Source organism: Winogradskyella sp. PE311, assembly GCF_046545555.1.
Lineage (GTDB): Bacteria > Bacteroidota > Bacteroidia > Flavobacteriales > Flavobacteriaceae > Winogradskyella.
On sequence record NZ_JBHZTH010000001.1, the window covers coordinates 1,783,038 to 1,840,708 of the forward strand.

57 protein-coding genes (2 of these 57 cut by a window edge) are annotated in these 57,671 nt (G+C 32.7%); 14 read left to right on the forward strand and 43 right to left on the reverse strand.

The window, feature by feature from the left end; all coding sequences use genetic code 11:
* Together ACFWU4_RS07610 and ACFWU4_RS07615 are read left to right on the forward strand one after the other, a co-directional pair.
* Positions 1 to 400, forward strand: partial view of a glycosyltransferase family 4 protein gene (locus ACFWU4_RS07610; protein WP_411126442.1) — the end only. 608 nt of this gene lie to the left of the window's left edge; only the last 400 of its 1,008 coding nucleotides appear in the window; the start codon falls outside the window, past its left edge; it ends in the stop codon at positions 398 to 400.
* 57 nt (positions 401 to 457) lie between these two features.
* A complete protein-coding gene (locus ACFWU4_RS07615; RefSeq protein ID WP_411126444.1) occupies positions 458 to 1,852 on the forward strand; it encodes an exopolysaccharide biosynthesis polyprenyl glycosylphosphotransferase in 1,395 nt (464 codons plus the stop codon).
* Between the two features lie 4 nt (positions 1,853 to 1,856).
* On the opposite strand, the gene ACFWU4_RS07620 is transcribed toward ACFWU4_RS07615, so the two are convergent.
* On the reverse strand, positions 1,857 to 3,026 hold the full coding sequence (locus tag ACFWU4_RS07620; protein ID WP_411126446.1) for a DUF4105 domain-containing protein: 1,170 nt from the start codon (positions 3,024 to 3,026) through the stop codon (positions 1,857 to 1,859).
* Between the two features lie 5 nt (positions 3,027 to 3,031).
* Entirely contained in the window at positions 3,032 to 4,102 is a 1,071-nt protein-coding gene (locus ACFWU4_RS07625; protein ID WP_411126448.1) for a PorV/PorQ family protein, read from the reverse strand.
* A 144-nt stretch (positions 4,103 to 4,246) separates the two neighbouring features.
* On the opposite strand from ACFWU4_RS07625, the gene ACFWU4_RS07630 reads away from it, so the two are divergent.
* The 3 genes from ACFWU4_RS07630 to ACFWU4_RS07640 are packed head-to-tail and all read left to right on the forward strand — an operon-like array spanning position 4,247 to position 6,146.
* Positions 4,247 to 5,008, forward strand: a complete 762-nt coding sequence (locus ACFWU4_RS07630) for a CDP-alcohol phosphatidyltransferase family protein (protein WP_411126450.1) — start codon at positions 4,247 to 4,249, stop codon at positions 5,006 to 5,008.
* A gap of 18 nt (positions 5,009 to 5,026) precedes the next feature.
* Positions 5,027 to 5,854 (forward strand): TerC family protein, encoded by an 828-nt coding sequence (locus tag ACFWU4_RS07635; RefSeq protein WP_411126452.1) that lies wholly within the window; start codon positions 5,027 to 5,029, stop codon positions 5,852 to 5,854.
* 1 nt (position 5,855) lies between these two features.
* Positions 5,856 to 6,146, forward strand: coding sequence for a hypothetical protein (locus tag ACFWU4_RS07640; protein WP_411126453.1), 291 nt, complete (start codon positions 5,856 to 5,858; stop codon positions 6,144 to 6,146).
* A 17-nt stretch (positions 6,147 to 6,163) separates the two neighbouring features.
* Here ACFWU4_RS07640 and lptB read toward each other — a convergent pair whose 3' ends face one another.
* From lptB to ACFWU4_RS07660, 4 genes are all read right to left on the reverse strand, one after another.
* Entirely contained in the window at positions 6,164 to 6,904 is a 741-nt protein-coding gene (gene lptB, locus ACFWU4_RS07645) for an LPS export ABC transporter ATP-binding protein (RefSeq protein ID WP_411126455.1), read from the reverse strand.
* 73 nt (positions 6,905 to 6,977) lie between these two features.
* Positions 6,978 to 7,325 carry a carboxymuconolactone decarboxylase family protein gene (locus tag ACFWU4_RS07650; RefSeq protein ID WP_411126457.1) on the reverse strand — a complete coding sequence of 116 codons (348 nt, stop codon included), beginning with the start codon at positions 7,323 to 7,325 and terminating at the stop codon, positions 6,978 to 6,980.
* Positions 7,318 to 8,142, reverse strand: a complete 825-nt coding sequence (tatC, locus tag ACFWU4_RS07655; protein ID WP_411126459.1) for a twin-arginine translocase subunit TatC — start codon at positions 8,140 to 8,142, stop codon at positions 7,318 to 7,320. Before tatC ends, ACFWU4_RS07650 begins: the two co-directional genes overlap by 8 nt.
* Complete coding sequence (locus ACFWU4_RS07660; RefSeq protein ID WP_411126461.1) at positions 8,142 to 9,107, reverse strand: SIS domain-containing protein; 966 nt, start codon at positions 9,105 to 9,107, stop codon at positions 8,142 to 8,144. Before ACFWU4_RS07660 ends, tatC begins: the two co-directional genes overlap by 1 nt.
* An 87-nt stretch (positions 9,108 to 9,194) precedes the next feature.
* Between ACFWU4_RS07660 and ACFWU4_RS07665 the strand changes: the two genes are divergently transcribed.
* Positions 9,195 to 11,396 (forward strand): RecQ family ATP-dependent DNA helicase, encoded by a 2,202-nt coding sequence (locus ACFWU4_RS07665; protein WP_411126463.1) that lies wholly within the window; start codon positions 9,195 to 9,197, stop codon positions 11,394 to 11,396.
* A gap of 188 nt (positions 11,397 to 11,584) precedes the next feature.
* Positions 11,585 to 12,646: an alpha/beta hydrolase fold domain-containing protein gene (locus ACFWU4_RS07670; RefSeq protein ID WP_411126465.1), complete on the forward strand. Its 1,062-nt coding sequence runs from the start codon at positions 11,585 to 11,587 to the stop codon at positions 12,644 to 12,646.
* Positions 12,647 to 12,771: 125 nt separating this feature from the next.
* Here the strand turns inward: ACFWU4_RS07670 and ACFWU4_RS07675 are convergent, their stop codons facing one another.
* On the reverse strand, positions 12,772 to 13,200 hold the full coding sequence (locus ACFWU4_RS07675) for a hypothetical protein (RefSeq protein ID WP_411126467.1): 429 nt from the start codon (positions 13,198 to 13,200) through the stop codon (positions 12,772 to 12,774).
* A gap of 131 nt (positions 13,201 to 13,331) precedes the next feature.
* On the opposite strand from ACFWU4_RS07675, the gene ACFWU4_RS07680 reads away from it, so the two are divergent.
* Positions 13,332 to 14,264 carry a peptidylprolyl isomerase gene (locus ACFWU4_RS07680; RefSeq protein ID WP_411126469.1) on the forward strand — a complete coding sequence of 311 codons (933 nt, stop codon included), beginning with the start codon at positions 13,332 to 13,334 and terminating at the stop codon, positions 14,262 to 14,264.
* A gap of 163 nt (positions 14,265 to 14,427) precedes the next feature.
* The gene (locus ACFWU4_RS07685; protein ID WP_411126471.1) at positions 14,428 to 15,120 is read left to right on the forward strand and encodes a tetratricopeptide repeat protein; all 693 of its coding nucleotides are present in this window, start codon (positions 14,428 to 14,430) and stop codon (positions 15,118 to 15,120) included.
* A gap of 38 nt (positions 15,121 to 15,158) precedes the next feature.
* Here ACFWU4_RS07685 and ACFWU4_RS07690 read toward each other — a convergent pair whose 3' ends face one another.
* The 7 genes from ACFWU4_RS07690 to ACFWU4_RS07720 all read right to left on the reverse strand — a co-directional run bounded on the left by ACFWU4_RS07690 (position 15,159) and on the right by ACFWU4_RS07720 (position 19,886).
* Complete coding sequence (locus ACFWU4_RS07690; RefSeq protein ID WP_411126473.1) at positions 15,159 to 15,560, reverse strand: VOC family protein; 402 nt, start codon at positions 15,558 to 15,560, stop codon at positions 15,159 to 15,161.
* Between the two features lie 43 nt (positions 15,561 to 15,603).
* Complete coding sequence (locus ACFWU4_RS07695; protein WP_411126475.1) at positions 15,604 to 15,753, reverse strand: hypothetical protein; 150 nt, start codon at positions 15,751 to 15,753, stop codon at positions 15,604 to 15,606.
* 431 nt (positions 15,754 to 16,184) lie between these two features.
* Positions 16,185 to 16,583 carry a hypothetical protein gene (locus ACFWU4_RS07700; protein WP_411126477.1) on the reverse strand — a complete coding sequence of 133 codons (399 nt, stop codon included), beginning with the start codon at positions 16,581 to 16,583 and terminating at the stop codon, positions 16,185 to 16,187.
* Positions 16,584 to 16,621: 38 nt separating this feature from the next.
* Positions 16,622 to 17,461, reverse strand: a complete 840-nt coding sequence (locus ACFWU4_RS07705) for a hypothetical protein (protein ID WP_411126479.1) — start codon at positions 17,459 to 17,461, stop codon at positions 16,622 to 16,624.
* 445 nt (positions 17,462 to 17,906) lie between these two features.
* Complete coding sequence (locus tag ACFWU4_RS07710) at positions 17,907 to 18,701, reverse strand: anti-sigma factor domain-containing protein (protein WP_411126481.1); 795 nt, start codon at positions 18,699 to 18,701, stop codon at positions 17,907 to 17,909.
* Between the two features lies 1 nt (position 18,702).
* Entirely contained in the window at positions 18,703 to 19,233 is a 531-nt protein-coding gene (locus ACFWU4_RS07715; protein WP_411126483.1) for an RNA polymerase sigma factor, read from the reverse strand.
* A gap of 71 nt (positions 19,234 to 19,304) precedes the next feature.
* Positions 19,305 to 19,886, reverse strand: a complete 582-nt coding sequence (locus ACFWU4_RS07720) for a superoxide dismutase family protein (protein WP_411126485.1) — start codon at positions 19,884 to 19,886, stop codon at positions 19,305 to 19,307.
* 151 nt (positions 19,887 to 20,037) lie between these two features.
* Between ACFWU4_RS07720 and hemN the strand changes: the two genes are divergently transcribed.
* Positions 20,038 to 21,402, forward strand: a complete 1,365-nt coding sequence (hemN, locus tag ACFWU4_RS07725) for an oxygen-independent coproporphyrinogen III oxidase (RefSeq protein ID WP_411126487.1) — start codon at positions 20,038 to 20,040, stop codon at positions 21,400 to 21,402.
* An 11-nt stretch (positions 21,403 to 21,413) separates the two neighbouring features.
* A complete protein-coding gene (locus ACFWU4_RS07730) occupies positions 21,414 to 22,247 on the forward strand; it encodes a universal stress protein (RefSeq protein WP_411126489.1) in 834 nt (277 codons plus the stop codon).
* Positions 22,248 to 22,320: 73 nt separating this feature from the next.
* Here the strand turns inward: ACFWU4_RS07730 and ACFWU4_RS07735 are convergent, their stop codons facing one another.
* The 10 genes from ACFWU4_RS07735 to ACFWU4_RS07780 all read right to left on the reverse strand — a co-directional run bounded on the left by ACFWU4_RS07735 (position 22,321) and on the right by ACFWU4_RS07780 (position 31,933).
* Entirely contained in the window at positions 22,321 to 22,809 is a 489-nt protein-coding gene (locus ACFWU4_RS07735) for a hypothetical protein (RefSeq protein WP_411126491.1), read from the reverse strand.
* A gap of 56 nt (positions 22,810 to 22,865) precedes the next feature.
* Positions 22,866 to 23,315 carry a pyridoxamine 5'-phosphate oxidase family protein gene (locus tag ACFWU4_RS07740; RefSeq protein ID WP_411126493.1) on the reverse strand — a complete coding sequence of 150 codons (450 nt, stop codon included), beginning with the start codon at positions 23,313 to 23,315 and terminating at the stop codon, positions 22,866 to 22,868.
* 24 nt (positions 23,316 to 23,339) lie between these two features.
* A complete protein-coding gene (locus ACFWU4_RS07745; RefSeq protein ID WP_411126495.1) occupies positions 23,340 to 24,041 on the reverse strand; it encodes a sulfite exporter TauE/SafE family protein in 702 nt (233 codons plus the stop codon).
* 1 nt (position 24,042) lies between these two features.
* Entirely contained in the window at positions 24,043 to 24,489 is a 447-nt protein-coding gene (locus ACFWU4_RS07750; RefSeq protein ID WP_411126497.1) for a FixH family protein, read from the reverse strand.
* Positions 24,490 to 24,500: 11 nt separating this feature from the next.
* Complete coding sequence (gene ccoG / locus ACFWU4_RS07755; protein WP_411126499.1) at positions 24,501 to 25,925, reverse strand: cytochrome c oxidase accessory protein CcoG; 1,425 nt, start codon at positions 25,923 to 25,925, stop codon at positions 24,501 to 24,503.
* 18 nt (positions 25,926 to 25,943) lie between these two features.
* Positions 25,944 to 26,912: a cbb3-type cytochrome c oxidase N-terminal domain-containing protein gene (locus ACFWU4_RS07760; RefSeq protein WP_411126501.1), complete on the reverse strand. Its 969-nt coding sequence runs from the start codon at positions 26,910 to 26,912 to the stop codon at positions 25,944 to 25,946.
* The gene (locus ACFWU4_RS07765) at positions 26,909 to 27,094 is read right to left on the reverse strand and encodes a CcoQ/FixQ family Cbb3-type cytochrome c oxidase assembly chaperone (protein ID WP_411126503.1); all 186 of its coding nucleotides are present in this window, start codon (positions 27,092 to 27,094) and stop codon (positions 26,909 to 26,911) included. Before ACFWU4_RS07765 ends, ACFWU4_RS07760 begins: the two co-directional genes overlap by 4 nt.
* A 6-nt stretch (positions 27,095 to 27,100) precedes the next feature.
* On the reverse strand, positions 27,101 to 29,293 hold the full coding sequence (gene ccoN / locus ACFWU4_RS07770; protein WP_411126504.1) for a cytochrome-c oxidase, cbb3-type subunit I: 2,193 nt from the start codon (positions 29,291 to 29,293) through the stop codon (positions 27,101 to 27,103).
* Positions 29,294 to 29,303: 10 nt separating this feature from the next.
* A complete protein-coding gene (gene ccoS / locus ACFWU4_RS07775) occupies positions 29,304 to 29,483 on the reverse strand; it encodes a cbb3-type cytochrome oxidase assembly protein CcoS (RefSeq protein ID WP_411126506.1) in 180 nt (59 codons plus the stop codon).
* A 74-nt stretch (positions 29,484 to 29,557) separates the two neighbouring features.
* On the reverse strand, positions 29,558 to 31,933 hold the full coding sequence (locus ACFWU4_RS07780; RefSeq protein WP_411126508.1) for a heavy metal translocating P-type ATPase: 2,376 nt from the start codon (positions 31,931 to 31,933) through the stop codon (positions 29,558 to 29,560).
* A 109-nt stretch (positions 31,934 to 32,042) separates the two neighbouring features.
* Between ACFWU4_RS07780 and ACFWU4_RS07785 the strand changes: the two genes are divergently transcribed.
* Positions 32,043 to 32,720: a Crp/Fnr family transcriptional regulator gene (locus ACFWU4_RS07785; protein ID WP_411126510.1), complete on the forward strand. Its 678-nt coding sequence runs from the start codon at positions 32,043 to 32,045 to the stop codon at positions 32,718 to 32,720.
* A 42-nt stretch (positions 32,721 to 32,762) separates the two neighbouring features.
* On the opposite strand, the gene ACFWU4_RS07790 is transcribed toward ACFWU4_RS07785, so the two are convergent.
* Positions 32,763 to 35,966, reverse strand: coding sequence for a VPS10 domain-containing protein (locus ACFWU4_RS07790; RefSeq protein ID WP_411126512.1), 3,204 nt, complete (start codon positions 35,964 to 35,966; stop codon positions 32,763 to 32,765).
* 129 nt (positions 35,967 to 36,095) lie between these two features.
* Here ACFWU4_RS07790 and ACFWU4_RS07795 point away from each other — a divergent pair, with 129 nt between their 5' ends.
* Both ACFWU4_RS07795 and ACFWU4_RS07800 read left to right on the forward strand, forming a co-directional pair.
* A complete protein-coding gene (locus ACFWU4_RS07795; protein WP_411126514.1) occupies positions 36,096 to 37,226 on the forward strand; it encodes a vWA domain-containing protein in 1,131 nt (376 codons plus the stop codon).
* 2 nt (positions 37,227 to 37,228) lie between these two features.
* Positions 37,229 to 38,692, forward strand: coding sequence for a magnesium chelatase (locus ACFWU4_RS07800; protein ID WP_411126516.1), 1,464 nt, complete (start codon positions 37,229 to 37,231; stop codon positions 38,690 to 38,692).
* Positions 38,693 to 38,703: 11 nt separating this feature from the next.
* Here the strand turns inward: ACFWU4_RS07800 and ACFWU4_RS07805 are convergent, their stop codons facing one another.
* The 18 genes from ACFWU4_RS07805 to purL all read right to left on the reverse strand — a co-directional run.
* Complete coding sequence (locus tag ACFWU4_RS07805) at positions 38,704 to 39,255, reverse strand: PepSY domain-containing protein (RefSeq protein ID WP_411126518.1); 552 nt, start codon at positions 39,253 to 39,255, stop codon at positions 38,704 to 38,706.
* A gap of 129 nt (positions 39,256 to 39,384) precedes the next feature.
* A complete protein-coding gene (locus ACFWU4_RS07810; RefSeq protein WP_411126520.1) occupies positions 39,385 to 39,957 on the reverse strand; it encodes a YdeI/OmpD-associated family protein in 573 nt (190 codons plus the stop codon).
* A 107-nt stretch (positions 39,958 to 40,064) separates the two neighbouring features.
* On the reverse strand, positions 40,065 to 41,729 hold the full coding sequence (locus ACFWU4_RS07815; RefSeq protein WP_411126522.1) for a M1 family metallopeptidase: 1,665 nt from the start codon (positions 41,727 to 41,729) through the stop codon (positions 40,065 to 40,067).
* Positions 41,695 to 42,069, reverse strand: coding sequence for a hypothetical protein (locus ACFWU4_RS07820; protein ID WP_411126524.1), 375 nt, complete (start codon positions 42,067 to 42,069; stop codon positions 41,695 to 41,697). The genes ACFWU4_RS07815 and ACFWU4_RS07820 overlap by 35 nt, the downstream gene beginning before the upstream one ends.
* Before the next feature lie 29 nt (positions 42,070 to 42,098).
* Positions 42,099 to 43,445: a M28 family metallopeptidase gene (locus ACFWU4_RS07825; RefSeq protein ID WP_411126526.1), complete on the reverse strand. Its 1,347-nt coding sequence runs from the start codon at positions 43,443 to 43,445 to the stop codon at positions 42,099 to 42,101.
* Positions 43,446 to 43,460: 15 nt separating this feature from the next.
* Positions 43,461 to 44,612: a DUF6265 family protein gene (locus ACFWU4_RS07830; RefSeq protein WP_411126528.1), complete on the reverse strand. Its 1,152-nt coding sequence runs from the start codon at positions 44,610 to 44,612 to the stop codon at positions 43,461 to 43,463.
* A 56-nt stretch (positions 44,613 to 44,668) separates the two neighbouring features.
* Positions 44,669 to 45,373, reverse strand: coding sequence for a hypothetical protein (locus ACFWU4_RS07835; RefSeq protein ID WP_411126530.1), 705 nt, complete (start codon positions 45,371 to 45,373; stop codon positions 44,669 to 44,671).
* A gap of 38 nt (positions 45,374 to 45,411) precedes the next feature.
* A complete protein-coding gene (locus ACFWU4_RS07840; RefSeq protein WP_411126532.1) occupies positions 45,412 to 45,603 on the reverse strand; it encodes a hypothetical protein in 192 nt (63 codons plus the stop codon).
* 52 nt (positions 45,604 to 45,655) lie between these two features.
* Positions 45,656 to 46,198: a Pycsar system effector family protein gene (locus tag ACFWU4_RS07845; RefSeq protein ID WP_411126534.1), complete on the reverse strand. Its 543-nt coding sequence runs from the start codon at positions 46,196 to 46,198 to the stop codon at positions 45,656 to 45,658.
* 99 nt (positions 46,199 to 46,297) lie between these two features.
* A complete protein-coding gene (locus tag ACFWU4_RS07850; protein ID WP_411126536.1) occupies positions 46,298 to 47,554 on the reverse strand; it encodes a nuclear transport factor 2 family protein in 1,257 nt (418 codons plus the stop codon).
* A 301-nt stretch (positions 47,555 to 47,855) separates the two neighbouring features.
* On the reverse strand, positions 47,856 to 49,664 hold the full coding sequence (locus tag ACFWU4_RS07855; RefSeq protein ID WP_411126538.1) for an acyl-CoA dehydrogenase family protein: 1,809 nt from the start codon (positions 49,662 to 49,664) through the stop codon (positions 47,856 to 47,858).
* Between the two features lie 28 nt (positions 49,665 to 49,692).
* Positions 49,693 to 50,886 carry an acetyl-CoA C-acyltransferase gene (locus tag ACFWU4_RS07860; RefSeq protein ID WP_411126540.1) on the reverse strand — a complete coding sequence of 398 codons (1,194 nt, stop codon included), beginning with the start codon at positions 50,884 to 50,886 and terminating at the stop codon, positions 49,693 to 49,695.
* A gap of 4 nt (positions 50,887 to 50,890) precedes the next feature.
* Positions 50,891 to 53,299, reverse strand: a complete 2,409-nt coding sequence (locus ACFWU4_RS07865) for a 3-hydroxyacyl-CoA dehydrogenase/enoyl-CoA hydratase family protein (RefSeq protein ID WP_411126542.1) — start codon at positions 53,297 to 53,299, stop codon at positions 50,891 to 50,893.
* A gap of 1 nt (position 53,300) precedes the next feature.
* A complete protein-coding gene (locus ACFWU4_RS07870; RefSeq protein WP_411126544.1) occupies positions 53,301 to 53,756 on the reverse strand; it encodes a MarR family winged helix-turn-helix transcriptional regulator in 456 nt (151 codons plus the stop codon).
* 160 nt (positions 53,757 to 53,916) lie between these two features.
* Complete coding sequence (locus ACFWU4_RS07875) at positions 53,917 to 54,906, reverse strand: response regulator transcription factor (protein WP_411126546.1); 990 nt, start codon at positions 54,904 to 54,906, stop codon at positions 53,917 to 53,919.
* An 11-nt stretch (positions 54,907 to 54,917) separates the two neighbouring features.
* Complete coding sequence (locus ACFWU4_RS07880; RefSeq protein ID WP_411126548.1) at positions 54,918 to 55,370, reverse strand: hypothetical protein; 453 nt, start codon at positions 55,368 to 55,370, stop codon at positions 54,918 to 54,920.
* A 119-nt stretch (positions 55,371 to 55,489) separates the two neighbouring features.
* Complete coding sequence (locus ACFWU4_RS07885) at positions 55,490 to 57,265, reverse strand: AMP-dependent synthetase/ligase (protein ID WP_411126550.1); 1,776 nt, start codon at positions 57,263 to 57,265, stop codon at positions 55,490 to 55,492.
* 92 nt (positions 57,266 to 57,357) lie between these two features.
* Positions 57,358 to 57,671, reverse strand: partial view of a phosphoribosylformylglycinamidine synthase gene (gene purL / locus ACFWU4_RS07890; protein WP_411126552.1) — the final stretch only. Its footprint extends 3,343 nt past the window's final position; only the last 314 of its 3,657 coding nucleotides appear in the window; its start codon lies beyond the right edge, outside the window — the gene reads right to left on this strand; it ends in the stop codon at positions 57,358 to 57,360.

A 57,671-nucleotide genomic window follows, 5' to 3' on the forward strand; every position in this document is an offset into this window, starting at 1 on the left:
TGGTTCATTAGACGAAGTGAAAAAACTAGCAAATAGAGATAATTTAGATATTTCTTTTACGGGTAAACTATCAAAAAAAGAGTGGATTGAGTTATCTAAAAACCACAACATATTCATAAATACTACAAATTTTGATAATACTCCTGTCAGTGTAATTGAGGCAATGGCTCTTGGTTTGCCTGTTGTTTCGACAGATGTTGGTGGTATGCCTTTTTTAATTTCTCATGAGAAAAACGGTTTGTTAGTACCTAAAGAGAATGTTGAAGCTATGGTAAATGAAATTATTAGATTACAATCGGATGATAATATTCGGTTAAGTTTAATAAAGAATGCTCGTCATAAGGTTGAAAAATTTGATTGGAATGCAGTAAAGCCTAATTGGCAGAAGCTTTTGCAATGAAAATATTAAATTACACTAAAGACTTGTTATCTTTACCAAAAGCCGTTCCCCTAAAGAATGAAGCATAAGAAAGGTATACACTTTGAAGTATCAGAAAGAAAGGTACTTCTCCGTCTCATGGATTTAGTCATGGTTTTTGCTGGTGTTTACTGTTTAAATCTATTTTTTACATTTGATTATGTTTCAGTTAATCAAGAAAATACAGTAGAGCTAATACTTCTTCTATTATACATTACAGTTTTTGGGACAGTTTTTGAACTCTACGATCTTCAAAAAGCCAGTAAGTTAGATATCACTTTTAGAAATATAGTTTTAACGGCCTCTATTGTAGTATTATTTTATCTGTTAACTCCTTTTCTTGCTCCAATTCTGCCCGAAGAGCGGATGCAAATATTATATTTCTATTTAATAATTATTACATCGTTATTATTATGGAGAATAGTATATGTTAAACTCATTGAATCACCGCGCTTTTACAAACGTGTACTTTTAGTAGCTGAAGTTTCTAATTTAGAAAGTTTAATTGACGCCTTAGATAATTCAGATCCAAATTATAAAATCGTTGGGTTTATAAATAGTGAAAGCACAAGTGATTTATCAGTAAAATATAAAGGACTTAAAGAATACCAACCTGAAGATTTTCTTGAAATTTTGACTCGAGAAAATATATCTGAAGTATTGGTCGCCAATTTTAATATCGATGCCATGGTTTCAGAGGTGTATCATGATTTAATTTTATTAATGGAACGCGGTTTTAAAATAAGAGATTATACACAGGTTTATGAGGAGTTATTGCATAAAGTACCGATTCAGTTTGTAGGTAAGGATTTCTACAAATATTTTCCTTTTAGTAGAAGTAATGAAAATAAACTTTATATATTTTTTCAAAGAGCGTTCGATGTTATTATTGCGACTTTAGGCTTACTTGTCGGTATAATTTTATTACCCTTTTTATTAATAGGAAATACCATAGGAAATAGAGGTCCATTATTTTATACCCAAGAACGTGTTGGGAGAAACAGTGAGACATTCAACATTTTTAAGCTTAGAACGATGATTAGAAATGCTGAAAAAGACGGTGTTAAATGGGCAAAAAAAGATGATAATCGTGTTACATCATTCGGTAAATTTTTAAGACGTTCGCGTATAGATGAAATACCTCAATTTTATAATGTTTTAAAAGGTGATATGAGTGTAATAGGACCAAGACCAGAGCGCCCTTTTTTTGTTAACGAATTGTCTCGTATAATTCCTTTTTATGAAACAAGACATATTATTAAACCTGGTCTAACAGGATGGGCTCAGGTAAATACACGATATGGATCTTCGGTTGATGATAGTTTAATAAAGCTACAATACGATTTATACTACATAAAACACAGAAGTGTATTTTTAGATTTTAGTATTTCAATAAAAACATTAAGTACAATTTTATATTATAGAGGACAGTAATATCTTAATTTTTGCTGAAATGCCTAAGTATAAAAATATATCTAAGAAAGAAAGCGATTAATAATGGTATTAACCCTATTGCAAAATTCTGTACACCAATGAGCCAATGTAAGGTCATTAAACAAAGTAATATTATTAGAAACTTAAGATAGCCTTTAACCCAATTTTTCACCTTCTTTTTACTGAGTTGGTTAATTACAATAAGGTTTAAGGGAAAAGCCCATAGAAGATTGTAATTGTAACCCGTTGTTGTGTGGTCAGTGGCAAACCATAATAATAAAAGTAGTAAACCTATAATACCCGTTAAGCCAAACAATATTATATCTAACCATCTACTTCTTCGTCCGTTTCCATAATCTTTATAAGTGATAAAAAGGATTAAAACAGTAATTAAACTAAACACAACTAAGGGGCTCAATATAAAATCTAACTTAGCATTTTCTGGTTTTTTTTTATAAAGAATTGAGCTCTGTTTTACTAAATTCTTTTCTTTACCAATTTTAGCACTAGCAAAAAATGAATTTATATATTTTGGTAAAAACATATACTCATACGACTTCACATCTGTATCAATAATGGAGCCTAAGGCAATATCAATACCAAGACTTCCCCATGAATTCTGATTAACATGCTCATGAATTAAATTTCTAAAAGTTCTCACTTCAAAATCGTTAGGAGTATTGTAAGAAATTTTAGATGAAGTAGATATTTGAGTAATATCTCTAATTTTAGTTGCACAATTATTATAGAAGAAATCGTAAAGATATCGTCTATTTTTAGGTTTGTAATTGTGCTCTAGAAAGGAGAATAATTTTTGTTTTTCTTCAGTAGTTAAGTTTAAGACTTGTTCGCTTATAGATCGGTTATAACTACTGTAGTGGTAATAAATATCAGAAAATTTATGTCTACTGATAAGATAATTCAATTTACCTTGAGCAAATTTTAAATAAAAGTTAGGAGCATCAAAATCATATTCTCCGTAACCATAAACTATATCTATACCTAGGCTTTTATCGTTTACTCTAAACGCGTTATGACCAAATGCATCATTTAACGAATTTCCAGGGCCAAAGGTAAGAACAGAAATTTCTGTATTATCTGAAACTAACTTTTGCTGACCAAAGGTTAGAAAAGACACGAAGAGTATAAAAAGTAATGGTAGTTTTAGTTTCATAAATATTATCTAAATACACTAAAATCTATTTTTAACGAAAAAACATTAGAATATAATGCGGCACTTTGATCACCGATATCGGTAAATGCGTAATCTATCTGAATACCTTTATATTTAAAACCGACTCCAAAATTTGGTTGAAAAGTTAAATCTTCAGAATTATCTATTTGAATTTCATTCTGAAAATTACCAGCACCAGCTCTAAGAAATACTAAGTCAGTATAACCAAATTCAAAACCTAAAGCAGGATTAATACTTGCAAATGAGGTTGAAATAAGGTCGTTGTTTTGTTCAAATCTAAAGTTAAGATTTGCAGCAGCTAAGAATGAATAGTCATAATTAAAAATCCACTTTTTTGACATACCTATTTGTAATTTAGGTATCGTAATTTCTGTAGTTTCGGGTAATTCTTGATTCTGGCCTTCAATAGCACCACTAATTTGTTCAAACTTTTCTTCGTCAATTGCCCATGCGTTATATGTTGTGGATATATCTCTTGCCATTAAGCCAAACTTCCAACCAGAATTGTTTTCAAATTGAATACCTGCGTCTAAACCAAAACCCCAAGATGAAGCAAAATCTCCAATAATTCGTCTTATGATTTTTGCATTAACCCCAAAATTTAATCCATCTAATGGTAATTTACGAGCGTAGGAGAAGGTGAGGCCATAGTCAGCTGTTGAGAAGGTACTAATTCTGTCATAATTAATATTTCCTTGATCATCAATTAATTGTGTAGTATCTAAAATGTCATCAACACCAAATCTTATTAGAGAAATACCTACAGCACTTCTGTCATCTAAAGGCATGCCATAAGCAATATAATTGTAGTTGGCGATATTAGCAAAATAACTAGAATGCATTAAGGCTAACTGATTATCTTCAAGATGCACAAGTCCAGCAGGATTCCAATATCCTGAGTTAACATCACTTGTTTGTGATACAACAGCATTACTCATACCTAAAGCAGCAGCATCAACACCAATATTCATAAATTCATTCGAATATTTTCTCGTAGTCTGAGCTGTAACAGAAAGCGTAGCGAGTGTTAAGAGAATTACAATGTAATTTTTCAACAACAATTTTTTTACAAAGATGCACAATATTTTTCTATATAGTTAACTGCAAAAAAATGTTCTTATTGTTTTCTTTAGCACCTAATTGATAAAATATTAACAATTGCTCAAATACTTTTATATTTTTACAGAAACTAACTAACCATGAGTTTAAAGCGACATATTCCAAATATAGTCACGCTACTTAATTTATTTTGTGGCTGTATCGCGGTTATATTTGCGGTTTATGGCAATTTTTTAGTAGCTGCTTTTTTTGTCTTCTTAGGTATATTTTTCGATTTCTTTGATGGGTTATTAGCTCGTAAACTTAATGTACAGAGTCCTTTAGGTATTCAGTTAGATTCTTTGGCAGATTTAGTTACTAGTGGAGTAGTTCCTGGTATTATAATGTATAAATTGTTAGCGATGTCTATTCGCACTACTGATTTTTTAACTATAAATGAAGGATGGAGTTCTGTAGAGAAATGGTCATTTGGTAGTATCGAGAGTTTTATACCATTAATAGGATTATTTATTCCGTTAGCATCAGCATACCGTTTAGCTAAATTTAACTTAGATGAAGACCAGCAAACTTATTTTAAAGGACTGCCTGTTCCTGCCAATACCTTACTTATTTTGTCGCTGCCTTTAATTATGGCTTATCAGAACAATGATTATATAAACGCTCTTATTATTAATACGTGGTTTTTAATTGCTCTAACTTTAATAAGTTGCTACTTGCTTAATTCTAATATTAAATTATTTGCTCTAAAATTTAAAGATTGGAGTTTTAAGAACAATGCAGTCCGCTATGTATTTTTAGTTCTAACTATTGTATTACTTATTGTTTCGCGTTTTACTGCAATACCAATTATAATTGCATTATATATTACATTATCACTTTTGGATAAAAAGAATATTAATTAAATTAATTGAATAAAAATTATGGCTGAAGCTATTTTTACACTTTTAATGCTTGTAATGCTGCAAGCTGTTTTAGGTTTTGATAACTTACTTTACATATCTCTAGAGTCCAAGAAGGCACCTTTAGAAGACCAAAAACGTGTTAGAAAAGTAGGTATTTTAATAGCCATAGGACTTAGGATAGTATTGCTTTTTGTACTAGTATCTGTGATTGAATATTTTCAAGAACCATTTTCTTTTTTAACAGGTCATATCGATGACGTTTTAGATTTTGCTTTTAATGGTCATAGTATAATCGTTTTGATTGGTGGTGGGTTCATAATTTATACAGCACTTAAAGAAATATGGCATATGATTTCAATTAGTGATTTAAATCACGATGTTGAAGGAGGAGAAGTTTCTAAACGAAATAAATCTGCAAATGCAGCAATTGTAAGTATTGTTATAATGAATTTAGTATTTTCATTTGACTCTATTTTAGCGGCAATTGGTCTAACTAGTGAGATAGAAAATTCTACAACTGCATTTATTGTTATGGCTATTGCGATTGTGGTAAGTGGTTTATTAATGTTGCTTTTAGCTGACAGGATATCGACTTTTTTGGCAAAAAACAGGATGTATGAGGTTTTAGGACTTTTTATTTTGTTTATTGTGGGCATAATGTTAGTGACAGAAGGTGGTCATTTAGCACATTTGAAGATTTTTGGAAATGAAATTGTTCCAATGAGTAAGACGACGTTCTATTTTGTAATTGTTGTTCTAGTTATTGTCGACGTTGTACAAGGACGTTACCAAAAGAAAATAATAAAAGAAGAATTAATAGATAATTCAGAAGATAAAATTAATTAAAATGATTAAAAGAAAACGTAAACCATTTTTTAGAATATTCTTAATTCTTCTAGTAATTCAGTTGATTATCGTTTTAGTAGATCATTTTTTAGCTAATGGTAATGAACTTTTTTCGTCTATTACAGAACCGCTAATTACTTTAATTAGTTTTCCTATAAACTTAATAAGTCCAAGTTTGCCATTTTATTCTGGGGAAGGCCTACATATATCTCTATTGTTTTGGGGACTTAATGTGGCAATACAATCCGCAGCATTTTATGTATGCTTAAGAATGTTTAAAAGATTGAAATAATAAAGTTGAAGACTAGCTTAGAATTCTAACTTCTTTTTACGAAGCTCAAAATTTTGACCTAGATATACTTTACGTACCATCTCATCGCTGGCTAATTCTTCAGGTTTGCCGGCTTTAAGAATACCACCTTCAAACATTAAGTATGTTCTATCGGTAATGGCTAAAGTTTCTTGTACGTTATGATCGGTAATTAAAATTCCGATATTTTTCTTTGTAAGTTTTGCGATAATGCGCTGAATATCTTCGACCGCAACCGGATCTACGCCAGCAAAAGGCTCATCTAATAGAATGAAATTTGGATCTGTAGCAAGTGCTCTTGCGATTTCAGTTCTACGTCTTTCACCACCAGATAATAAATCGCCTCTATTTGTTCTAATATGGCCCAAACCAAATTCTTCAATAAGAGATTCCATTTTAGCCTGTTGTTCTTTCTTACTTAGTTTTGTAAGCTGTAAAACACTTAAAATGTTATCTTCTATACTCAATTTTCTAAAAACTGAAGCTTCTTGTGCTAAATAGCCAATACCGTTTTGAGCACGCTTATACATCGGATATTTAGTAATATTAGTGTCGTCTAAATAGATATTGCCGCCATTGGGTTTAATAATACCAACAATCATATAAAAAGAGGTCGTTTTACCAGCACCATTAGGTCCTAATAAACCAACAATCTCCCCTTGGTTAACTTCCAAAGAAACATCCTTTACTACTTTTCGTCCGCTGTAGGACTTCATCAAATGTTCTGCTCGTAGTTTCATAATACTGCTTAGAACGCTAAAAATAACAAAATCATATATATTCGATTATTCTAAAGCTTCTTTTATTAAAAGTTTAACCTTGATTTTCAAGTGCTTCCCAGTACTCATGTGCTCTTCTTAAATGCGGAATTACAATAGTACCTCCAATAAGTGTTGCGATACCCAAAGCTTCGCTAACTTCTGCTTTCGATAAGCCTTCATTATAAGAAGATTCTAGATGATATTTCACACAGTCATCACAACGAAGCACAGCAGAAGCTACTAAGCCAAGGAGCTCTTTTGTTTTTTTGTCTAATGCACCTTCTTGAAATGCATTAGTATCTAAATTAAAAATTCGTTTTATTACTTTATTATTATCAGCTAAAATCTTATCATTCATTTTAGCACGATAGTCATTAAACTCTTGGATTATATCAGACATTTTTTAATTTTCTTTTTTGATTTCTCACAACAGCGGCAGAAATATAGATACTTACTTGGTATAATATTAAAATTGGTATAGCAACTATGACCTGACTCGCAATATCTGGTGGTGTTATAACAGCAGAAAGAATCAACACAATTACTAAAGCATATTTTCTATATTTTCTTAAAAAATCTGGAGTAACTAAACCAATTTTAGTTAAAAAGTATATGACAATTGGTAATTCAAAAACAAAACCAGAGGCTATTGCAGAAGAACGCACAATTGCTATAACGGAACTAACATCAAACTCATTAGAAATTTGTTCGCTAATATTATAATTAGCTAAAAAGTTTATGGATAGAGGTGTGACTATATAATAACCAAAAGCAACTCCAATAAAAAATAGTAGAGAAGCGATAATTAGAAATCCTCTTGAACTTTTGCGCTCAGTTGATTTTAGACCAGGACTTATAAAACTCCATAATTGATAAATAACATATGGGAAAGCAATAATGAAACCAGCATAAATAGAAGTCCATACATGCGCGGAAAATTGCCCTGCAACGGTTCTGTTTTGAATCTTAAAAGGAAATTCATCAGCACAAAACGTTGTGTCATTAATACCTAAGAATTCTGAAACTCTACAGAGTCCTTCATAGGTTGGGAAATCCATACGTGTTGGCCCAAAAATAATAACATCAAAAACGAATTTGTAAAAAATCGCAGCAATTGTACCCGCAATTACAATACCTGCAGTTGCTCTTATTAAATGCCATCTTAAATCTTCAAGATGATCTAAAAATGACATTTCATCAATGTTCTTTTCTGCCATTATATAATACCTTCTTTTATTAAATCATGAAGATGAACTACGCCAGCATAATTACCCTTGTGTTCTACTAGTAATTGCGAAATCCCATGTGCTTCCATAACTTCTTTAGCATCAACAGCCATAGCATCTTCTGCTATGCGTCTCGGATTAGAGCTCATTATATCTTTTGCCTTCAAATTAGCAATAGTATTACTCTTACTTAGCATACGTCTTAAATCTCCATCGGTAATTATGCCTATTATTTTATCATTTTCAATAACAGCAGTAACGCCTAACATTTTTTCAGTAATTTCAACAATAACTTCTTTTAAGCTAGCTTCTAAGCCTACCTGAGGTTTTAAATTTTGGGATGATAAATCATTTACTCGCAAATACAGGCGCTTTCCTAAGGCACCACCAGGATGATATTTAGCAAAATCTTTGCTCGAAAACCCTCTTAATTCTAGTAAACAAACAGCCAATGCATCTCCCATTACCAGTTGTGCTGTGGTGCTTGTTGTTGGTGCTAAATTATTGGGACAAGCTTCTTGCGCTACATAAGTATTTAAAATATAATCGGCCTGTTGACCCAAAAATGAGTCCTTATTACCAGTTAGCGCTATCATCTTGTTTTTTGCATTCTTTATAAGCGGTACTAATACTTTAATTTCTGGAGTGTTGCCACTTTTAGAAATACAAATGACAACATCATCCTCTAGTATTAATCCTAAATCTCCATGTATGGCATCTGCGGCATGCATAAAAATAGCAGGTGTGCCTGTTGAGTTTAATGTGGCTACAATTTTATTTGCAATAATGGCACTTTTTCCAATTCCTGTAATAATAACTCTTCCTTTAGAATTATAAATCAATTCTACAGCATTCGAGAAGTCATCTGTTAGTAATTGAGACAAATGTGCAATAGCTTCGCTTTCTAATTGTATTGTACTTTTTGCAGTATTTATGATGGTTGGAGCGGTGTTCAAAACTAATTTTTTATTGTTTTCTTAGGTTTAAAGAAATTGTTATCTTTAAGCTTATTGCAAATGTATACAAAATACTAATAGGGATTAATGAGTATTGCAGAAATTGACTTACATATCGCGCTAAAAAAACACTTTGGTTTTTCAGCGTTTAAAGGCCTCCAAGAAGAAGTTATAAAAAATGTAGTAGCAGGTAACAATACTTTTGTTATTATGCCAACAGGAGGAGGCAAATCACTTTGTTATCAACTACCAGCTTTAATAAAGGAAGGAACTGCCATTGTAGTTTCTCCACTTATCGCTTTAATGAAGAATCAGGTAGATGCCATAAGAGCCGTGTCAGAGCACGAAGGTGTCGCACATGTTCTAAATTCTTCATTGAATAAAACTGAGGTGAAGCGCGTAAAGGACGATATCGTTAATGGAGTTACTAAATTACTTTATGTTGCGCCCGAATCATTGACTAAAGAAGAGTATGTAGAGTTTTTAAGAACTGTAAAAATCTCTTTTATGGCTGTGGACGAAGCACACTGTATCAGTGAATGGGGACACGATTTTAGACCAGAATATAGAAATTTAAAAACTATAATAAAACGGATTGGAGACAATATTCCTATTGTTGGTTTAACAGCAACAGCAACTCCAAAAGTACAAGAAGATATATTAAAGAGTCTCGGTATGCCTAAAGCGGTTACGTTTAAGGCATCTTTTAATAGACCAAATTTGTATTATGAAGTACGACCAAAAACTAAAAATGTTGATGCAGATATTATTCGGTTTGTAAAACAAAACGAAGGTAAGTCTGGGATTGTATATTGCTTAAGTCGTAAGCGCGTAGAGGAATTATCTCAAGTACTTCAAGTTAATGGAGTTAAAGCTGTTCCTTATCACGCAGGCTTAGATGCTAAGACTAGAGTAAAGCATCAAGATATGTTTTTAATGGAAGATACAGATGTCGTTGTAGCAACTATTGCTTTTGGTATGGGAATAGATAAGCCAGATGTACGTTTTGTAATTCACCACGATATTCCAAAAAGTATAGAAAGTTATTACCAAGAAACCGGCCGTGCTGGCAGAGATGGTGGTGAAGGTCATTGTTTGGCATACTATGCTTATAAAGATATAGAGAAGTTAGAAAAATTTATGTCTGGTAAGCCAGTAGCTGAGCAAGAAATTGGTCATGCGCTACTCCAAGAAGTTGTCGCGTTTTCTGAAACATCAATCTCTAGGCGAAAATTTATCTTACATTATTTTGGTGAAGAGTTTGACAATGCCACTGGTGAAGGTGGAGATATGGACGATAATGTACGTAATCCTAAAAAACAGGTAGAGGCTAAAGATGACGTACAAGTGCTTTTAGATACAGTTCAAAAAACGAATGAAAAATATAAATCTAAAGATTTAGTACAAGTAATAGTTGGTAAGGCTAATGCCTTAATTTCTTCGCATAAAACAGATTTACAACCCTTTTTTGGTGTAGGTAAAGCTAAAGATGTGAGGTACTGGACCGCCTTAATAAGACAAGTTATTGTAGCAGGTTATTTAAAAAAAGACATAGAAACCTATGGAGTGCTCCGTCTAAGTAACGAAGGTATCGACTATATTTCTGCACCATTATCATTTATGATGGCAGAAGACCATATTTATGATGTAGACGCTAATGACGGCATTATAACCAACGCAAAAGGCGGTGGAGTTGCAGCTGACGAAAAGCTTATGACAATGCTAAAAGATTTACGTAAGCGTAATGCAAAGCGTCTAGGAGTTCCGCCATTCGTTATTTTTCAAGACCCATCTTTAGAAGACATGGCCTTAAAATATCCTATTTCTGTAGAAGAGTTATCTAATGTGCATGGAGTAGGAGAAAGTAAAGCCAAAAAATATGGTAAAGATTTTATTGGTCTTATTGCAGATTATGTAGAGGAAAATGATATTATGCGACCAGATGATATGGTTGTTAAATCTACAGGTACCAACTCTGCTATTAAACTGTACATTATACAAAATGTAGATAGAAAACTACCGCTTTCGGATATAGCATCTTCAAAAGGTATGGAAATGCCTGCTTTTATAAAGGAAATGGAATCTATTGTTTTTTCGGGTACAAAATTAAACATCAGTTATTGGATAGATGAAATTTTGGACGAAGACCAACAAGAAGAAATCCATGATTATTTTATGGAATCTGAGAGTGATAAAATAGATGATGCTGTAGAAGAGTTTGATGGTGATTATGAAGATGAAGAACTGCGTCTCTATCGCATTAAATTTATGAGTGAAGTGGCTAATTAGGGCTTTATCTTTAGTACATGTTATTTCTTTAAGCCCAAACTAATTATTACGAAGTAGAAGGTAATAAACTGATAATTTTAAAAATAATTGACTTTACAAACTACTTGTGATATCCCTTTCTTTTTAATGGATATAGACAATTTTTGATGTTATAATATAAGTTGGCTGTAATTAAGAAAAATGAAACAATGAAACAACTATGCCTGGCATTAATCACCATATTGGCGTTATCATTAAGTTCTTGTGTTCAGCATCAAGAGAAGGAATTGAAAGATTCTAAAGAAACCTATGGTCCCAGAATTAATGCAATTAATTATGATAGTTTATATCATTTGGAAGAACCGCCAGCTTACGAGCCTTTTCCAATGTATGGAGCTTTTTTATTTGGAGTAGCAACGCAAAACGTACCAATGGTATATGACACAAAACTCTCTCTTCCTGAAAACATCAAAAAATCAACAGATGTTATTTATAAAGAAACTGATGGATTATCACTCGGTTTGGATATATACTCAAATAAAACTGATAAATCATCGAACCCACTAATACTAATAATTCATGGTGGTTATTGGAAAGCAGGTGATAAAGGAGAGTTCTATACGCAGCGTGCAATAGAATTTGTTGAAATGGGTTACACCGTTGCATCAATAAATTATCGGTTATCAACAAATCACAAATTTCCAGCAAACATCGAAGACTTAAGAGATGGCCTTTTATTCTTAATCGAACATGCAGAGGAGTATAATATAGACCCTAGTCAAATTATGACTTATGGGATTTCTGCTGGTGGTCATCTAGCGGCTTTTATGGCACTAGCGGCTAACTCTGATAGAGAATATGTAAAAGGTTTAAATTCATCTTCATTTAAAGGCGCAATTTCATTGTATGGAATACATGATATGAGTTTGACAATTCAAAGGGAGCACCCCTTTACTGAATTATACATTGGAACATCTTATGATTTAGACACTACCAATTATATTGACGCTTCAACAACTCAACATGTAGACCAAAATGACCCACCGATTTTATTAATACATGGTTCGCTTGATGGTTCTGTATCTGTAAAAAATTCTGATAATTTGGCACAAGTACTAGAATCAAAAAAAGTCCCATATGTCTATGACAGAATTGAAGGATGGCCTCATGTGATGGATTTTTTCTCGCCAATTGGAGAAAGAACACTCTGGCAAATGCATGATTTTCTTCAAGAATATATGCCTTCCGAAGAATTAAAAAATAAAGAATGAATAACTACCGCCAACACCGTGTATAATTAATTGCTTTGGCAAGTGCTTATTTGGAAAATTCTTTCGGAATTTTATCTCGTTCGTTTTTGTTTACTAACTTAGTTCCTTAACCACACACAAACTCGTTAAACACCAGAATATTTACTAAAAACAATATTATGCTTTTTAACTTTTAAACCTATCGTCTTAAGTTTAGCTTTTTCTAATTTTTTAATATCCGACTCTTCAACTTGAAAGTCAATTTTAGTAATATAGCGGCCTTTTACATCAGAACGATCAGACTCAAACTCTGGCATGTCCGAATTGAGTTGTAGTTCAAAATCTTTTCCGATAAAAGTTAATACTGCCCCGTTTTTAACTTTTACACTTAACTGACCAACAATGACGGTCTGAAAAAAGAAATAACCTCCTAACTCATTTAAACCAGCAAAGAGCACATTAGTGTCAGAAACACCATATGGATTATTTTCAACGGTTTCTATAATTGCCTCAACAGTATCATTTGTTTGAGCTGTTTCAGCTTTGCCAAAAAGTTTAGTGAACGAAAATGCCATATTATTTTTTTTCAAAGCTAAAAAAATAACTCGAAACAGATATCTAAATTGAATAGATGTTATAATGTGCTTTCAATTTCAATTTCAAAGTAACTTCCTTATCTTTGCAGACTTAAACAAAAGAAAACAAAATGCAAGACGGTTTATACGCAAAATTCAATACCTCAAAAGGTGAGATATTAGTGAATTTAGAGTTTGAAAAGACTCCTGGTACAGTTGGTAATTTTGTGGCATTAGCAGAAGGAAACATGGAAAATTCGGCTAAACCACAAGGGAATCCATATTATAATGGCTTAAAATTTCATAGAGTAATACCAGATTTTATGATTCAGGGAGGATGTCCTCAAGGAACAGGAACAGGTAATCCTGGTTATAAATTTGATGACGAATTTCATCCTGATTTAAAACACAGTGGTCCTGGTGTATTAGCTATGGCTAATTCTGGTCCAGGTACAAATGGGAGCCAGTTCTATATTACACATATTGCTACAGATTGGTTAGATAATAAGCATACTGTTTTTGGTAATGTTGTAGAAGGGCAAGATATTGTAGATACAATTGCACAAGGAGATACTATTGATAGTTTAGATATAGTTAAAGTAGGTGATGCGGCTGAAAAATTTAATGCTATTGAAGCCTTTAGAACTTTTGAAGGATCTAGAGAAAAGCGAATAGCAGCAGAACGCGAGGCTGCAAAAGCAGAACTAGATAAATTAGCAGTTGGCTTCGATGAAACTGAATCTGGATTACGTTATAAAGTGATTCAAAAAGGTGATGGACAAAAGGCTGAAAAAGGAAACATGGTTTCCGTGCATTATAAAGGTCAGCTGGCTGACGGTACTGTTTTTGATTCTTCATACAAGAGAAATTCACCTTTAGATTTTCAGGTTGGTGTCGGACAAGTGATACCAGGTTGGGATGAAGGCATTTGTTTATTAAATGTTGGTGATAAAGCACGGTTAGTAATACCTAGTGATTTAGGGTATGGATCTGCAGGAGCAGGTGGAGTAATTCCTCCAGGTGCAACCTTAGTATTCGATGTTGAACTAATGGGTATTAAGTAAGCAGAGAACCACCACAACTTTTTTGGTTGTGATGTGTGAATAGCTTATCCCAGATTTATTTTGGGATTTCATTATATAAAACAGTAACAAAATATAAAAAGAATCGTCTCACTTATAGTGAGACTTTTTTTATTTTAATAGTTAACCAATCAAAACAAGCGATATGAAAATAAGAGTATTCCTAGTGCTACTAACAACTATTGTTCTTAGTTGTTCTAATTCTGTAGACTATTCAGACGAATTTAAAAAAGAAACATCTGGCAGTTATCTCTATAATTTAGATGATCTTATAGAGGTGTATTATGACGATAATACACTGTATCTAAATTGGAGAGGAGGAAAGGTTAAACCTGTTGCTATAGCCGAAAATGAGTTTTTTGTGCCAGATATGTATAAAAAGTATCATTTCGTTATCCACCCAGAAACTAAGAAAAGATATTTATCTGCGATTAATGAAGATGAAGCAAGTACTATTACATATGATTATTTGAAGGCTCCTAAAGGTTATAAAACTCCAAGTACTCTATTGGAAGAGGGTAAGTTTAAAAAAGCTTTAGCAGGTTATTTAGAAATTAAAAAACAAGACTCAACAAGTAGTTATATCAATGAGTGGGACTTTAATAAGTTAGGTTATAAGTACTTTAGAGAGCAAGAATTAGAAAAGGCTATTGAAGTTTTCAAAATTAATGTAGCGTTACATCCAACAAGCGCAAATGTCTATGATAGCTTAGGACAGGCTTATTTAGTGAGTGGTGATAGTTTACAAGCCTATATAAATTATAAAAATTCATTAAAGTTTAATAATGGTAATAAGCGCGCAAAAGAATACGTCGATGCTTATAAAACCAAATCTTAAAATTAAATATTACAATTTCTAATACTTATTATTAAAATTTACTCTGCAAGATTAAGTTGCCATGAGATACCATATTTATCTTCGCACCATCCAAATTTTTTACCAAATCCATAATCGCCAGACTCATAATTCTTAAGCGGCACTATGACTTGGCCTCCATTAGAAGAAAGTGATGAGAACAGAGCTTTTATTTCAATATCTGACGTGCATGTAATAAAAATTGATACACCTGACGAAAATGACCATGCGTGTTTATAATTATTCTCAGAAACCATATATTCTACACCATTTAGTGTAAATATTCCATGTTTTATAAGTTCCATAGCTCCACCTGGTTCACCTTTTTCGTATTTAGTTATGCTCTTAATTTCCGAATTTAGAAATATAGAGGTATAAAAGTTTAACGCGTCTTTCCCTCTTACCGTATTGTTTACCAACAAAGGTTAAACATGTTGTTGTTTTCATTCTATTTAATTTTCAATTTTAAAAGATACCAATACGATCAAAGCTAACTCCGCAATATTTAATAATTTTTTGATAAGACAGCACACTAAAAATATTTTCTAAACCAGATGAAACAATCTGTCTTGGAATAAGTCTATTAGATTTTAATACTTGGAAACTAGTTTCCATTTTCGTTTATTTTCACTCTACTCTTCTTAAGTTTTTAAAAGTTTAAAACATTGCACCATTTTAAAAGGACTATTATCATCGTTGTGGCTAGCCCACTAATCATGATTATAAAATGCCAATAATACATTTTAGCACCCCAAGTTTTTCGAACCTTTTCGCTAGTTTCCTTTTTGTAAAATTCTTTAAAAAATCTACGAACAAGAAAAGTAACTACTATGAAGATTAAGAGGCCTATTAGTAAATTTTTTTCCATGCTTTTGTAGTTTTAAAATGTCACATTTATATAGTTTTACCCTATTTTAGGTTGTCAATTTTACAATAGATCATCGTCCTAATGTATCTATTTTATATTTAATCAGTATAAAATATAATGACATGTTATTGGATTCTTAAACGACTAACACTAATTGATAGTTGTGCTTTTAGCAATTCTATTCTTTTATATATTTTGCTTGGCATGGTTCTATACAAGGATAAAAAATAATTAAAATATTTCCATTCTGTTGAAATGTATAATTAAAATCGGCATTAATACAATCAGGAGAATTAAAGGTCAACTCAGACGCAGAATAACTTCCTGAGGTCTGCCCATCAGAGCTTATCGATAAATTGCATAGAGACCCATTAGAAGTTAAAGTGCCGTCACTTTCAAAAGTTATAATTTTCTGACTATCAACTGAAGCGAAAGTTCCATTTCCGCCACCTTCGTCTATTAAAACTTCAATTAATTTCCAATTCCCAATTAATTCATTATCAGGATTTTCTGTATCGTTGTTAGTGCAAGAAAACAAAAATCCAATCGCAATTAAGTTTAATAATATTTTTTTCATACTTAATAAAATTTTGGATTTGGCGAATTAACTTTTTTTTATTTAGCGATAGTATATTTAATTAACTCATTTTTATAATCATCAACTAAAGTTAAATCTCCATTTTGTCTGTAAATATATTTCCAATCAAAAGGTTCGTTTTCGATTTGGTATATTTTTGATTCCGAATTAGTTTTTATGAGTTTAAGTTTTTGAATTCGGTCGTAACTTTTTTTATAAATATTACCATCAGACATTTTTACAAAGGAAAATGTTTTTTTATCAATTCTGTCTTTAGATGATTGTAAATACCAATAATGCAAAACTTCAGTTTCACTTAGTTCGCGTAATTTGTTTTGATTGTTAAAAGCTTTTAAAAGTGCATCAACAACACTCTCGGTTTTTATTTCACCTAACTTATTTAATAATTTTGAATACTTTTCTTCTTGCTGAAAGAGTGAATAATTGTAAAATGTTAAGGATACACTTTCAAGTTGATATGCAGGATATTTTCCTCCAAAACTTTCAATTGCACCACCAACTTCTGCGCATCTCTCAATTATTGGCCAATAAGCCAACTGACTTTGACCTATGTAATTATGAGAAAGATTAAGAATTGGTACAAATCCATTTGGATTGTAAGCTTTAATGCCATGAATTTCTAGAACTAAAGCAGTACGTATCATGTTTGATATTGAAATACTATCAGCCATTTTAATATCTGATGTATGAACTAAAATTTCTTGATCAATTTTATAAAGCTTACTCCAGTAATCACTTAGTTGGCTACCAGATTTTAATTTATTAATTTCTTTACGATACTCATTAACTGGTATTTGAGCAAAACTAAAACTTATTGAAAATACCAATATTAATAAAATTGAGATGTTTTGTTTCATAATAAATACTAACGCGTGATTTTTCTATTGTAACAATATAATAGGTTTTGATTTACTGTCGTAATTGAAAGATAGTAATTTAGGCTTAAATATTCCCTTAAAAATCAGGCAATTCAGGGATTAAGCTTATTAGCTGTTGGCTATCTCTTTCTTTAAAGTTGATTCATTTTCTCTTAATAAAAATATTTAAACCAAAAAAAGAGCTTTAAAGAGTTGTTGTAAATAGATATCTATTAGAAATGAATTAGACCTTTTTTTATCTTTCAATTACAAAGTAATTTAAGCAAAAATCATTTTGATTTATTGATTTAATTCTACTAAAAAGAATGTGCTTCTATTACTTTTTATTTTATGTAGTTTATTGCTAAGAGGTTAGATACAAATAGGTCTTAACTAAAGCTAAAAACTCCTATTCATTATCAGTTTTTATTTTTAGAATATTAATTTAAGGAGTCGTATTAACCACTCCAAGTGTATACAATTGTTCCATAGTTGGGGTTTCGCTGCCACCTGCTGGTTCTAAAGTAATACCAAATGCTTGACTCTCGTTTGCATTTGCAATAGTAAATATTTTATTAGAATCTGTATTAAAATCTTTTATAGTACCCAAACTTGTTGGTGTTAATGGGTTTAAAGTTAAAGACCATACTTGCCAAACCTTGCCTTCGGGTGCATTTGGTAATCCTTCTGCATCTAAGTAAATGGTATTGTCATTTTTGTTCCAATAGACTTTAGCATAACTAGAGGCATAATCTCCTTGGCCACCTAATGGTATAGCTAAAATATCTTTATCTCTAATAACATCAAGAAGATTTTTAGTCGCGGCTAGGTCTGTTTTAGCATCTTCTATCTGTATTTCTAAATACTGTCTTTCTGTCTCAGCGGCCTGCAGTTGCTCTTCTATCTGAGTTTTATTATTAAGTGTCCACAGTAAACCACCAGCTAATAAAATAGAAGCAGCCCAACCAGTATATGAAATCCAATTTGGTTTATTTGGCTTTAGATCTACAACTTTAGTATTGGTATCATCTAACTGTCCTTTAATGGAATCAAAATTTATGGCGTGTGGAGAGACCGAAGCAGTCAGTTTTATTATAGATGCTTCTATTTCTAAGACTTCTTTAAGCAATGTTGGATGTTGTTGCAAAAGCTCATAGATGTCCTCATTTTCTTTTTCAGAAAGTTGGCCAGCAACGTAAAGCTCTAAAATACCAGATTCTATGTATGCGTTTATATCCATATTACAAAACCATTTCTCTTAACTGCTGTATACAGTTTCTATTCCTTGTTTTTACAGTGCCAATTGGCATCTTTAACTCTTCTGATGTTTCCTTTTGAGTGTAACCTTTAAAATAGAGGAGCTCAATAACTTCTATACATTTCTGTCCAAGGTTGGCAACAAACTTTTTAATGCCGATTGCATCTGTGCTCGTGTCTAAATTATCATTGCTTCTTATTATATCTACGAAAAAATCAGAATTAAGGTTTTGCTTAGATTGTTTAAATGCTTTAGAACGTGTTTTATCTATAGCCGTATTTCTTGCTATATTTAATATCCACGTAAAAAACCGTCCCTTTTTAGACGAGTAGGAATCTGCTTTTTTCCATGCTTTTATAAACACATCTTGCATTAACTCATCTGCAATATCAGAATCTTTTACAATGTTGTACACAATACCATGTATACTTTTACTATACATATTATAGAGTTTTTCAAATGCAACTTGATTCTTATCTTGAAACTGTTGAACTAACGTTTCTAAATCTGTCATAAGGTTTTATTTCCAGGTCATCACAGCTTGGGGAAGATTAAAACTGAAATTCCTTAATGATTATTAATTTATTATTCAATAATGCCTGCGCAGCCAACACGTGCTCCAGCAGCACCAGATGGTTGAGATGTTAAATCATCTACACCAATATGCACAATAACAGCTTTTCCTAAAATATCTTTTGTGTCGTCACCACAACCAATACACCACTCATCTGTAGTTTTAGTAACAGTAGCTCTGCCATCTGCATTAGTTTTAAAGTTTCCTATATCACCTTTATGATATCCTGTAGCATCTCCCCATGCACCATGTGGTTGTGCCGTAGGGTTCCAATGCCCACCAGAAGATTTGCCATCTGCAGAAGAACAATCTGCTTTTTCGTGTATATGTATAGCGTGTTCTCCTTCTTCTAAGCCAGTGATGGTGCCGACCATAATAACCATTCCATCTTTTTCTGTAAAATTTATTGTGCCTTCCACATTACTATCACTCTTTGGAGATAGTTCTACAGATAATTTTTTCTCAATAGGTGTTTCTGCTTTTACTTCTTCAACTTCAGTTTCTATAGTCACATCAGTTTCTGTCTTATTTTCTTTACAGGACATTACAAATACAATAGAAAAAGCGAGTGCTATTAGTTTTAAGTTTTTCATGGCTAGTTATATTAGTTTGAAGTAAAGTTAAGTAGATAAATGCTTTAATGCAAGCACGAAATTATTTGGAAGGATTCATTTTTATGGGATATGACAAATATCATGTTTTAAGATCCTTAGTAATATTAATTTTGAATTATATATAAAAAGTATGTTTCAAGCTTTAGTTAATAAATATAATGTTTCAGGTCCTAGATACACTAGCTACCCTACAGTTCCGTATTGGAATGTAAATACTTTTTCTTTGCAAAAATGGAAAGACTCAATTAAACAATCTTTTAAAGAAAGTAATGATAAGGAAGGCCTAAGTTTGTACCTTCATCTGCCATTTTGCGAAAGTTTATGTACGTTTTGTGGCTGCCATAAACGGATTACAAAACGACACGAAGTTGAACTACCATACATTAATGCTCTTTTAAAAGAATGGAATTTATATATCGACTTATTTAGTGAAAAGCCAAAAATTAAAGAATTACATCTTGGTGGAGGTACTCCGACATTTTTCTCATCAGAGAATTTAGAATACTTAATTACTCAGTTATTCAAAGTTTCAGAATTAGCAGATAATTATGAATTTAGTTTTGAAGGTCATCCAAACAATACTACTGAAACACATTTACAAACCTTGTTTAATCTAGGGTTTAGACGCGTGAGTTTTGGAGTTCAAGATTATAATTTAAAAGTACAAAAGGCCATAAACCGCATTCAACCATTTGAAAATGTTAAGCGCGTAACAGAACTAGCAAGAAAGATAGGTTATACTTCAATCGGACATGATATCATTTTTGGATTACCATTTCAAACTGAGGCAGATGTAATTGAGACAATTAAAAAAACTAAGACTTTAATGCCAGACCGCATTGCTTTTTATAGTTATGCACATGTACCATGGCTAAAAGGGAATGGGCAACGAGGATTTAATGACAATGATTTACCAACAGGAAATTCTAAACGTAAGCAGTATGAAACCGGAAAGCAACTTTTAGAAAAGGCGGAATATTTAGAAATAGGGATGGATCATTTTGCTTTAAAAAGTGACACGCTTTATGAGGCTGTGAAGGATAAAAAGTTACATCGAAATTTTATGGGTTACACAGCTTCTAAAACACAAAGTATGATTGGTTTAGGTGTATCTTCGATTAGTGATAGTTGGTATGGCTTTGCTCAGAATGTAAAATCCATAGAAGCGTATTTCCAATTAATTAATAGAAGTATTATTCCGGTTTTTAAAGGTCATATTCTAAACGCTGAAGATTTAATTATAAGAAAGCATGTGCTAAATCTTATGTGTGGTTTTGGGACTTCTTGGCTAACTGATGAAATGAATTTTACTGAATTACCTGAGGTCTTAATTAAGCTTAAGGAGTTTGAACAAGACGGTTTGCTAGAGTTTGGCATAAAGCAAATTAGTGTAACCAAAAAGGGTAAACCTTTTATTAGAAATATATGTATGGCTTTTGATTTGTTATTGCAACGCAAAAAGCCAAACACAAAGTTATTTTCAATGACCATTTAAAAATCATAATTATGAAACGAATAATTGTACCTGTAGACTTTTCAGTGCATTCAGAATATGCATTAGAAGCAGCATCTCATATTGCTAAGAAATATAAATCAGAACTTATAGTATTACATATGTTAGAGTTATCTAATGCTATTATATCAGCTGGCAATGATTCTTTACAAGAAGAAGCTGTTTTTTATTTAAAATTAGCAGAGCAAAAGTTTGAAACCTTTTTAAATAAACCTTATTTAAAAGGGATTGAAGTTATACCAATTGTTAAGCATTTTAAAGTTTGGGGCGAAGTTAATGAGGTTGCAACTGCGCATAATGCTAACTTAATTGTAATGGGTTCGCACGGTGCTAGTGGCATAAAAGAAGTACTAATTGGTTCAAATACAGAGAAAGTAGTTCGTAACTCAGATATCCCAGTGTTAGTTATTAAGCACAATCCAATATTACTTGATTTTGAAAATGTTGTTTTTGCTAGTGATTTTTCTGAAGAAGCTATTACATCTTATTTAAATGCTAAAAAAGCTATTGGTAAACTTGGTGCAAATATGCATTTGGTTTATGTAAACTCTCCTGATGGTAATTTTAAAAGCTCAACTGAAATTGACAAACGTATTGCTGATTTTCTAAAAAGAGCAGATGGGGATTTAGAAAACCTAGGCCAAGTAAATATAGTTTCAGATTACACAGTGGAAAAAGGAATTTTAAATTTTGCTAATGTTATTGGCGCAGATGTTATAGCTGTTGCTACACATGGTAGAAAAGGTTTAGCACATTTCTTTGAAGGTAGTGTTTCTGAAGATATTGCCAATCATTCTACATTGCCAGTAATGACCTTTAAAATATAATTCTTGATGTTTATTAGTTAGTAGTTTTTTAAAATCAAGTTAAAACGCCAAGTCCTAGAGATTTTGGCGTTTTTTATTTTAAAGCTTCTCTAAATTGTTGTTTTTGTTCAGCGTTTAAATCTAAATCTTGTTTAACAATCTCTTTAGTTGGTCGTTGTAAAAATAAATAAGCCAATAATACAGCTGCAATTATTAAATAGTATTGATTACTAGTTATTATAAAAATTACGACACCAAATAGAGCAGGCGCTTCTAGCATTGCATATTTAATAATTCTACTTGTTTGATAATGGACTAACTTTTCTTGTAGCGTTGTTTTTTCTCTTACTCTCTTTAAGTTTTGCTGAAATATAAAATGACTTAAAAATGCTAATGTAATGGCAAAAACAGGTACAAGAAAAAAGAAAATATCTTCAGAATCTGAGAAATTGATTACAGCATTTTCTGTTATATAAAGCGCTACTATTCCAAAGACTAAAATCGCAATACAATACGCGTAATGAAATATAGTCAAGGTTTTTATAATACTCTTTGTTGTCTGTTGCTTATGAGTAGTATCCATTTGTATAAAGTTGAACAACTAAAATATAAAAAACCACGAGATTTCTGTTATTAAATTTAATTGCGTCTCATTTTCCCGGTGATTTCATTAATATTAATTACAAAAACAATAGGTAAATCATTAGTATTAATTCTTGCGGAAAATTCAGAAATAAAATCGAGATCTCGTAATTCTTTGCGCATAATGACATCTTTTACTCCTAATGAAAATTCATGTAGTTGTGCTTTAGCATTACTGCCTTCGAGCTCTTGGTAGAAACCATGTACAATTGCCGATTGCCAATGGTTGGAAGATTCTATTTCGGACACTTCGAGAGCGACATTGCTCTGTTTTCTTAATGCTTGTATTTTATGCCCTTCACCAGAATAACAAATAATTTGGTTCTCTTTATAAAAATAGGTGATAGGTATTACAAAAGGTTTGTCTTGGTATATATAACCTAAATGACCAATATAGTTTTGAGATAGAATACGTTTACATTCTTTTTCTTTTAAGGACTTTATCATAATTATGTTTGATATTAAATTGGTTTAATGACATTGTGTACTGCTAGAGACTAAATCAACAATTGGAGCAGGTGAGAGGTAAGGAATTCCTAACCCTAAACCACGGAGAATAAACAAAAAACCAATAATGGCCACAAAAACTGGAATTACTTTTTGAATCCGTTGCTTTATTGTACTATTCAGAAATTTACCTAAATAGATTGCCGTTGTCATTAAAGGAATAGTTCCTATACCAAATAATACCATATATAAACTACCATTTAACAAACTGCCAGTTGCAATAGACCCAAATACGGCCATATACACAAGACCACAAGGCAAAAATCCGTTGAGAAATCCAATAGTTAAAAATGTATCTGCAGTTTTCTTTTTTAGTGCCTTCCCTAAATTAGATTTTACTTTAAAAATCAATTTATTTAAAGGTTTAGATAGATTGTATTGGCCAACAGTTTTATATGGAATAATAACTAAAACAATCATAATAGTACCAATAACAATAGAAAGCTGTTGCTGTAAGTCGAAAATGTAAAAACTTTTGCCAATCATGCCAAACACCACACCTATGATACTATAGGCTAATAATCTGCCAAAATGATATATACCAATTTGACTAACTTTTTTAAAAGAGTTAGTACGATCTACAGGAAGCATAAACGCAATTGGACCGCACATGCCAACACAGTGAAGACTTCCTAATAATCCTAAAATAAGGGCTGACGTTAGCATCTTAATAAAGAATTTCTTTTTTAAATAAATAAGGTTTCCCGTTATAAGTCCAATCAATTTTAATGTTCCAACGACCATCTAGCAAACGTTTGTCAGGTATGAGCAAAGTGTAATTAGATAGAGAAATACTTGTTTCAAAATCTAAATGTTTATTAGACGGTCTATATAGGAACACTGTACCTTTTATATTATTAATTTTTAGGTCTTTTGGAAATTTAATAGCAATGCCCTCAGATGTTTTTTTCCAAGTCAGATTTGTTACAAGCGAGTTTGAATTTTCTTCTTTATCAATATCTCTTTGAAACTTTAGTTCTTGCTGATAATAGTCTTCTATAACTAAATCGTGGTTGTACTTAGAATTAGTGCTCATACTAATAACAAAATACATAATGAACGAAATGAAGCACACAAATGCAATTACTATAGCTTTTCCCCAATTTATTTTCATAATTCTAGATTTTAATTATAGCTACGAGGACCTAAGAAACTAACTTTAGTTGTTTCAATTATTTCTTCATTGCTAAATACATCAATTCTCAATTTATTTTTATCACCAGATAAATCATTCTGATTTAATTCTATAAATAAGGTGCCTTCTGCGATCCCTTGTGCATTAACTTTAAACGTTTCTGTAGTTGATACCATTTTTATATCTCCATCGATACCTCTTAGTTTAAAGCTTATATTATCAATGGTATCGGTAGTTTTATTTACTAATTTATAAGTAAAAACATTACTTATAATACCGTTGTCTTTATGTTCGTATAATTGACCAGGTAGTCTTAGTATAACAGCTTCAACATCATTTCTTAGGGCTAGCATTCCTGCTAAGACACCAAATAATATAATGAGGACGGCTATGTAACCTTTCATTCTATTTGTTAATTTAAAAGATGTTTTCTTCTCTATATTTTCTTCACTTGTATAACGAATTAGCCCTTTAGGAAGATTTATACTTGCCATGATATGGTCGCATTCGTCTATACATGCCGTACAATTAACGCATTCTAGTTGTGTACCATTTCTTATGTCTATGCCAGTGGGACAAACATTGACACATTGCGAACAATCAATGCAATCTCCATGACCTAAAGCTTTTCTATCTTCATTTTTTCTAAAGGTTTTTCTTCCATTTTCTGCTTCGCCACGCTTATGATCATAAGCCACTACAATAGATTTTGTGTCTAAGAGAACTCCTTGTAAGCGTCCATATGGGCAAGCAATAATGCAAACTTGTTCTCTAAACCATGCGAATATGAAATAGAATACTCCAGTAAATATGATTAATGGAATTAAAGTGTTTACATGCTCAAAAGGCCCATCAATCATATATTTTAATAATTTGTTACTACCAATTAAATAGGCTAAAAATACATTAGCAATTAAAAAAGAAACAACTAAAAATATAAACCATTTTAAAAGACGTTTTCTTATTTTTTCGGAATTCCATTTTTGACGTTTTAGACGCTTTTGCTTATTGCGGTCTCCATCTATCCAATACTCAATGCGTCTAAATACCATTTCCATAAAAATAGTCTGAGGGCATATCCAACCACAAAATATACGACCAAATCCAACCGTAAATAAGGTTATAAAAACAACACCAATTATCATGGAAATGACAAACAAATGAAAATCTTGCGGCCAAAAAGGATATCCAAAAATATTAAAACGGCGTTCTAGTATATTGAATAGTAAAAACTGGTTGCCGTTAATTTTTACAAAAGGAGCCGCAAATAAGAATGCCAATAGAATATAGCTTACAATTTTTCTTTTTTCATAGTAATAACCAGAAGGCTTTTTAGGAAATATCCAGTTCCGCTTACCATCTTCATTGATAGTTCCGATTGAATCTCTAAAGACTTCATTTTTTGGTGTTTCCATTTTGGATAACTTTAGCGCTTAATTTTTTGATTCAATTGTTTCCATATCTGCACCTTCAATAGAATAGTTCTCTTTTTCGATTTCTATCTGAGATTCATTATTTTTAGAAGAGGCATCAGCCCAAATTTCGCCTTCAGCAGCTTTTGGTTCTGCTGGTATTGTACCTTGAAATTGTAAAACATAGCTCGCAACTTGAGCCATTTCTAGTGGTTTTAACTCTGTTTTCCATGACACCATTCCCTTACCGTCTCGTCCACCTTCAGAAATAGTTTTAAATACATTTTTAATTCCGCCACCCAGAATCCAATGTTTGTCTGTTAAATTTGGTCCAATTCCACCTCCACCATCTTTTTTATGGCAAGCAACACAGTTGGTCTCAAAAATTTTCTTACCAGCATTTAAATCTCCAGTCTCGGTTAAAATTTCAACCGTATTAATATCCACTAGATTCTTAGCTGTTCTTTTATATTCTTCAATAGCTTTATTTGCTTCTGCATACTCAATTTCATATTCAACAAATTGATCATCAGCATTAAAAACGTGGTATCTAATCATGTATATTACTCCAAAAATGATAGAAAGATAAAAACTGTAAACCCACCATGGCGGTAAATTATTATCGAGCTCTTTTATGCCATCATAATTATGATCTAATATGATTTCACCTTCCTCTTCAATAGGTTTAGTACCAATAAGGCTTTTATAAACTTTTTTGAGCCATACCCATAATTTTGAAGGAGCATTTCTTTGGGTATCATATCTAGCTTTACCTTCCTTATCAAGACTTTGATATAAAATATTATCTAAGGCGCTTACAGTTCCTTCTATAGCTATGATTACAATAAGAACTAATAGTAAGAAGATTAGTATTAAAGGTTGCTCTATAAATGCTGGTTGGTTACCAGATTCTATGATATATTCTACCAAAGCAACGATACCTAAAAACAGTACGGGTATTCTAATGTATGATGGTATTAAATTTCTCATAATGTACTATCGTTTTTTGTGTCTAATGGTATGTTGCTAACTATTGTTATGTATTCTTTTTTTGCAGTAAATACCCAATAGAATAAGACTACAAAGAATATAAAGAATATGAGAAGGGATATCATTGGGTATATTTCTATACCTGTGATGCTTTCCATATGATTTTTTACGAATTTCAGCATAGTTTCTTAGTTTTGAGAAGTTTCGTTTATTATATCTTTTACTTTAATATCAGTTCCTAAGCGCTGTAAATAGGCTATCATAGCTACGATTTCTCTATTACGCATCTCTATAAATTTATCTCCAGCAGCTATTTTATCGGCTTCGTATGTTTTTACAAAATCAGGATCACTATATAAGTTTTTTTCAATCTTAATGCCTTGCTCAAGCATAGAAGCTTTAGCGTTAGAAATATCATCTTTTGTATAAGGTACACCTAAGCTTACCATGGCTTTCATTTTCTTTTCTGTCATAGATTTATCGAGCTCATTTCTAATTAGCCATTGGTACGCAGGCATAATAGAACCACTCGACGTACTTTGCGGATCATACATATGGTTGAGGTGCCAGTTATCTGAATACTTACCGCCAATGCGATGTAAATCTGGTCCTGTACGTTTACTTCCCCATAAAAATGGATGGTCATAAACAAATTCGCCTGCCTTAGAATATTCACCATAGCGCTCTACTTCCGATCTAAATGGTCGTATCATTTGTGAGTGACAACCTACACAACCTTCTCTTATATAAAGATCTCTACCTTCTAACTCAAGTGGCGAATAAGGCTTAACACTACTTATAGTGGGAATATTAGATTTAACTACGATTGTTGGTATAATCTGAACAATACCACCAATTAAGATGGCTACAGTAGCATATATAGTTAACATTACAGGCTTACGCTCTAGCCAAGTATGCCAACCTTCACCTGCGACACGTTTCTTAGAAACACGCTGCAGAGCAGGTGCTTCCGCTAGCTCATCTGCTACTTTATTCTCAGATTTTACAACGGTCATAATCACATTGTAAACCAGTATTAGCATACCAGTAATATAGAGGGTACCACCAATAGCACGCATCCAATACATTGGCATAATTTCAGTAACAGTTTCTAAAAAATTACCGTAAACTAAGGTGCCGTCTGGATTAAATTGTTTCCACATACTGGCTTGTGTAAATCCAGCTACATACATTGGTAAGGCATATAAAATGATACCTAAAGTACCGACCCAAAAATGTACATTGGCTAAGCCAATAGAATATAATTTTGTTTTGAATAATCGTGGAATCAGCCAATAAATCATACCAAAGGCTAGGAAACCGTTCCAAGCAAGTGCGCCAACATGCACGTGAGCAATGATCCAATCCGTAAAGTGTGCAATAGCATTTACATTTTTGAGTGAAAGCATTGGACCTTCAAAAGTTGCCATACCATACCCAGTAATTGCTACTACCATAAACTTTAGAACAGGATCTGTACGAACTTTGTCCCAAGCTCCGCGTAAAGTTAAGAGACCGTTTATCATTCCTCCCCAAGATGGAGCGAGTAGCATAATAGAAAATGCAACACCTAAATGTTGAGCCCATTCTGGTAGAGCAGTATATAATAAATGATGCGGTCCTGCCCAGATATAGATAAATATTAATGACCAAAAATGAACTATTGATAAACGATACGAGTAAACAGGTCTGTTTGCCGCTTTTGGAACGAAATAATACATCAATCCTAGGAAAGGGGTTGTTAAAAAGAATGCAACCGCATTATGACCGTACCACCATTGTACTAAAGCATCTTGCACACCAGCGTAAACAGAATAGCTTTTTAATCCACTAACAGGTAATTCTAAACTATTAAAAATATGAAGTACAGCAACGGTGATGAAAGTGGCCAGATAAAACCAAATAGCAACATATAAATGGCGCTGTCGACGTTTTAATATAGTAGCTATCATATTTACACCAAAGGCAACCCAAACTAAAGCAATAGCAATATCAAAAGGCCATTCTAGTTCAGCATATTCTTTAGAAGTTGTATAGCCTAATGGTAAAGTAATTGCGGCGCCAACTATAATTAATTGCCAAGCCCAGAAATTAAAATTACTCAGCATATCGCTGAACATTCTAGCTTTTAGTAAACGCTGTAACGAGTAATAAACACCAGCAAAAATAGCGTTACCAACAAAAGCAAATATTACAGCATTAGTATGTAAGGGTCTTAAACGACCAAAACTTAGCCAAGAGATTCCGTCCGTAAGATTTGGGAATAAAAACATAAAGGCGAGAAGCAAGCCTACAAGCATCCCAACTACTCCCCATAGTATGGTTGCGTAAAGGAATTTTTTGACGATGTTGTTATCGTAGTAGAATTGTTGCATTTCCATATTGAAAAAATTAGTCAGTTTTTGAGTTTGTTGATTTTTTGGTTTTCACTAGTTCATCTTCAAAAAGCATACGAACAGAAGGTGTATAATTGTCATCATATTGACCGGACTTAACAGCTACAATAAAAATGAAGAAGAAGGCGACTCCCACAACAACACTTACGCTCAATAAAATGTATATAACACTCATACCTATTAGAAGTTATAATTCAAAATTACTACTGAACTTGTTCTCAAAACATGACATTTATCATGTTGCATAATTTATTTAAGTTTTAGAGCTAAGATGTTGGTGCAAATTGTTGTAAACACCACTATGCTAATTGAACTCAAAGGCATTAAAATAGCAGCTATCACAGGTGAAAGTTGACCTGTGACAGCAAAATAGAGTCCTATAACATTGTATATAAATGAAAGCAAGAAGCTCCATTTAATAATTTTTATAGCTGATTTAGAAGCTATTATGTACTGATATAATTGCTTAAATTTTGAAGCGTCTAAAATGGCATCACAAGCAGGTGAAAAGACGTTTACATCTTCCGATATAGCAATACCAAAATTACTTTGTGCTAATGCACCAGCATCGTTTAGTCCATCTCCAATCATAAGTACTTTAGCACCTTCGGATTGATGGTGTTTAATAAACTCAAGTTTATCTTCTGGTTTCTGGTTGAAAATTAATTTAGTTTTAACAGGAAGTAGTTTCTTTAAATTTTCAAGTTCACCTTCATTATCACCAGAGAGAATGACTAAATCGAAATGTTTTCTAAGCTGATTAAATAATTTTGACACCCCTTTTCTATAACTGTTATAAAACGTGAATTTGCCTTTGTATACATCATTACTACTCACATGAACGGATGTATTAAGTGCTAAATTTCGTTCAAGATTTCCAACAAAAGTTGCAGATCCAATTTTAAGATTTATGTCTTCATGTTTTGCTTCAATGCCTTTACCTACAAATTCTTCAAAAGTATCGAGAGCGATTATGTTGTGCTCATCTAGAATATTATACAAGGATCTGCTAAGTGGATGATTAGAACCACGCAATGAGTTTTTTAGTACTAAATTTTCTGAATCTGATAATAAATTGCCATCATATTCAGCGCTACTACTTTTATTAGATGTAATAGTTCCGGTTTTATCAAAAATCACAGTATTGATTTGTGCTAATTGCTCAAGAACACTGGCGTTTTTAACATAGAACTTTAGTTTACCGAAAATGCGTAATAAATTGCCGAAGGTAAAAGGTGCAGATAAAGCTATTGCACATGGACAAGCAATAATGAGCACTGCTGTAAATACGTTTATCGCTTTACTTGCATCTTTAAATAACCAAAAGGTTGTTGCTATTATTGCAATACTTAATATGGCAATTGTAAAGTGTTTACTTATAGTGTTTGTGATATTAGTAAAACTATCTTCTTTATTTTTATTAAAAACATCGTTGCTCCATAGTTGAGTAAGGTAACTTTGTTCAACAGATTTTAAGGCTTCAACCTCAATGACGCCAGATGTCTGCTTGCCTCCAGCAAAGAGTTTATCTCCAGATTGTTTTGAAACGGTTTGAGATTCGCCAGTAACAAAACTATAATCGATTTGTGCATTCCCATTTATTAAAATACCGTCCACAGGAATTAATTCTTCATTCCGAATTAGAATTCGAGAACCTTTTTCTATATCAAAAACTTGGATGGTTTCTTCTTGATATTCTTTATTAATTTTAGTTATAGCAATTGGGAAGTAGGATTTATAATCGCGTTCAAAAGAGAGATATTCATAAGTTTTTTGTTGAAAAAACTTGCCCACTAAAAGAAAGAAGACTAAACCAGCCAAACTATCAAAAAAGCCTGAGCCTAAGTCAAAAATGATTTCAATGGTGCTCCTTAAAAAAAGCACAGAAATACCTAAGGCAATTGGCACGTCAATATTTAAAAGTTTTGATTTTAAGCCTTTAAATGCCGAAATGAAATAGTCTTTAGCAGAGTAGAGGACTACGGGAAGTGAAAGTGAAAACATCAACCAACGAAATAGAGGTTTATATTGCTCCAACCAAAATTCATTGACTTCAAAATATTCAGGAAAGGACAAAAACATTATGTTTCCGAAGCCAAACCCTGCAACTCCTAGCTTATAAATTAGTGTACGATTAATATGCTGCTTACCAGAGTTAAAATCCTCTAAACTTATGTACGGTTCATATCCGATAGAGTTTAATAATAGAACAACAGATTTTAAATCTGAAGTTGATGTGCTATAAGTAACTCTAACGGTTTTCTTACCGAAATTAACTTGAGAATCAGAGATGTTTGGATTTAGTTTATTGAGATTTTCGAGAATCCAAATACAAGAGCTACAATGAATATGAGGAATATATAAAGTAGCTATTTCAATTGATTCACTTCTAAACTCAGTAAGTTTTTCAATAATACTTTCATTACTTAAAAAATCGTATTTCCTCTCAACTTCTTTTGGAATAGCACCTGGGGAATTCTGTAAATCATAATAACAGCTTAAATCATTCTCATTAAATATCTCGAAAACAGTTTTGCACCCATTGCAACAAAATGTTTTGTCCAAAAAGGATATGACATTATTATCGCATTTATCACCACAATGAAAACATATGTCTTTTGTCATTTTATTTGCTCATTTATACCTGTAACAAAGGTCACACAAGCTTAGGTTTTAAAATATGATATTTGTCATGTTATTAGTATCTTTGAGATACTAGCCAAAACCAAACGCTATGAGCAAATGTGAATCTTGTATAGTTAAGGAATTTAACTCACTAAAATCTTTAACAAGAGATGAGTTAATGAGAGTATCTGCTTGTAAAACAGGAAAACACTACAAAAAAGGGCAAGTGATTTTTGAAGAAGGAGAAACTCTAAATGGAGTATACTGTGTAAGAGATGGGGTCTGTAAACTTATTAAGTTGAGTGAAAACGGAAAAGATCAGGTTGTAAAGTTAGTAGTTAAAGGAGGTCTATTAGGTAAGCGCTCTTTAGTTTCTGAACAAAAAACTAATCTTAGTGCAGTGGCTCTTAACGATATGGAAATGTGTTTTATACCAAAGCGAGAGATTATGAATGATCTGTCTAAAAATCCAAAGTTTACTTTGGATGTTTTGAGAGAAATGGCGGAAGATCTAAAGGGTTCTGATGATGCTTTAGTAGATATGGCACAGAAATCTGTAAAGCAGAGAATGGCAGAAACTTTATTATACGTCAACGATAACTTCGGAACTGATAAAGAAGGCTATCTGAGTATTGTATTGTCTAGAGAAGATTATGCCAGTATTGTTGGCACGGCAACTGAATCGGCTATTAGGATATTATCTACCTTTAAGAAAGAAGGTTTTATCTCTACTTCTGGGAAGCGGATTAAAATAGTAGATACTATTAAGCTAAAACGAATAGAATAAAAAAACGCTCTAGAATTCTAGAGCGTTTTTTTATTTAAACTTTTAATCAATTCCAAATATCTTTACGTCTTTAAATGGGTCTATTTTTATTTCTTTCATGCTACTTTCATAAGTTGGCCAATCTTTGTTAAAGAAATTATTTGTTTCCATTAACAACTTATTTACCGCATCTTTTGCTTGTTTCATCAAAGTAGTTTCAGTTGAAGTTAAACCGTTTTGACTGCCATAAATGTATCCAGTCGCAGTTCTTAACCTTTGTAATGCTGTTACTTCTGGATTTCTAGTTATACCTTGACGTTTATCAATTTTCCCGAAGTACTGGTCCATTAAACCATCAATCGATTTTACAATAGCTTTAGAGGCTTCTATTTCTTTTTTATATTTTTCTTTATCCAACTTCGCTAATTCTTTTTGATAATTTGAAGCTATTGTTTTACTTTCTATTAGTTGCTTAGACGCATCTGCCAGTGTTTTTTGGATTTTTTCTAATTGCTTTGCTGCAGTATAAACTTCATTTATATTTTTTTGAGATACCTCTAATCGCGGATCTGATTCAACTTTGATAGTGGTCTCAGACATTTGATCTCCATAATGTAAAACAGCTTTATATGTTCCTGGCTTTACCGAGACTCCACCTGGTTCTCTGGTTTGTTTTCTAATACGACGTGATGGTCTGCTTACACCAGCCTCACTCATATACCAAGTCCATTTGTGGATACCGTTTTCCTTAGGTGCCTTAGTCTTTAAAGTTCTAATTAAGCGTGAACCATCATATAACTTAAGTGTTAAAGAATCCCATTTTACTTTTGTTTCATCTTTTTCTGAATCCATCTTTGATTCATCATCGCTGTCTTTATCTTCAGTTTTTGGTTGTTCTTTCTTATTAAATAAGTAATTAAAACGAGCACCACCGCCACGATTTTCACCATGATACATAGCATCTGCTCCAAAACGACTACCTGTTGGTTGTTGGTAAGCAGCCTGATATGCCGTTGGTGGCTCAAATAATTCAATATTTGAAGTCATAACAGACTTGTTTTTAGCCATTGCTCTTAAAGGTCTAATATCATCTAAAACCCACGCAGCTCTTCCAAATGTTCCGATTACTAAATCGTGTTCTCTTGGGTGAATAACTAAGTCCTTTACTGATGTGGTTGGGAATCCTTCTGTCCATTTAGTCCATTTGTCACCAGCATTTACAGAAATATATAAACCATCATCTGTTCCTAAGAATAGTAGATTTGGTTCTACTAAGTCTTCAACGATGGCTAATGTATAACTTTGCACATCGTTTTCATCTACAATACGTTCCCAAGTCTTACCATAGTTTTTTGTTCTATAGGCATAAGGAGTATAATTAAAACGTCTATAATCATTGGCGATTAAAAGCGCTTCTCCTTTATTTTTGTTAGACGCTTTAATTTGAGCTATCCAACTGCCATCAGGTAATCCTTTTAAGTTTCTAGAAACATCTGTCCAATTATTTCCTCCGTCGGTTGTGTAGTGTACACGACCATCATCAGTACCAGCCCAAAGCATATCTTTTTCTAACACAGAAGGCTCAATGACTAAAATGGTGGTATGATTCTCTGCACCAGTAGCATCCATGCTTAGTCCACCACTTTCAGATTGTTTTTGTTTCTCTGGATCGTTGGTAGATAAATCAGGAGATATCACTGTCCAAGTTTCCCCTTTGTCAGTAGACTTATGTACAAATTGACTTCCAAAGTAAAGGGTGCTATTATCAAAAGGATCAATATTAATAGCAGAATTCCAGTTAAAACGTAATCTTACATCTGGATCGGGATGTGTTGGACGCACACCATAGTTATTTCCTGTTTGCCAATCGTATCTGCTTACATAACCTTGTTGACTCATAGACCAACCATAACGCGAATCGTCTCTATCTGGCACAACATCAAAGCCATCACCAAAACTAATCTCTTGCCAATAGCTATTTCTAATGCCTTGAGCACGCCATACATAAGCAGGACCTCTCCAAGATCCATTATCTTGCATACCGCCATATACATTATATGGGTATTCGTTATCTACACTGATATGATAGAATTGAGCAACAGGTAAGTTACCAATAAAACGCCAAGACTTACCACCATCTTTTGTAATATTCATTCCACCATCATTACCATCAATCATAAAGTTGCCATTTTCTGGATGAATCCACCAGGCATGATGATCGGGATGAACTCCATTATTTGCGCCATAAGCAGGCATCAATTGTGAAAAGTTTTTACCACCATCTTCAGAAACATTTACATAAGTAAAGACTGAATAGACACGATTTTCATTTTGTGGATCTACATAGATTTCAGAATAGTAAAACGGTCTATTTCCAATATCACTTTTGTCATTAATCATTTTCCATTTAAAGCCGCCATCTTCACTTTTATAGAGTGCATTCTTTTTGGCTTCAACTAAAGCATAAATAACATTTGGCTTGTTAGGTGCAATTGCGACTCCAATACGCCCTAGATTTCCTTTTGGGAAACCGTCATCTTCTGTGACTTTTTTCCAAGTTTTTCCACCATCGTGAGTGATATGAAGACCAGAACCTTCGCCACCAGAATTGAAGAACCAAGGATCACGTTTATGTTCCCACATTGCAGCAATTAATTTGTTAGGATTTGTTGGATCCATTACTAAATCAGCAACACCAGTTTTATTATTAGCGAATAGAATTTTATTCCATGTTTTACCACCATCAGTAGTTTTAAAAACACCACGTTCTGGGTGTTCTCCCCAAGGCGAACCAATAGCACCAACATAAACCACATCTGGGTTTGTTGGATCCACTATGATACGATGAATGTGTCTTGTTTTTTCAAGACCCATAGCCATCCATGTTTTTCCACCATCGAGAGATTTGTAAACTCCGAAGCCTCCGTTTAATGAGTTACGAGGATTCCCTTCTCCTGTACCAACCCAAATAACACTTGGATTAGATTGCTGAATTTCAACAGCACCAATAGAAGCTGTTAATTCTTTTTCAAAAATAGGTTCCCATCTTATACCACCAGAAGTAGACTTCCATAAACCACCAGAGGCAGTACCTACATACATAATATCAGGGTTACTATTGACAACATCTATAGCTGTAACTCGACCAGACATGCCACCCGGACCAATATTACGAGGTGTCATATTTTTGACCATGTCCATTGAGAATTCTTGTGCGGAAATTAGTGTTACGCAGAATAGCATAACAATTGAGAAAAATCGTTTCATTTTATTAAGGTTGGTTAACTAATGCTTAAAATTAACGAAAAGAAATGATTGATTTCTTAATGAGTTGTTAAGTTATTTGTAACGCTCTTTTTTGAATCGAAAAAGCATTATTTTTACATAGCTATGAATATGAAAGAAAAACCAAATAAATCGGGTTTCGTATTTAAAACTTACGAAGCTCCGAACCAATCTCCTTTCGAAAAACTCTTTGAGATTTTTAAAGAACTTATAACCTATACCTCCGGTGATTTTGATGAAGCTATTGATTGGCTTAGACAACTCGATACAGAATATAAGTTGACTACACCAGAGTACACTATTGATGATTTTATAGAAGATCTTAAAAACAAAGGTTACATAAGAGAAGAAATTGATCCTAATGGCAGTGGTGAAGGTGGTCTTACCATTACAGCAAAAACTGAGCGCGCCATTAGACAACAAGCTTTAGATCATATTTTTGGTAAAATTAAGCGCAGTGGTTCAGGAAATCATAAAAGTAAAGGTATCGGTCTTGGTGATGAGCATACAGGTGATTTTAGAGCGTATCAATTTGGTGATAGCTTAGATAAAGTCTCAATGACAGAAAGTATTAGAAATGCTCAAATAAATAATGGTATTGGTGATTTTAGTTTAACCGAAGATGACTTGGTAGTTGAAGAAACGCTCCATAAAAGCCAAATGAGTACTGTACTAATGATAGATATAAGTCACAGTATGATTTTATATGGTGAAGACCGCATTACTCCTGCAAAAAAAGTAGCAATGGCTTTGGCAGAATTGATTACTACGCGTTACCCAAAGGATACTTTAGAAATTTTAGTCTTTGGAAATGATGCGTGGCCTATTAAAATAAAAGAATTGCCATATTTAAAAGTTGGACCATACCATACTAATACGGTTGCAGGATTGCAGCTAGCCATGGATATGTTGCGAAGAAAGCGAAATACCAACAAACAAATTTTTATGATCACAGATGGTAAGCCAAGTTGTTTGCGTATGCCAGATGGCCAATATTATAAGAACAGTAATGGTTTAGATCCATTTATTACCAATAAGTGTTATGCAATGGCACAGCAAGCAAGACGTTTGCATATTCCTATTACTACATTTATGATTGCAGAAGATCCATATTTGATGCAATTTATTAGAGAATTCACTCAAGCCAATAGAGGTAAAGCATTTTACACAGGATTAAAAGGACTTGGAGAAATGATTTTTGAAGATTACGAAAACAACAGAAAAAAAAGAATTAAAGGATAAAGATGAATATTGAAAATATAAAAACCTTAGGTGAGTTAAAGAAAGCAGGTTATCAACCCAAATCTATAAAAGATGAATTGAGAGATAATCTTATTGAAAATATTAAGAATAAAGTTATAACCTTTGAAGGTATCCATGGTTATGAAAATACTGTGATACCTGAGTTAGAACGTGCGATTTTATCGCGGCACAATATCAATTTATTAGGATTACGTGGACAAGCCAAAACACGTTTGGCACGTATGATGGTTAATTTATTGGATGAATATATTCCTGTAGTTGAAGGTTCGGAAATTAATGATGATCCACTACAACCTATTTCTAGATTTGCTATTGAGCTGATAAAAGAACAAGGAGACAATACACCTATTGCCTGGTTGCACAGAGATGACCGTTTCGCTGAAAAGCTAGCGACACCAGATGTAACTGTTGCAGATATCATAGGTGATGTAGATCCTATTAAAGCTGCAAATCTAAAATTGAGTTATGCAGATGATCGCGTGATACATTATGGAATGATTCCACGTGCAAACCGATGCATTTTTGTTATTAATGAGTTACCTGATTTACAAGCACGAATTCAAGTCGCGTTATTTAATATATTACAAGAAGGAGATATTCAAATTAGAGGATTTAAACTAAGACTGCCTTTAGATATGCAATTCTTGTTTACAGCAAATCCGGAGGATTATACCAATAGAGGTAGTATTGTTACTCCATTAAAAGATAGAATTGGTTCACAGATTTTAACGCATTATCCTGAGACTGTAGAAATTGCAAGAACGATTACAAGTCAAGAAGCCAAGTTAGTTGAAAGTCAAGCTGAATCAGTTTATGTCCCGGACTTAGCCAAAGATTTGCTCGAGCAAATCAGTTTTGAAGCACGTGAAAGTGAATATGTTGATGTGAAAAGTGGAATTAGCGCAAGAATGAGTATTACGGCTTTTGAGAACTTGTTGAGCACAGCAGAACGACGTGCATTATTAACTGGAGATGAACATACATCAGTACGATTATCAGATTTTATTGGCATCATACCAGCAATAACAGGAAAAGTAGAATTGGTTTACGAAGGAGAACAAGAAGGAGCAGATTTTGTTGCTAATGAATTATTAAATAGTGCGATTAAAACTTTATTCCCAGATTATTTTCCTAAGGTTGAAAAACTAGAGAAGCAAGGAGACGAAACACCTTATGATGATTTAATTTCCTGGTTCTTTAATGGGGATGGTTTTGAGTTATTAGATGATTTTGATGATACTAAATACAAAGCTAAATTAGATGAGGTAAAACCTTTAGATGCATTGATTGCGGATTATCAGCCAGAAATAGACCCAAGAGATGTATATTTTGAAAAAGAATTTATTCTTTGGGGACTAACCCAGTTTAAGAAATTAAGTAAGTATCGCTATTCGGAAGGACTTAAGTTTCAAGATCCTTATGGAAGTTATATCAGTGGATTGTAAAATTTGTCTAACTAATTGAGCTTGTTCTTCTTTATTTGTCTGGGTTTTAACCATAACCAAAATCCGCTAAATGATAGGAATAAAAGACCTAAGGAAATTAAGCTAGAATAAAACAATTTTGTTGCTTTACCATTTGAGTCAAATAAATAATCAACAATAGAACCGTCATGTATCATTTCAATGATATCTGCGGTTCTTGTTTTTTGAGATACTACTTTTCCTGTGTAACAATCAATTTGTAATTCGGTAAAATGTTTTTCAAATCTTACTTTAGCTATACCTTTTCGTGGTCTATAATCAATTCTATTTATATCAGTTGAAAGCTTTAAGCTGTCAATGTAGCTTACTGCATATTTCTCAATTTGAGATAGTGAAAGCAGTTTTCTGCCTTCAGCCCTAATTGAAGTGGTATATGGCTTTAATTGCAATTGGTCTTTCCATGCTAGTAGTAGCCCAGTGACACTCATTATAATAACAAACAGCAATAGTGGTATAGCTATAAAGCGATGAGCCTTGCGGTACCATCGTGTAGATTTTGCTAATGATAGATTCTCTTTATTCATTCTATTAATTAGTTCACGAATCTAAAAAAAAATATTATAACTTCTGGTGTTAAAGAGTTAGGACTATACAATGAGAAATAGTGATTTAGTATAGGCTATTTGTATAATACGAAAAAACTAATATTCTAATCACCAAGTATCACGACTTTTAATATTAGCATCGCAGAGCTTTATAATCTCTGCAATTCTTTTTTGGCGAGTTACAGCTCTTTTTGCGTTATGTAGCCATGATAAGTAACTTTTTCGATAACCTTTAGAGAAATTTTGATAGTTCTCAAAAGCATGTTTATTTTTGTCAAATGCATCTTTTAATTCTTTGGGAATAACACCATTTTCAACATCATCCATTTCGGTCCACTTACCACTACTTTTTGCAAGATTTATGAGTTTCCATCCAGATTCTTGAATTAAACCAGCTTTTTCAAGTTCTACGATGTATTTTTTATTTAGAGCACTCCAAGTACTTTTTCGATTTCTAGGTGAGAAGTATTGAATACGTTTCCCTCCACCTAAACTTTTTACTGTAGAATCTATCCAACCAAAACATAATGCTACTTTAACAGCTTCTTCCCAACGCATTGTGGGCAATTTAGTCTCTATTTTGTAGAATACCAGATATACGGCTTTGTATTTATCGTGATTGGTTAATAACCAATCATACCATTCGATATCTCGTTCAAAGTATAATTCTGGGTGTTCCATTAAATTAGTTAATCCCTAATATTTGTCATTCCTGCGAAGGCAGGAATCTATATTAAGTTTATCTGTGTTTTTTGAGTTCTTGCCTTCGTAGGAATGACAGAAAGTTGTTAATTTATCTCTTTCGAATAGATATAATAATCTCTATCGACTTTAAAATCCTTATTTTTAATAGGTTTTGTTTTCCATTCAGAATTTGGAAATAGCCATTCCGTTTTTCCATCAATTTCTACCTCAACTGGCATATCAAAGTCTTCGACAATATCAACATATCTATATGATAGTTTACGATTTTTAATTTTATATTCTAATGTAGGAATACGCACATCTCTCAAATATTGATTAAAAAAAGCGGTTAAATCTTTTTTAGTCATCTTACTAATGTAATCTTCAATTTGCTCCGTAGTAACTGTTTGATGATAAAATTCTGAATTTAAGCCTCTTAAAATTTCTCTCCATTTCTCATCATCATTAATTAATTGTCTTAAGGTATGCAACATATTTGATCCTTTATAATAGATATCACCACCGGTTTTATTTACACCATAAGGACCTATCATGGGTATCTTATTTTGTATTCTAAATCTAGTACCAATTACATAATCAGCGGAAGCTTCACTACCATAATAATAATCTAAAAATAGATTTTCGGAATACGCTGTGAAGCTTTCATGTATCCACATGTCTGCAACATCTTTATTTGTAATATTATTAGCAAACCACTCATGGCCAGCTTCGTGTACAATTATAAAATCCCATTTTAATCCCCAACCAGATCGAGATAAGTCTGTACCTAAATACCCTTTTTTATATTGATTACCATAGGTCACTGAACTTTGGTGTTCCATACCTAAATAAGGTACCTCTACCAATTTAAAACTATCTTCATAAAATGGATAAGGTCCGAACCAATGCTCAAATGCTTTCATCATTTTAGGAGCATCTTTAAAGTGTTCTTTTGCTTTAATTAAATTATCCTTAAGCACCCAATAATCCATATCTAAATTCCCTTTTTCACCAGTATAAACTTCAGAGAAATTGACATAATCGCCAATGTTTACGTTTACACCGTAGTTGTTAATAGGATTTGATACGAACCATTCATACAATTTATAACCTCCATATTCGTATTCATAAGTTTCTCTTAACCTTCCATTTGAAACAGCAATTAAATCTTTTGGAACATCTATAGCTATACGCATACTGTCAACTTCGTCGTACATATGATCTTTATTTGGCCACCATGCACTGGCTCCTAAACCTTGACAAGAGGTTGCAATAAAATGGTTGTCATTTGTGTCTTTTTTCCATGAAAAACCACCGTCCCAAGGTGCATTTTTGGCTTCAATTGGTTCTCCTGCATATTGAACATATATTTTATTATATGTTCCAGGTACTTGTTTCTTTTTGAGATATACAAAATAAGCAGGTCCAATTTTGTCATAGTTGAGTTGTACATCATCTTGAGAAAATGCGGTTACTTTTAAGGGATCTTGAAGATCTATTTGTATGACATTATGTGATTCTAAAACCTTGTAATGTATAATATTATAACCCGAAATGTATTTTTTGTCTGGTTGAACTTTAATATTTAAATTATAATAACTTAAATCCCACCAAGCGCGCTCGGGCGTTATACTGCCTCTTAAAGTATCTTGTTTTGTAAATTCATCTTTGTTTGAAGCTAATTGTGCATCTACTTTTGTAAATAATAAGAGTGTTACAATAAACACATAGCATTTATGAAATTTTAGTTTGTTGTATTTGTTTTGCATTCGCTTTTTTTAAGTATTTGATAAACATAGCAATTCCTGTAATTATATTAAGACCAAGGTAAATACTTCCAAATGTTAGCATTATTTTAAAATTAGAGGTTACACTTTCAAATTCTGATAATTCAGAAATTAATGCAAGGGCCATATAAAAATTAAGGGTTGTAAAAATTAATGAGATAATTAACCCAGGAATAATTTTTTGTTTCATTATCTGAAATCCAATAATAACAAGAAGAATTATGGCAATTGGATTGTGCCAGGAAGTGGCCATCCAATAATACACAAGCGAACCTAGTATTATTATTTCCGGAAGTAAATGTTTTAGAGTTTTATAATTCATCCCTAAATTTTATTGAATAACGGTTCTAATTATCTAATTATTTTATTAGGAAATACTACAGTACTCTCATGCCCATATTTACCAACGGCAGCAACTCCGAATAACGAGTTGTCAATGACTATGCCATCTAAAGTAAATTCAGTCACATCCCCAACAAAACGACTATTATCCCAAGTTGGCGACGTAGTGTCTCTCCAATAAATTTTATAACCTGCAGCACCATCTACTTTATTCCATTTTAGTTTTGCAGAAGGTTCTACAATACCTCCGATTCCTACATCACTTGGCGAAGGTGGAGCAGAGGCGAGGCTAGCCATAGTAATAGCGTTTACAGCAGTTAGTTTTTTGCAATATGGGAAATCTACGTGTTCAAATGTATCACCATAATTAATACCGTTTTCTGTTCTAATATCTTGGTGCTGTTGCGTGTAATTTTCATGAGCTTCCATAATACGTATACCAGCAAAACCAACATCGTTAAATGGTCTGTGATGACCTCCACGCCCAAAACGGTCTAATCTGTAAACCATCATCGGATTCATCTCCGGCATATAGGTTTCTGTTGTTTTATGAACGTAACGGGCTAATTGACGTGAAATTCCATCGACTTCACCACCATAAAAGCGACGTGCTCTGGCTTGTCTTTTCAATTTTTCTGCATCTTTTTCTCCAGTTGTGGTTGGTTCAGAAAAAATTCTGAAAGTACGGTTATCAATAACACCATCAACTCCAGAGATATTACCTATCATATCATTATTTAGCACACCAATAATTTCCCAATTGTTGTCTTGGGCGTATTTTGCCATCCCTTGGCCACCGAATAAACCTTGCTCTTCACCAGACAATCCTAAATAAACAATACTACTTTCAAATTTATATTTAGACAATACTCTTGCGGCTTCAATAGCACCAGCCATACCAGTTGCATTATCATTTGCACCAGGTGAATCTGAAGTAAAATCAGCAGGATCTGAAACTCTAGAATCTATATCTCCGCTCATTATAATAAAACGATTAGGGTATTTTGTACCACGTTGTATGGCAACAACATTAACCACCATTACGTCCTTTACAATACGTTGATTTCGTCCTTTTTCTACTAAATCTTTTTGAAAGAAGACTTCTAAACAGTCACTACAATTTTTTGAGATCGTTTCAAACTGTCCTTTTATCCAGCGTCTTGCAGCTCCAATTCCTCTGGTTTCTGAAACAGTATCACTTAAAGTGTGCCTTGTACCAAAATCGGCTAATTTTTTTACATCATTACGCAAACGTTCTTCTGAAACTGCGTCTATGATGTCATAGATTTTAGTGTCCGTTTGTGATGAAATAGATATTGAAAAGAGTATTGAAAATAAAAGAAGTGTATTTTTCATTTTTTAAAATTTTTATTAGTTGACAAGTAATAGGGTTCCAAATATACCAGCATCAATCCAACCTCGATTTTTATCATCTCCTTGTACTTCAACTGACCCTATAAAGTTTTCTCTTGTTTTACTATTATCATTATCGCAATAGGCTAGGGCAAAACCGACATTTCTATTGGCATTTAGTTTTAAAGGTATGTTTGTACCATCATCAGAGTAAGTATCGTCATAAAGCGAAATTTTAACTTCCCAAATAGAGATATTACCATTAGTAACTACTTTTGATGCGACATGTGAATTATAAAGTTTCCCTTCCTCTTTAGTAGACATATCAACAACATTGCCATCTAAAGCGATGTGATAGGCAAAAGCATTGTGATTATATTGATGTTCTCCACCGCTGTTATCTTCGTCTATAAAAACTTCTAAACAATCATCATCCCACCAGGTTGTTAGAGGATCTTCATAGATATCAATGAGTTTATCATCTTGTATTTCTGCTAATAAGTATAAGGCATCTTCTGTCCATGCTAATTTGTATTTACCCTTAAAATCGTCTTCGGTCGGTTGATTTCCTAACCATGTTTGATCTAAAGGTTGCCATTGTGTATTTTGCCAAATCGCTTCATTTGCAATACCATCTAGAGTAGGAGCAGTATCGGTATGCTTAACCTTAATAAGTTGTTTAATGGTTTTCTTCTGTGTTACAGCTTTTCTGTAAGTGAATTTTGCAGTTTCAACAGCTCCTTTATCATTCTCAATGTCTACATAAACATTCATTTGGTTTTTAGATACTTTTTCGAAATACATGCCCTCGAATACCACTTTATTTTCAGTGATTTCTTTTAGTGGAAAATCTACAGTTTCATCTTTGGTTTCCCAACCTTTTAGGTCCGCTCTAAAGTGTTTTAATTGAAGGACTAATGTGTTTTCTACTTCTCTGATAATTTCTATTTCGTAGAATGATACTCTATTATCACTCGTAAATTTAAAGGTTGCCATCATGGAACCGTTAGAAGGTTCGCTCCAAATTTCTTCAGCTTGTCCACCAAAGGCTTCACCATGCCATTTACCAGCTATCCAAGCGATATTTTCTAGTTTAGGTTCTAAAATATTATTTTGCGAAGTGATACTTAATGTAATAAGGCAAAGTAATAATGTAGTCAGTAATTTCATCTTAAAAAATTGAGATGAAAAGATACGGAATATTTAAATCTTATAGAATAGAATTACTACTGTTTTGTAGCTTCAATAATCTTATCTATAAGTTGATCTGTTTCTTCACAGCGTTCAATTACTTGTTGATTATACCAAAGATGATTATCTAAATAGTTTTCGAAGGCTATTTCTTGAAACAAAGGATAGTAATCTGGTTTTACTTTAGATTTTCCAGACCAAGAATAATTACTAGTTATATCTATTTGCTTAAAGGATATTTTGTCTAATAAGTAAGGTATAAACTGATTATTTGCCCAACTATCTAGTTTTGCCACGCGTATTGTTCTAATTTCAGATAGTGAATTCCATTTATAAAGTAAGTCAGTAATTTTTTCATTTTTTAAAAGGTTTAGCTTACCACTTTGCATTATATTTTTAATGGTATTATCTGCAAAAGCAAATTCACTAGTTGAAAAAGTAACATAAAATAGGCTATCTAGATTATGTTCATGTAGCTCTTCTTTTGAAGCTCCAATTAAACGCATTAGTGTTTCTTCAGAATTCCGCATGCTTTTAATGTCAATCAAATAATCATTTAAGACCTTTTTATTTTCATTAAAGTCGGCATTCAGTTTAACAATTACTTCCTTTTCTTCGCTTTGTTCTATACGGTTTTGGTTCCAGTTGTTTACTTGTAGTGCCAGCAGAATACCAATCATTACTAAAATAATTTCGCCAATGGCGTATTTGAAATAGCGCCCTGTTTTATTTTCGCTCATGAGTTTGTATCTTATTCTTCGGAAGAATTTAATCATAGTTATCCTATCTGACCATCGTCATTTATGTCTTCTCCAGAACGCTCCTCTAAAACTTTTAAAGTTTTAAGAAGTAGCGCTTTAGTTTTATTAAGTTCGTCTTCTAATTGTTTTACGCGTCCTTCTAAGGATTCCGCTTTGCCCTTTTGTTCCTCGATTTCGCTTTGTTGGATAAGATCCCAGAATAGTCCCATTTTTAGTTGGTTTTTTGGTTAGTAATATTTATAGTTTATTGATAAGTTAGTTTCATGTCGAAAGAAAATAGTAAAGACCAGCAATAAAAAATATAATCAAGCCAATAGCTAGTAAGCTAATAGCTCGCTTTACATTTTTAAATTTCCAATCTGATATTTTAGACATTATAAATATTTGCTCACCTAATTGCTGAAACAGTATATCTTCATCTTTACTCATTTTAAAAAACGTTGTCGAAAATTCTTTTATATCACCAAATTTTGTGATTATGTCTTTAAAGAAAAACATGTTTACGGAAAATCTATCTTCAATTTTTGGTATAAAGCATCGAATGCAAAAAAATATAGAAATAGTAGTACATATTACCCAAGCCCCAACAAGAAAAGTTAGTATAAGATCATTCTCTAGTCTAATTGATATACTTTCTATGCTTTGATAAATTAAGTTTAAAAGAATCCCATAAAAAGACAAAATTAAACCAGCTTTTAACTCGGACGATTTTATAAGGCTGGTAACATAATTTATTGTGCCCCAATAATGGTCTACTAGATCGTCTGTATGAGCATTTTTGGGGTTAGATTTTAAGTCTTGCATTAATAAAATAGTATTTGTTTTAATTTGAACAATATGAAAAAGTATTATTCATAGATATTGTTGCAGTCTATTTACAGACAAACTTTTGTAAAATATGCACTACTGCATAAAGGTTACTTTATTTATTAGGCCATTTACGACTTCGTATATAGCAACAGTATTAAAAATTCTACCATTAGCAGTAACTTGTTCTTCGTCAATTACTTTATTACCGATAACAATACGTTTTTTTACAGTTGCTTTAAGATCTGGTGTACGATTAAACCATGAGATATAGTCCTTACGCATTTGGTCTTTGCCTTCAGACAAGATTTCATTTGGGTAATTGAATAATTTTACGTCTTCAGAATAACTAGACATAAAGGCATCGACGTCTTTAGCATTGTAGGCATTTAGTTGTTTCTGAACAATAGTTTCAAATTCGGTTAAGGAAGTGGTAGTTGTATTAGTGCTTTTAGTATCATCTGTTTCATTATTAACGTTGGTTAAGTTTTGTGACATATCACCTGCTATTAATAGTTTAGTTCCTGACGTATTTGTTGAAAGTCGTGTTATATTAGTTATACCATTAATAGATAAGTCTGCTACTTTTTTCCAATTATTATCTTTTTTCAAAGTCAATTTATAAAGTGTATTTTCTTTACCAGATAAAATTGTTTTATTATCTAACCAGCAGATATCTTCAATGCCCTGAATCGTGTTAGCGAGCAGTCTAATTGCACCTGTTACTGGATTTAAGGATTTTATTTGCCATTCGTTAGTATTGCTTTTTGAAACAAAACTTACGAGATTAGTATTAGGAATTCTATGAAATGAACGCCCAACATTAGAATCATACTTTTTACTTTCGCCACTTTTAATGTTAGTAACATATAAGTTTAAATTTTCACCTTCAATAATTGCAGAAACTATGGTGTTTTCATCATACCAAGTATAATAGGCAACAACGAGGTCTTTGATTAGTTCTTCATACTCGCCATTACTCCACATGTAGCGGTATAAGCGCTGTTTACCATCCTTATCTAATCTCACGGCAGAAATTGCGTTTCGTTCTGGTACTTTTAAAGGTGTATATTCTCCACCGTCAGTATAATTAAGCCACGACTTTGTATTATAGCGCATATCGTATTTGGCTATATCGGTTTGTTCGTTACGAGTTGAGGCAAAAAGAATGTAACGATCATCAAAAAATGAGGGTTGGTTATCGTAACCATCATTATTAGAAATATTTTTGGAGTTGTTAAGAGTGATTTTGTTTTTTTCTTTACTTAAGTCAAATAAGTAAATTTCAGTGTTCGTCTGAGCCATTGTTAGACCAAAAGAGGTCAACATGGTCATTAAAAATAGGTATCTCATTGATTAATAGCGTTATGCCTATAAATATAATCATTATCTATGTTTTTGTTGTTAACCGTCTTAAAATATCCTCTTAAACCAACCAAAATATTAGAAACTTACACTTTATCGTTAAAAAATGTGTTTTATCGATTATTTTTTATATATTAGCAGTGTAAAAAGATTATATTTTTTTCTTAAAATTTTTAGTTAGTTAGTAAAAGGTCTCAAGAATATTCATTTTTGAGACTTTTTTAATTCAAAAAAAAGAGCCAATTCATTAATTTGAATTGGCTCTTTTATCTTCTAACCTAAACTTAATCTAAAAGCAGTACTTATTTTCTGCTTTTACTTTTTCTGCTATTTCAATACGTAAGTCTACAATATCAGGATAGTTTTGATATTTTGTAAAACGTTTAAGACCCATTAGCATCATACGTTGTTCGTCTCCTTCTGCAAAAGAAATAATACTTTCTTTCCCTTTTTCTTCAACGATGTCAACTGCATGATATAAATATAATTTTGCCATAGCGATTTGAGCAGACTGTGCATCTTCTCCAAAACGTTTTGCATTTTTCTCTGTTCTTAATATTGCAGATTCTGCCATATAAATCTCAATCAAAATATCGGCAGCAGCAATTAGTAGCTGTTGATGCTCTTCTAACTGAGGACCAAATTTTTGAACTGCACCACCAGCAACCATTAAGAATGTCTTTTTCAATTTTTTAATCATTTCCTTTTCTTCAGAAAATAACTCAGAATAGTCTGGTGTTTCAAAAGAAGGAATTCCCATTAATTCTTCTTGTACTTTTTGAGCAGGTCCTAATAAATCTACGTGACCTTTCATAGCTTTCTTTACCAACATACCAACAGATAACATTCTATTAATTTCATTGGTACCTTCATAAATTCTAGCAATACGAGCATCTCTCCAAGCTGCTTCCATAGGAGTTTCTTCTGAGAATCCCATTCCACCAAAAATTTGAATGCCTTCATCTGCACAGTTCTGTACATCTTCTGAAACAGCTACTTTTAAAATAGAACATTCAATGGCATATTCTTCAACACCTTTTAACTCTGCTTCTTGGTGTGTATTACCTCCATTAACTCTTAATTCGATTCTATCTTCAATATTTTTTGCAGCCCTATACGTTGCTGATTCACCAGCATAAGCACTAGCAGCCATTTCGGCTATTTTGGTTTTAATTGCACCAAAATCTGATATACGTGTTTTGAATTGTTTACGTTCGTTGGCGTAGTTAACAGCAGTAGTTAAAATTCGCCTTTGAGAATCTAAACAAGCTGCAGCTAATTTAATACGTCCAACATTAAGCGCGTTCATAGCAATTTTGAATCCTTCTCCGCGACCTGCTAGCATATTTTCAACAGGAACTTCAGTATCATTAAAGAATACTTGACGCGTAGAGGAAGCACGGATACCTAATTTATGCTCTTCTTCACCTAATACTATACCGTTTGGATTTTTACCATCATATTCTACAATAAAGCCAGTTATATTTTTATCATCTTCAATACGCGCAAAAACAATCATCAAACTACAAAAGCCTGCGTTCGATATCCACATCTTTTGCCCATTAATTTTATATGATTTTCCATCTGCTGAGAGGACTGCGGTAGTTTTACCTGAATTTGCATCAGATCCTGCACCAGGCTCAGTTAAGCAATACGCGCCAAACCATTCTCCCGTAGCTAGTTTTGGAACATATTTCTGTTTTTGTTCTTCAGTTCCATATAATGTAATTGGCATAGTACCAATACCTGTATGCGCACCGAAAGCAGTACTAAAAGAACCAGTGCCAGAAGAAATATAATCGCATGTTAGGCATGTAGAAACAAATCCCATACCTAAACCATCATAAGCTTCTGGAACAGCAACTCCTAAAAATCCCATTTCACCTGCTTTAACCATTACTTCTTCAGTTAAAGCATAATCTTTAGCTTCAAATCTTGCTTTATGAGCAATGATTTCGCGTTCATTGAACTCCATTACGGACTCTTTCATCATTTGTTGCTCTTCTGAAAAATCTTCAGGCGTAAAAATGTCTTCGCAAGATGTTTCCTTTACTAGGAATTGTCCACCTCTTAATAATTCTTTTTCTTTAGTTTCCATAACTATATAATCTAAAATGTTCTTTTTTCTAATTTAAAAATTCAAATACACCACAAGCCCCTTGACCTGTTCCAACACACATTGTTACTGCACCATATTTGCCTTGCATATTTTGTTTACGCATCTCATCAAATAACTGCACAGATAGTTTAGCTCCAGTGCAACCTAATGGATGACCTAACGCAATTGCACCTCCATTAACATTAATAATATCAGGATTTAGGTCTAATTCTCTAATAACAGCTAAAGATTGAGAAGCAAATGCTTCATTTAATTCAATTAACGATAAATCATCTTGTTTTAAGCCTGCTTGTTTTAATGCTTTTGGAATGGCCTTTACTGGACCAATACCCATAATGCGTGGTTCTACACCTGCAGCTGCATAATTGACCATACGTGCAACCGGTTCTAGATTTAATTCTTTAACCATATCTTCGCTCATTACCATTACAAAAGCTGCACCATCACTCATTTGAGACGAATTACCAGCTGTAACACTCCCTCCAGCTGCAAATACAGCTCTAAGTTTTGCTAAAGCGGCTTTATTAGTTCCAGCACGAGGACCTTCATCTTTAGTTACAGTATAAGATTTTGTTGCTTTTTTTCCATTTGTATCGATATAAGTTTGTTCTACATCAATCGGAACGATTTGGTCTTGGAAACGATCTTCAGCTAAAGCTCTCAATGCTTTCATATGTGAGTTATACGCAAACTCGTCTTGATCCTCTCGAGATACATTAAATTGATTGGCAACTGCTTCTGCTGTATTACCCATTCCCCAATAATAATCTTCATGACCTGCTTTTACAATAGCATCGTAATTTAACTCTGGCTTAAAACCAGTCATTGGTACGCTACTCATACTTTCTGCACCACCTGCAATGATACAATCGGCCATACCAGCTTGTATCTTTGCTGTTGCCATACCAATAGTTTCTACTCCTGATGAGCAAAAACGATTTACAGTTACACCAGGAACATCAATGACCTCTAATCCCATTAAAGAGATTAAACGCGCCATATTTAGTCCTTGTGAACCTTCTGGCATGGCATTACCAACGATGACATCATCGATTCGTTTAGGATCTAAATTTGGCAATTCTTTCATCATATGTTTGATGGTCTCTGCTGCCAATTCATCTGTTCTTTTAAAACGGAATACACCTTTTGGCGCTTTACCAACTGCCGTTCTATATGCTTTTACTATATATGCTGTTTTCATTTTTTTAGTTTCTTAAAGGTTTACCTTTGGTTAACATATGCTGAATACGTTCTAAAGTTTTACGCTCTGTACATAAACTTAGGAAAGCTTCACGCTCTAAATCCAACAAGTATTGTTCGCTTACAAGTGTTGGTTCAGACAAATCACCACCAGCCATAACATATGCTAGTTTATTTGCAATCTTCATATCATGTTCACTAATATATTTAGAGTCTTTCATAGAATCTGTTCCTACTAAAAACATACCTAAAGCTTGTTTTCCCAATACTTTTACATCTGTACGCTTCACAGGTTGTGTATAACCCATATCAGCCATTAACTTAGCATGTTGTTTTGCAACTGCTATTTGACGATCTTTATTAACTACTACAACGTCTTTTCCTTTTTGAAGTATTCCTAAATCAAAAGCTTCATAGGCAGAAGTTGCTACTTTGGCCATACCAATTGTTAAGAAGTAATCCTGTAATGTATTTAATTGTACGTCTCCTTTTCTAAATGTATCAGATGCTCGTAAAGCCATTTCTTTAGAACCTCCACCGCCAGGAATAACACCGACTCCAAACTCTACAAGTCCAATATAAGTTTCTGCTGCTGCAACAACTTTGTCTGCATGCATTGACAATTCACAAGCTCCTCCAAGAGACATGCCATGAGGCGCTGCTACTGTTGGAATAGATGAGTAACGCATGCGCATCATTGAATCTTGAAAGAATTTAATGGCCATATTAAGCTCATCATATTCTTGCTCGGCAGCCATCATAAAAATCATACCGATGTTTGCTCCAACCGAAAAATTATCAGCTTGGTTACCTACAACTAATCCAGCAAAATCTTTTTCTGCAATATCAATGGCTTTATTTAATCCGTTTAGAACGTCACCACCAATGGTGTTCATTTTAGATTGAAATTCTACATTTAAAATACCATCTCCTAAATCTTCAACAACAACACCTGAGTTTTTGAATACTTCTGTTGTTTTCCTGATGTTATCTAATATGATGAAACTATCTTGGCCAGGAATTTTTTCTTGTGATTTCTTCGGAATATCGTAAGCATATGTTGCTCCTTCTTTTACGGTATAAAATGAAGTGCTACCAGACGCTAACATTTCAGTTACCCAAGCATTAGGCTCCAAACCTTCTGCTTTCATCATTTCAATACCCTTTTCAACACCGATAGCATCCCAAATCTGGAAAGGACCGTGTCCCCAACCAAAACCGGCTTTCATAGCGTCATCAATTTTATATAAATCTTCTGTTATTTCCGGAATTCTATTAGAGACATATGCAAAAAGTGCAGCAAAGTGCTTTCTGTAAAATTCGCCTGCCTTATCTTTTCCTTTTACTAATACTTTAAAACGATCTGCAACAATGTCAATAGTTTTAGTCATTTCTAGCGTAGCAAATTTTGCACGCATTTTAGTTCTATAATCTAGAGTGTTTAAGTCTAATGAGAGTATTTCCTTTTTACCTTCGGCAGATACATTTTTTTTGTAAAAACCTTGCCCAGTTTTACTGCCTAACCATTTATTTTCCATCATTGTCTTGATGAAATTTGGTATTGTAAATAAGTCTAATTGCTCGTCATTAGGACAATTATCTTTAATGCCATTTGCAACATGCACTAGTGTATCTAGTCCGACTACATCTACAGTTCTGAAAGTTGCAGATTTTGGACGACCAATTACAGGCCCAGATAATTTATCTACTTCTTCGATCGTCATTCCTAGTTCTTGTACTACATGAAAGACATTCATAATACTGAAAATACCAATACGGTTTCCAATAAAAGCAGGTGTGTCTTTTGCCACAACTGACGTCTTTCCTAGAAATTGCTCACCATATCCATTTAGAAACTCAAGTACCGAAGCATCCGTTTTTGGCCCTGGTATGATTTCAAATAGTTTTAAGTAACGCGCAGGGTTAAAAAAGTGTGTTCCACAGAAATGTTTTTGGAAATCTTCACTGCGTCCTTCGCTCATAAATTTAATTGGAATACCAGACGTATTTGATGTAATTAGCGTGCCAGGTGTTCTGTGCTGTTCTAGTTTTTCAAAAACCTGTTGTTTTATATCTAGACGTTCAACAACAACTTCCATAATCCAATCTACATCTTTAACCTTTGCGATATCATCTTCAAGGTTACCAGTTGTTATTCTACTTTTAAATGAATTATGGTAAAGTGGTGCAGGTTTAGACTTTATCGATGCGGTAAGTGCATCGTTTACTAATCTGTTTCTAACAATCTTATCTTCTAAAGTTAAGCCTTTAGCTTTCTCTTTATCCGTTAAGTCTCTCGGTACTATATCTAATAATAAGACATCGACACCAATATTTGCAAAATGACAAGCAATTCCGCTTCCCATAATACCAGAACCAATAATGGCTATTTTTTTTATTCTACGTTTACTCATCTTACTTTAAAATGTGTTCTTTTTGATTGTATATTTTTTTATTTGAAATCATATTATTTATAACCTCTGCAACTTTATAAAAACTGGTAAGCTCTTCAACAGAAACATTATCTTTTATAGCGTCATTAAAGGTTAAAACACGGTCTCTAGAATATTCTCTTTTTTCTCTTCCAAAATCCGTTAAAAAAATGAGAACTCCGCGACCATCTTCAGGGTTAGGTTTGCGTGTAATTAAACCTTTTTCTTCCATCATTTTTAATGTTCTTGATAAGCTTGTCGCCTCCATTCCCATTTTTGGTCCGAGTGAAGTTGAAGGTGTTCCTTTTTCAGGATCTATACTCAATAATGCGAAACCAGTTGCCATTGTTGTGTCGAACTTTGAAGCTTCTTCGTTATACATTTTATTAACAGCTAACCAAGTCGTTCTAAGTATATAATCTATAGTTTTATCTTTCATATATTTTGAAACTGAATGCAAATATAATTAAAAATACTATGCATGCATAGTATTTTTTTATTTTTTATTTATTGATATCATAAAAAAGAGTGCTTCATATTGAAACACTCTAAATATTTAATATTGATTTTTGCGAATTCGTTAAGTATTCAGTCTAGAACTAATAAATATTAATAATTTCTTTTCTCGATTTCACATTGAGTTTACTATAAATAGAACTTACATGAGATTTTACTGTACTAATACCAATATTAAGTTTTTCTGAAATTTCTTTATTAGACTTTCCTTCTTTTAATAATTGGTATACTTTTCTTTCTTGTATGCTCAATAATTTTATTAGGTCATTTCCTTTATCTCTTTTAAGGTAATAGAAGTAGCTTCTAATGATTAGGCCTAGAAGAAAAGAGCCAATTAAATAAAAAACAAAGTAAGATTTATTCGTAAATTTTTCTAGGCTTAATTCTGACTTAAATTTTTCAAAATAAGATGTGTTTTCATTTTTCCATTTGTTTATGTAATTGTAATAGTATTCTTTATGATCAATTACATTATTTTTAAAATTAGATTTATATAAAGCGTGTAAAGAAACTAAAGGATGTGATGTCGTATCTGCGATAAATCTTAATTTTTCTTCAGCTGCTTTTACAATAAATGAGCGTTTAATTTGAGTCTTTCCAAAATCAATACTATCAATATTTTTTAACACTGCGTCTATATATTGAATTGTTCTATTATTGGTATCTGAAAAATCAATTTTATTAAAAACCCCTGACTTTGAATCAATGGTTATGTCAATTTTAGAGCTATTGTTAGCAACAATAAAAAAATGATTTTCATCTTTACCACCAATAATTAAAGATGCTTTAGGGGCATTTTTTTTTGAAACATGCAATCTGTAAAATACGTCTTGGGTTGAAAGATTTTTTAAATCAAATTTGAATCTGCCAGCACTGTCAATTTTTGATTCTGAAATTATCATTGAGTTTGACATTTTGTAGATATTGTCAAAAGACGATATTTCAGATAAATATATATTTGGACTCCATTGCTCACTAAGATCGATTTCACCTGTAATAAAACCTTTTGATTGGCTTAATGAAACATTAACATTCAAAATGTAAAATATAGAAATTAAGAAACATTTTCTCATAAACAAAAGCGTTATTTTGAATATTGTACGATACTTATGTTTACATCACCAGAAGCTTTTTTTGAAGTGAATTTAACAATGTAAAGTCCAGGGCTTGGGTCACTTAAGATTTTATTCAATTCACTTACAACATTTTCTTTAGTGTTAGACTCGTTGTCCGTAACAATAGCTTCTGAGCCACCAATTGAAAATTCGCCAAGCATTTCTTTTCTTATTATACCAGGTAATGAAGAATCAGCACTTGAATTAATTGGTTTATAAATTTCTAGAGATAATTCCCCTTGTTGCACCATACTGTGTATTCTAATGTCGATCTGAAATATATCTTCAGTAACATTTATTTTTACAATTCTCTCTTCCGTGCTGTTTTTAAAGTTGAGATGATTTGTGTTACTGAAAGTCGTATTCTGAGAAATTAATAAGAGTGGTAAGAATAATAAGAAAAGATTCAATGTAGATTTCATAATATTTGTTTTTAAAATAATTATCACAAAATTACCTTACATCACAGTTTTTTAGAAATTTTCAAAGTAGGAAAAAGGGTCTAAAAAAGTTTTAAAAACGTCCTAATCTAGCTAAATAACTATGGTCTATAGATTTTTTCATAAAGTACGTCATACTTTTTACGTATAATACTTCGCTTCATTTTCATAGTAGGAGTGAGGTGACCTTCATCTATGGACCAAACATCTGGTGTTAGCTCAAAGCGTTTAATTTGCTCCCACTTTCCAAAATTGGTGTTGTATTTGTCTATTTCTTTTTGAATACGTTTAATGACTATTTCAGAACCAGAAATTTCAGCTTCAGAAGATCCAATATTATGACCTTTTAATTCAATCCAATCTCTAACAAATTCGAAGTTTAGTTGTATTAAAGCGGCAGGCATTTTTTCACCTTCACCAACAACCATAATTTGTTCTATAAACATGGACTGTTTCATGTCATTTTCTAATAGTGGTGGGATTACATATTTGCCTCCAGAAGTCTTAAACATCTCTTTCTTTCGACCTGTAATTTTTAAAAAACCATCATCATCAATCATGCCTTTATCACCCGTATGAAAATAATCACCAGTCATAACACTCGCAGTTTTTTCAGGATCTTTATAATAACCCATCATTACATTTGGGCCTTTAATTAGTAATTCACCATCTTCTGCAATCTTAACCTCTACATTAGCAATAGGCTTACCTACTGTGCCGACTTTGTAATAACTATCATTATACATTCCTACGGAAACTACTGGAGAAGTTTCTGTAAGTCCGTAGCCTTCCATAACTTTCATTCCTGCTGCACCAAATATTCTTGCAAGGCGAGGTTGCAATGCGGCACTACCCGAAACCATAGTTGTTAATTTACCCCCTAATGCATCTCTCCATTTACTAAAAATAAGTTTATTAGCAATTTTAAGTTTAAACTCGTACCAAGCACCATTTGCACCATAAGGTTCCCATTTTTCACCTAATCCTACAGCCCAAAAGAATAAAGCCTTTTTGATACCTGTCAATTCTTCACCTTTGAGTATGATTTTATCAAATACCTTTTCTAATAATCGTGGAACAACACTCATTAAATTTGGGTGAATCTCTTTCGCATTATCACCAATTTTGTCTAAGGCTTCTGCGAAGTAAATTGAAGTCCCAGAATACTGGTAAACATAAATAAGTACACGTTCGAAAATATGACATATTGGTAAAAAACTTAAGATTCTTGTTTCACCCGCAGGAGGAAGTGGCACTCTATCACCACTGTCTAATGCATTACTAGTAATATTCCAATGGCTTAGCATTACACCTTTTGGCTTACCTGTTGTACCTGAAGTGTATATTATTGTAGCAAGATCTTCAGGTTTTACAGCATCTTTTCTTGCTTCAACATCTGGTTGGTTATTTTTATCTTCACCAAGTTCAAATAATTCTGAATAGTGCTTACAACCTTCTATATGATCAAAGGAATAGACGTCTTTAAGTTGCGTGTTTTTTTGAACTTTGCGCACTTTTTCGAGCACTTCGGCATCAGAAACGAAGCAATAAATGGATTCGCTATGATTTAATACATATTCATAATCTTCAGCGCAGATTGTTGGGTAAATAGGTATGTTTTGAGCTCCTGTTTGAAGAATACCAATATCCATGATATTCCACTCTGTTCTATTTGTAGAACATATTAAGGCAATTTTATCGTTTTTTTGAATTCCTAACTTAAGAAGTGCTCGGCTTATTGCGTTTGCTTTATCTACATATTCTTGCGTAGACATTGGAGTCCATTTACCGTTATATTTTGTGACTAAGGCAGAAGAATTGGGTTTATGTTTAAGCTGATAATAAGGAAAATCAAAAAGGCGCTTTATGTCTGTCATAATCAAATTAGCAAAAAAGTTATTAGGATTTTACGAAAATAAGAAAATTAGTCCTAATAAATTTACAATAGTCTTAATTGAAATGGTTTTTATTATTGCTTTTCTATCCAAATTCTTGCATTAACGAAAGCTTCTAACCAAGGTGAGACTTCATCTTTTCTACCATCAGGATAATTTGCCCAGTTCCATTGAAATGTAGATCGCTCTATATGTGGCATGGTTACTAAATGTCTTCCCGATGCATCACAAAGCATTGCAGTATTAAAATCCGACCCATTAGGATTATGAGGATAATCTTCGTAACTATATTTAGCTACAATATCATATTTGTCTTCACTGTAAGGTAAATTAAATTTACCTTCACCATGCGAAATCCAAACACCTAAAGTTGTACCCGCTAGCGTTG

Coding starts and splice junctions, on each gene's coding strand:
- ACFWU4_RS07615 (WP_411126444.1), top strand. CDS start 458: ATGAAGCATAAGAAAGGTATACACTTTGAAGTATCAGAAAGAAAGGTA.
- ACFWU4_RS07620 (WP_411126446.1), bottom strand. CDS start 3,026: ATGAAACTAAAACTACCATTACTTTTTATACTCTTCGTGTCTTTTCTA.
- ACFWU4_RS07630 (WP_411126450.1), top strand. CDS start 4,247: ATGAGTTTAAAGCGACATATTCCAAATATAGTCACGCTACTTAATTTA.
- ACFWU4_RS07635 (WP_411126452.1), top strand. CDS start 5,027: ATGGCTGAAGCTATTTTTACACTTTTAATGCTTGTAATGCTGCAAGCT.
- ACFWU4_RS07640 (WP_411126453.1), top strand. CDS start 5,856: ATGATTAAAAGAAAACGTAAACCATTTTTTAGAATATTCTTAATTCTT.
- lptB (WP_411126455.1), bottom strand. CDS start 6,904: ATGAAACTACGAGCAGAACATTTGATGAAGTCCTACAGCGGACGAAAA.
- ACFWU4_RS07650 (WP_411126457.1), bottom strand. CDS start 7,325: ATGTCTGATATAATCCAAGAGTTTAATGACTATCGTGCTAAAATGAAT.
- tatC (WP_411126459.1), bottom strand. CDS start 8,142: ATGGCAGAAAAGAACATTGATGAAATGTCATTTTTAGATCATCTTGAA.
- ACFWU4_RS07665 (WP_411126463.1), top strand. CDS start 9,195: ATGAGTATTGCAGAAATTGACTTACATATCGCGCTAAAAAAACACTTT.
- ACFWU4_RS07670 (WP_411126465.1), top strand. CDS start 11,585: ATGAAACAACTATGCCTGGCATTAATCACCATATTGGCGTTATCATTA.
- ACFWU4_RS07675 (WP_411126467.1), bottom strand. CDS start 13,200: ATGGCATTTTCGTTCACTAAACTTTTTGGCAAAGCTGAAACAGCTCAA.
- ACFWU4_RS07680 (WP_411126469.1), top strand. CDS start 13,332: ATGCAAGACGGTTTATACGCAAAATTCAATACCTCAAAAGGTGAGATA.
- ACFWU4_RS07685 (WP_411126471.1), top strand. CDS start 14,428: ATGAAAATAAGAGTATTCCTAGTGCTACTAACAACTATTGTTCTTAGT.
- ACFWU4_RS07695 (WP_411126475.1), bottom strand. CDS start 15,753: ATGGAAACTAGTTTCCAAGTATTAAAATCTAATAGACTTATTCCAAGA.
- ACFWU4_RS07700 (WP_411126477.1), bottom strand. CDS start 16,583: ATGAAAAAAATATTATTAAACTTAATTGCGATTGGATTTTTGTTTTCT.
- ACFWU4_RS07705 (WP_411126479.1), bottom strand. CDS start 17,461: ATGAAACAAAACATCTCAATTTTATTAATATTGGTATTTTCAATAAGT.
- ACFWU4_RS07710 (WP_411126481.1), bottom strand. CDS start 18,701: ATGGATATAAACGCATACATAGAATCTGGTATTTTAGAGCTTTACGTT.
- ACFWU4_RS07715 (WP_411126483.1), bottom strand. CDS start 19,233: ATGACAGATTTAGAAACGTTAGTTCAACAGTTTCAAGATAAGAATCAA.
- ACFWU4_RS07720 (WP_411126485.1), bottom strand. CDS start 19,886: ATGAAAAACTTAAAACTAATAGCACTCGCTTTTTCTATTGTATTTGTA.
- hemN (WP_411126487.1), top strand. CDS start 20,038: ATGTTTCAAGCTTTAGTTAATAAATATAATGTTTCAGGTCCTAGATAC.
- ACFWU4_RS07730 (WP_411126489.1), top strand. CDS start 21,414: ATGAAACGAATAATTGTACCTGTAGACTTTTCAGTGCATTCAGAATAT.
- ACFWU4_RS07735 (WP_411126491.1), bottom strand. CDS start 22,809: ATGGATACTACTCATAAGCAACAGACAACAAAGAGTATTATAAAAACC.
- ACFWU4_RS07740 (WP_411126493.1), bottom strand. CDS start 23,315: ATGATAAAGTCCTTAAAAGAAAAAGAATGTAAACGTATTCTATCTCAA.
- ACFWU4_RS07745 (WP_411126495.1), bottom strand. CDS start 24,041: ATGCTAACGTCAGCCCTTATTTTAGGATTATTAGGAAGTCTTCACTGT.
- ACFWU4_RS07750 (WP_411126497.1), bottom strand. CDS start 24,489: ATGAAAATAAATTGGGGAAAAGCTATAGTAATTGCATTTGTGTGCTTC.
- ccoG (WP_411126499.1), bottom strand. CDS start 25,925: ATGGAAACACCAAAAAATGAAGTCTTTAGAGATTCAATCGGAACTATC.
- ACFWU4_RS07760 (WP_411126501.1), bottom strand. CDS start 26,912: ATGAGAAATTTAATACCATCATACATTAGAATACCCGTACTGTTTTTA.
- ACFWU4_RS07765 (WP_411126503.1), bottom strand. CDS start 27,094: ATGCTGAAATTCGTAAAAAATCATATGGAAAGCATCACAGGTATAGAA.
- ccoN (WP_411126504.1), bottom strand. CDS start 29,293: ATGGAAATGCAACAATTCTACTACGATAACAACATCGTCAAAAAATTC.
- ccoS (WP_411126506.1), bottom strand. CDS start 29,483: ATGAGTGTTATATACATTTTATTGAGCGTAAGTGTTGTTGTGGGAGTC.
- ACFWU4_RS07780 (WP_411126508.1), bottom strand. CDS start 31,933: ATGACAAAAGACATATGTTTTCATTGTGGTGATAAATGCGATAATAAT.
- ACFWU4_RS07785 (WP_411126510.1), top strand. CDS start 32,043: ATGAGCAAATGTGAATCTTGTATAGTTAAGGAATTTAACTCACTAAAA.
- ACFWU4_RS07790 (WP_411126512.1), bottom strand. CDS start 35,966: ATGAAACGATTTTTCTCAATTGTTATGCTATTCTGCGTAACACTAATT.
- ACFWU4_RS07795 (WP_411126514.1), top strand. CDS start 36,096: ATGAAAGAAAAACCAAATAAATCGGGTTTCGTATTTAAAACTTACGAA.
- ACFWU4_RS07800 (WP_411126516.1), top strand. CDS start 37,229: ATGAATATTGAAAATATAAAAACCTTAGGTGAGTTAAAGAAAGCAGGT.
- ACFWU4_RS07805 (WP_411126518.1), bottom strand. CDS start 39,255: ATGAATAAAGAGAATCTATCATTAGCAAAATCTACACGATGGTACCGC.
- ACFWU4_RS07810 (WP_411126520.1), bottom strand. CDS start 39,957: ATGGAACACCCAGAATTATACTTTGAACGAGATATCGAATGGTATGAT.
- ACFWU4_RS07815 (WP_411126522.1), bottom strand. CDS start 41,729: ATGCAAAACAAATACAACAAACTAAAATTTCATAAATGCTATGTGTTT.
- ACFWU4_RS07820 (WP_411126524.1), bottom strand. CDS start 42,069: ATGAATTATAAAACTCTAAAACATTTACTTCCGGAAATAATAATACTA.
- ACFWU4_RS07825 (WP_411126526.1), bottom strand. CDS start 43,445: ATGAAAAATACACTTCTTTTATTTTCAATACTCTTTTCAATATCTATT.
- ACFWU4_RS07830 (WP_411126528.1), bottom strand. CDS start 44,612: ATGAAATTACTGACTACATTATTACTTTGCCTTATTACATTAAGTATC.
- ACFWU4_RS07835 (WP_411126530.1), bottom strand. CDS start 45,373: ATGAGCGAAAATAAAACAGGGCGCTATTTCAAATACGCCATTGGCGAA.
- ACFWU4_RS07840 (WP_411126532.1), bottom strand. CDS start 45,603: ATGGGACTATTCTGGGATCTTATCCAACAAAGCGAAATCGAGGAACAA.
- ACFWU4_RS07845 (WP_411126534.1), bottom strand. CDS start 46,198: ATGCAAGACTTAAAATCTAACCCCAAAAATGCTCATACAGACGATCTA.
- ACFWU4_RS07850 (WP_411126536.1), bottom strand. CDS start 47,554: ATGAGATACCTATTTTTAATGACCATGTTGACCTCTTTTGGTCTAACA.
- ACFWU4_RS07855 (WP_411126538.1), bottom strand. CDS start 49,664: ATGGAAACTAAAGAAAAAGAATTATTAAGAGGTGGACAATTCCTAGTA.
- ACFWU4_RS07860 (WP_411126540.1), bottom strand. CDS start 50,886: ATGAAAACAGCATATATAGTAAAAGCATATAGAACGGCAGTTGGTAAA.
- ACFWU4_RS07865 (WP_411126542.1), bottom strand. CDS start 53,299: ATGAGTAAACGTAGAATAAAAAAAATAGCCATTATTGGTTCTGGTATT.
- ACFWU4_RS07870 (WP_411126544.1), bottom strand. CDS start 53,756: ATGAAAGATAAAACTATAGATTATATACTTAGAACGACTTGGTTAGCT.
- ACFWU4_RS07875 (WP_411126546.1), bottom strand. CDS start 54,906: ATGAGAAAATGTTTCTTAATTTCTATATTTTACATTTTGAATGTTAAT.
- ACFWU4_RS07880 (WP_411126548.1), bottom strand. CDS start 55,370: ATGAAATCTACATTGAATCTTTTCTTATTATTCTTACCACTCTTATTA.
- ACFWU4_RS07885 (WP_411126550.1), bottom strand. CDS start 57,265: ATGACAGACATAAAGCGCCTTTTTGATTTTCCTTATTATCAGCTTAAA.